Annotated in this window: 57 protein-coding genes (2 of these 57 cut by a window edge); 18 read left to right on the top strand and 39 right to left on the bottom strand. The window is 72.4% G+C overall.

Annotated elements, in window-relative coordinates; genetic code table 11:
• Nucleotides 1-440: the 3' portion of a phosphatase PAP2 family protein gene (locus QSK39_RS29390; RefSeq protein WP_285481078.1), read on the top strand. It extends 331 nt beyond the left edge of the window; only the last 440 of its 771 coding nucleotides appear in the window; its start codon lies beyond the left edge, outside the window; the stop codon is at nt 438-440.
• On the opposite strand, the gene QSK39_RS29385 is transcribed toward QSK39_RS29390, so the two are convergent.
• From QSK39_RS29385 to QSK39_RS29375, 3 genes are read right to left on the bottom strand one after another with little or no spacing between them, the layout of a single operon-like run.
• On the bottom strand, nt 429-1187 hold the full coding sequence (locus QSK39_RS29385) for an MBL fold metallo-hydrolase (protein WP_285481077.1): 759 nt from the start codon (nt 1185-1187) through the stop codon (nt 429-431). The genes QSK39_RS29390 and QSK39_RS29385 overlap by 12 nt on opposite strands.
• Before the next feature lie 36 nt (nt 1188-1223).
• A complete protein-coding gene (locus tag QSK39_RS29380; protein ID WP_285481076.1) occupies nt 1224-2033 on the bottom strand; it encodes a hypothetical protein in 810 nt (269 codons plus the stop codon).
• Nucleotides 2034-2084: 51 nt separating this feature from the next.
• Nucleotides 2085-2582: a GNAT family N-acetyltransferase gene (locus QSK39_RS29375; RefSeq protein WP_285481075.1), complete on the bottom strand. Its 498-nt coding sequence runs from the start codon at nt 2580-2582 to the stop codon at nt 2085-2087.
• Between the two features lie 78 nt (nt 2583-2660).
• Between QSK39_RS29375 and QSK39_RS29370 the strand changes: the two genes are divergently transcribed.
• Together QSK39_RS29370 and QSK39_RS29365 are read left to right on the top strand one after the other, a co-directional pair.
• Nucleotides 2661-3446 carry a DinB family protein gene (locus tag QSK39_RS29370; RefSeq protein ID WP_285481074.1) on the top strand — a complete coding sequence of 262 codons (786 nt, stop codon included), beginning with the start codon at nt 2661-2663 and terminating at the stop codon, nt 3444-3446.
• A gap of 385 nt (nt 3447-3831) precedes the next feature.
• The gene (locus tag QSK39_RS29365; RefSeq protein ID WP_285481073.1) at nt 3832-4602 is read left to right on the top strand and encodes a glycoside hydrolase family 75 protein; all 771 of its coding nucleotides are present in this window, start codon (nt 3832-3834) and stop codon (nt 4600-4602) included.
• A gap of 55 nt (nt 4603-4657) precedes the next feature.
• Here the strand turns inward: QSK39_RS29365 and QSK39_RS29360 are convergent, their stop codons facing one another.
• Nucleotides 4658-5860, bottom strand: a complete 1203-nt coding sequence (locus tag QSK39_RS29360; RefSeq protein ID WP_285481072.1) for a L,D-transpeptidase — start codon at nt 5858-5860, stop codon at nt 4658-4660.
• A gap of 230 nt (nt 5861-6090) precedes the next feature.
• On the opposite strand from QSK39_RS29360, the gene QSK39_RS29355 reads away from it, so the two are divergent.
• The 3 genes from QSK39_RS29355 to QSK39_RS29345 all read left to right on the top strand — a co-directional run bounded on the left by QSK39_RS29355 (nt 6091) and on the right by QSK39_RS29345 (nt 8732).
• Nucleotides 6091-7239, top strand: coding sequence for a hypothetical protein (locus tag QSK39_RS29355; protein WP_285481071.1), 1149 nt, complete (start codon nt 6091-6093; stop codon nt 7237-7239).
• Nucleotides 7240-7408: 169 nt separating this feature from the next.
• The gene (locus tag QSK39_RS29350; RefSeq protein WP_285481070.1) at nt 7409-8188 is read left to right on the top strand and encodes a class I SAM-dependent methyltransferase; all 780 of its coding nucleotides are present in this window, start codon (nt 7409-7411) and stop codon (nt 8186-8188) included.
• 34 nt (nt 8189-8222) lie between these two features.
• On the top strand, nt 8223-8732 hold the full coding sequence (locus QSK39_RS29345) for a hypothetical protein (RefSeq protein WP_285481069.1): 510 nt from the start codon (nt 8223-8225) through the stop codon (nt 8730-8732).
• A 213-nt stretch (nt 8733-8945) separates the two neighbouring features.
• Here QSK39_RS29345 and QSK39_RS29340 read toward each other — a convergent pair whose 3' ends face one another.
• The 10 genes from QSK39_RS29340 to QSK39_RS29295 all read right to left on the bottom strand — a co-directional run bounded on the left by QSK39_RS29340 (nt 8946) and on the right by QSK39_RS29295 (nt 20061).
• Nucleotides 8946-10439 carry an amidase gene (locus QSK39_RS29340; protein WP_285481068.1) on the bottom strand — a complete coding sequence of 498 codons (1494 nt, stop codon included), beginning with the start codon at nt 10437-10439 and terminating at the stop codon, nt 8946-8948.
• Nucleotides 10440-10505: 66 nt separating this feature from the next.
• Nucleotides 10506-11066 (bottom strand): hypothetical protein, encoded by a 561-nt coding sequence (locus QSK39_RS29335; protein WP_285481067.1) that lies wholly within the window; start codon nt 11064-11066, stop codon nt 10506-10508.
• A gap of 30 nt (nt 11067-11096) precedes the next feature.
• Nucleotides 11097-11933, bottom strand: a complete 837-nt coding sequence (locus QSK39_RS29330; protein ID WP_285481066.1) for a serine hydrolase — start codon at nt 11931-11933, stop codon at nt 11097-11099.
• A gap of 7 nt (nt 11934-11940) precedes the next feature.
• Nucleotides 11941-12807 (bottom strand): hypothetical protein, encoded by an 867-nt coding sequence (locus tag QSK39_RS29325; RefSeq protein WP_285481065.1) that lies wholly within the window; start codon nt 12805-12807, stop codon nt 11941-11943.
• Nucleotides 12807-13301 (bottom strand): SigE family RNA polymerase sigma factor, encoded by a 495-nt coding sequence (locus QSK39_RS29320; RefSeq protein WP_284741460.1) that lies wholly within the window; start codon nt 13299-13301, stop codon nt 12807-12809. Before QSK39_RS29320 ends, QSK39_RS29325 begins: the two co-directional genes overlap by 1 nt.
• Before the next feature lie 78 nt (nt 13302-13379).
• Nucleotides 13380-14591 carry an MFS transporter gene (locus QSK39_RS29315; RefSeq protein ID WP_285481064.1) on the bottom strand — a complete coding sequence of 404 codons (1212 nt, stop codon included), beginning with the start codon at nt 14589-14591 and terminating at the stop codon, nt 13380-13382.
• 98 nt (nt 14592-14689) lie between these two features.
• Nucleotides 14690-15085, bottom strand: coding sequence for a DUF6294 family protein (locus QSK39_RS29310; RefSeq protein WP_285481063.1), 396 nt, complete (start codon nt 15083-15085; stop codon nt 14690-14692).
• Between the two features lie 67 nt (nt 15086-15152).
• A complete protein-coding gene (locus QSK39_RS29305) occupies nt 15153-16970 on the bottom strand; it encodes a RiPP maturation radical SAM C-methyltransferase (RefSeq protein ID WP_285481062.1) in 1818 nt (605 codons plus the stop codon).
• Between the two features lies 1 nt (nt 16971).
• Nucleotides 16972-17259 (bottom strand): hypothetical protein, encoded by a 288-nt coding sequence (locus QSK39_RS29300; protein WP_285481061.1) that lies wholly within the window; start codon nt 17257-17259, stop codon nt 16972-16974.
• 21 nt (nt 17260-17280) lie between these two features.
• Nucleotides 17281-20061, bottom strand: a complete 2781-nt coding sequence (locus QSK39_RS29295) for an AfsR/SARP family transcriptional regulator (protein ID WP_285481060.1) — start codon at nt 20059-20061, stop codon at nt 17281-17283.
• 135 nt (nt 20062-20196) lie between these two features.
• Here QSK39_RS29295 and QSK39_RS29290 point away from each other — a divergent pair, with 135 nt between their 5' ends.
• Complete coding sequence (locus QSK39_RS29290; protein WP_285481059.1) at nt 20197-20799, top strand: RNA polymerase sigma factor; 603 nt, start codon at nt 20197-20199, stop codon at nt 20797-20799.
• Nucleotides 20800-20809: 10 nt separating this feature from the next.
• Here the strand turns inward: QSK39_RS29290 and QSK39_RS29285 are convergent, their stop codons facing one another.
• Genes QSK39_RS29285 through QSK39_RS29275 form a run of 3 tightly spaced genes read right to left on the bottom strand, consistent with a single transcriptional unit; the run spans nt 20810 to nt 23419 of the window.
• The gene (locus tag QSK39_RS29285) at nt 20810-21667 is read right to left on the bottom strand and encodes a hypothetical protein (RefSeq protein ID WP_285481058.1); all 858 of its coding nucleotides are present in this window, start codon (nt 21665-21667) and stop codon (nt 20810-20812) included.
• Complete coding sequence (locus QSK39_RS29280; protein ID WP_285481057.1) at nt 21664-22125, bottom strand: hypothetical protein; 462 nt, start codon at nt 22123-22125, stop codon at nt 21664-21666. The genes QSK39_RS29285 and QSK39_RS29280 overlap by 4 nt, the downstream gene beginning before the upstream one ends.
• Complete coding sequence (locus tag QSK39_RS29275; protein ID WP_285481056.1) at nt 22073-23419, bottom strand: MFS transporter; 1347 nt, start codon at nt 23417-23419, stop codon at nt 22073-22075. The genes QSK39_RS29280 and QSK39_RS29275 overlap by 53 nt, the downstream gene beginning before the upstream one ends.
• Before the next feature lie 86 nt (nt 23420-23505).
• Here QSK39_RS29275 and QSK39_RS29270 point away from each other — a divergent pair, with 86 nt between their 5' ends.
• On the top strand, nt 23506-23925 hold the full coding sequence (locus QSK39_RS29270) for a winged helix-turn-helix transcriptional regulator (protein ID WP_285481055.1): 420 nt from the start codon (nt 23506-23508) through the stop codon (nt 23923-23925).
• Nucleotide 23926: 1 nt separating this feature from the next.
• On the opposite strand, the gene QSK39_RS29265 is transcribed toward QSK39_RS29270, so the two are convergent.
• The 7 genes from QSK39_RS29265 to QSK39_RS29235 all read right to left on the bottom strand — a co-directional run bounded on the left by QSK39_RS29265 (nt 23927) and on the right by QSK39_RS29235 (nt 30680).
• Nucleotides 23927-25144 (bottom strand): alpha/beta hydrolase, encoded by a 1218-nt coding sequence (locus QSK39_RS29265; protein ID WP_285481054.1) that lies wholly within the window; start codon nt 25142-25144, stop codon nt 23927-23929.
• Nucleotides 25141-25389 carry a hypothetical protein gene (locus tag QSK39_RS29260; RefSeq protein WP_285481053.1) on the bottom strand — a complete coding sequence of 83 codons (249 nt, stop codon included), beginning with the start codon at nt 25387-25389 and terminating at the stop codon, nt 25141-25143. Before QSK39_RS29260 ends, QSK39_RS29265 begins: the two co-directional genes overlap by 4 nt.
• Nucleotides 25386-26015 (bottom strand): VOC family protein, encoded by a 630-nt coding sequence (locus tag QSK39_RS29255; RefSeq protein ID WP_285481052.1) that lies wholly within the window; start codon nt 26013-26015, stop codon nt 25386-25388. Before QSK39_RS29255 ends, QSK39_RS29260 begins: the two co-directional genes overlap by 4 nt.
• 87 nt (nt 26016-26102) lie before the next feature.
• Complete coding sequence (locus QSK39_RS29250; protein ID WP_285481051.1) at nt 26103-26816, bottom strand: TetR/AcrR family transcriptional regulator; 714 nt, start codon at nt 26814-26816, stop codon at nt 26103-26105.
• Nucleotides 26813-27565 (bottom strand): maleate cis-trans isomerase family protein, encoded by a 753-nt coding sequence (locus QSK39_RS29245; RefSeq protein ID WP_285481050.1) that lies wholly within the window; start codon nt 27563-27565, stop codon nt 26813-26815. The genes QSK39_RS29250 and QSK39_RS29245 overlap by 4 nt, the downstream gene beginning before the upstream one ends.
• A complete protein-coding gene (locus tag QSK39_RS29240) occupies nt 27562-29208 on the bottom strand; it encodes a (2,3-dihydroxybenzoyl)adenylate synthase (RefSeq protein ID WP_285481049.1) in 1647 nt (548 codons plus the stop codon). Before QSK39_RS29240 ends, QSK39_RS29245 begins: the two co-directional genes overlap by 4 nt.
• Entirely contained in the window at nt 29205-30680 is a 1476-nt protein-coding gene (locus tag QSK39_RS29235) for an FAD-dependent monooxygenase (protein ID WP_285481048.1), read from the bottom strand. The genes QSK39_RS29240 and QSK39_RS29235 overlap by 4 nt, the downstream gene beginning before the upstream one ends.
• A 139-nt stretch (nt 30681-30819) precedes the next feature.
• On the opposite strand from QSK39_RS29235, the gene QSK39_RS29230 reads away from it, so the two are divergent.
• Together QSK39_RS29230 and QSK39_RS29225 are read left to right on the top strand one after the other, a co-directional pair.
• Nucleotides 30820-32916: a hydantoinase/oxoprolinase family protein gene (locus QSK39_RS29230; protein WP_285481047.1), complete on the top strand. Its 2097-nt coding sequence runs from the start codon at nt 30820-30822 to the stop codon at nt 32914-32916.
• The gene (locus tag QSK39_RS29225) at nt 32913-35204 is read left to right on the top strand and encodes a hydantoinase B/oxoprolinase family protein (protein ID WP_285481046.1); all 2292 of its coding nucleotides are present in this window, start codon (nt 32913-32915) and stop codon (nt 35202-35204) included. The genes QSK39_RS29230 and QSK39_RS29225 overlap by 4 nt, the downstream gene beginning before the upstream one ends.
• Here QSK39_RS29225 and QSK39_RS29220 read toward each other — a convergent pair whose 3' ends face one another.
• The 5 genes from QSK39_RS29220 to QSK39_RS29200 form a co-directional block, all read right to left on the bottom strand.
• Nucleotides 35205-35804, bottom strand: a complete 600-nt coding sequence (locus QSK39_RS29220) for a TetR/AcrR family transcriptional regulator (RefSeq protein WP_285481045.1) — start codon at nt 35802-35804, stop codon at nt 35205-35207.
• 28 nt (nt 35805-35832) lie between these two features.
• Complete coding sequence (locus QSK39_RS29215) at nt 35833-36867, bottom strand: hypothetical protein (protein ID WP_285481044.1); 1035 nt, start codon at nt 36865-36867, stop codon at nt 35833-35835.
• Nucleotides 36864-38315: an FAD-dependent oxidoreductase gene (locus QSK39_RS29210; protein WP_285481043.1), complete on the bottom strand. Its 1452-nt coding sequence runs from the start codon at nt 38313-38315 to the stop codon at nt 36864-36866. The genes QSK39_RS29215 and QSK39_RS29210 overlap by 4 nt, the downstream gene beginning before the upstream one ends.
• A 198-nt stretch (nt 38316-38513) precedes the next feature.
• Complete coding sequence (locus tag QSK39_RS29205; protein WP_285481042.1) at nt 38514-39101, bottom strand: GNAT family N-acetyltransferase; 588 nt, start codon at nt 39099-39101, stop codon at nt 38514-38516.
• 19 nt (nt 39102-39120) lie between these two features.
• Nucleotides 39121-39639, bottom strand: coding sequence for a hypothetical protein (locus tag QSK39_RS29200; protein ID WP_285481041.1), 519 nt, complete (start codon nt 39637-39639; stop codon nt 39121-39123).
• 169 nt (nt 39640-39808) lie between these two features.
• Here QSK39_RS29200 and pdxR point away from each other — a divergent pair, with 169 nt between their 5' ends.
• Nucleotides 39809-41185, top strand: a complete 1377-nt coding sequence (gene pdxR, locus QSK39_RS29195) for a MocR-like pyridoxine biosynthesis transcription factor PdxR (RefSeq protein WP_285481040.1) — start codon at nt 39809-39811, stop codon at nt 41183-41185.
• Here the strand turns inward: pdxR and QSK39_RS29190 are convergent.
• From QSK39_RS29190 to QSK39_RS29180, 3 genes are all read right to left on the bottom strand, one after another.
• On the bottom strand, nt 41172-42023 hold the full coding sequence (locus QSK39_RS29190) for an NAD-dependent epimerase/dehydratase family protein (protein ID WP_285481039.1): 852 nt from the start codon (nt 42021-42023) through the stop codon (nt 41172-41174). The two genes, pdxR and QSK39_RS29190, sit on opposite strands and share 14 nt — an antisense overlap.
• 13 nt (nt 42024-42036) lie before the next feature.
• The gene (locus tag QSK39_RS29185; protein ID WP_285481038.1) at nt 42037-42438 is read right to left on the bottom strand and encodes a cupin domain-containing protein; all 402 of its coding nucleotides are present in this window, start codon (nt 42436-42438) and stop codon (nt 42037-42039) included.
• A gap of 82 nt (nt 42439-42520) precedes the next feature.
• Entirely contained in the window at nt 42521-43141 is a 621-nt protein-coding gene (locus QSK39_RS29180; protein ID WP_285481037.1) for a hypothetical protein, read from the bottom strand.
• Between the two features lie 113 nt (nt 43142-43254).
• Here QSK39_RS29180 and QSK39_RS29175 point away from each other — a divergent pair, with 113 nt between their 5' ends.
• Together QSK39_RS29175 and QSK39_RS29170 are read left to right on the top strand one after the other, a co-directional pair.
• A complete protein-coding gene (locus QSK39_RS29175; RefSeq protein WP_285481036.1) occupies nt 43255-43701 on the top strand; it encodes a hypothetical protein in 447 nt (148 codons plus the stop codon).
• Complete coding sequence (locus tag QSK39_RS29170) at nt 43694-44818, top strand: hypothetical protein (protein WP_285481035.1); 1125 nt, start codon at nt 43694-43696, stop codon at nt 44816-44818. Before QSK39_RS29175 ends, QSK39_RS29170 begins: the two co-directional genes overlap by 8 nt.
• 19 nt (nt 44819-44837) lie before the next feature.
• Here QSK39_RS29170 and QSK39_RS29165 read toward each other — a convergent pair whose 3' ends face one another.
• Nucleotides 44838-45707 (bottom strand): LysR family transcriptional regulator, encoded by an 870-nt coding sequence (locus QSK39_RS29165; protein WP_285481034.1) that lies wholly within the window; start codon nt 45705-45707, stop codon nt 44838-44840.
• Nucleotides 45708-45777: 70 nt separating this feature from the next.
• Between QSK39_RS29165 and QSK39_RS29160 the strand changes: the two genes are divergently transcribed.
• Both QSK39_RS29160 and QSK39_RS29155 read left to right on the top strand, forming a co-directional pair.
• Nucleotides 45778-46806 carry an NAD(P)H-dependent flavin oxidoreductase gene (locus QSK39_RS29160; RefSeq protein ID WP_285481033.1) on the top strand — a complete coding sequence of 343 codons (1029 nt, stop codon included), beginning with the start codon at nt 45778-45780 and terminating at the stop codon, nt 46804-46806.
• 17 nt (nt 46807-46823) lie between these two features.
• Nucleotides 46824-47312 (top strand): YybH family protein, encoded by a 489-nt coding sequence (locus tag QSK39_RS29155; RefSeq protein WP_285481032.1) that lies wholly within the window; start codon nt 46824-46826, stop codon nt 47310-47312.
• Here QSK39_RS29155 and QSK39_RS29150 read toward each other — a convergent pair.
• The gene (locus QSK39_RS29150; protein WP_285481031.1) at nt 47309-47683 is read right to left on the bottom strand and encodes an STAS domain-containing protein; all 375 of its coding nucleotides are present in this window, start codon (nt 47681-47683) and stop codon (nt 47309-47311) included. The two genes, QSK39_RS29155 and QSK39_RS29150, sit on opposite strands and share 4 nt — an antisense overlap.
• Nucleotides 47684-48049: 366 nt before the next feature.
• Here QSK39_RS29150 and QSK39_RS29145 point away from each other — a divergent pair, with 366 nt between their 5' ends.
• Nucleotides 48050-48181 carry a hypothetical protein gene (locus QSK39_RS29145; protein ID WP_502873317.1) on the top strand — a complete coding sequence of 44 codons (132 nt, stop codon included), beginning with the start codon at nt 48050-48052 and terminating at the stop codon, nt 48179-48181.
• 13 nt (nt 48182-48194) lie between these two features.
• On the opposite strand, the gene QSK39_RS29140 is transcribed toward QSK39_RS29145, so the two are convergent.
• The 3 genes from QSK39_RS29140 to QSK39_RS29130 all read right to left on the bottom strand — a co-directional run bounded on the left by QSK39_RS29140 (nt 48195) and on the right by QSK39_RS29130 (nt 51298).
• The gene (locus QSK39_RS29140; protein WP_285481030.1) at nt 48195-49223 is read right to left on the bottom strand and encodes a phenylacetaldoxime dehydratase family protein; all 1029 of its coding nucleotides are present in this window, start codon (nt 49221-49223) and stop codon (nt 48195-48197) included.
• 4 nt (nt 49224-49227) lie between these two features.
• Nucleotides 49228-50220, bottom strand: coding sequence for a carbon-nitrogen hydrolase family protein (locus QSK39_RS29135; RefSeq protein WP_285481029.1), 993 nt, complete (start codon nt 50218-50220; stop codon nt 49228-49230).
• Between the two features lie 82 nt (nt 50221-50302).
• Nucleotides 50303-51298, bottom strand: a complete 996-nt coding sequence (locus QSK39_RS29130) for an AraC-like ligand-binding domain-containing protein (RefSeq protein ID WP_285481028.1) — start codon at nt 51296-51298, stop codon at nt 50303-50305.
• Between the two features lie 59 nt (nt 51299-51357).
• Between QSK39_RS29130 and QSK39_RS29125 the strand changes: the two genes are divergently transcribed.
• Together QSK39_RS29125 and QSK39_RS29120 are read left to right on the top strand one after the other, a co-directional pair.
• Nucleotides 51358-52080, top strand: coding sequence for an SDR family NAD(P)-dependent oxidoreductase (locus tag QSK39_RS29125; RefSeq protein WP_285481027.1), 723 nt, complete (start codon nt 51358-51360; stop codon nt 52078-52080).
• 138 nt (nt 52081-52218) lie between these two features.
• On the top strand, nt 52219-53205 hold the full coding sequence (locus QSK39_RS29120) for a LuxR C-terminal-related transcriptional regulator (protein ID WP_285481026.1): 987 nt from the start codon (nt 52219-52221) through the stop codon (nt 53203-53205).
• A 4-nt stretch (nt 53206-53209) separates the two neighbouring features.
• On the opposite strand, the gene QSK39_RS29115 is transcribed toward QSK39_RS29120, so the two are convergent.
• Both QSK39_RS29115 and QSK39_RS29110 read right to left on the bottom strand, forming a co-directional pair.
• Nucleotides 53210-54004, bottom strand: coding sequence for an alpha/beta fold hydrolase (locus tag QSK39_RS29115; RefSeq protein WP_285481025.1), 795 nt, complete (start codon nt 54002-54004; stop codon nt 53210-53212).
• A gap of 71 nt (nt 54005-54075) precedes the next feature.
• Nucleotides 54076-54605: the 3' portion of an FG-GAP repeat domain-containing protein gene (locus QSK39_RS29110; protein ID WP_285481024.1), read on the bottom strand. The gene runs 121 nt beyond the window's last position; 530 of the gene's 651 nt are visible here — the last part of the coding sequence; its start codon lies off the right edge, out of view; the stop codon is at nt 54076-54078.

The following is a 54605-nucleotide window of genomic DNA, read 5'->3' as shown; positions in this document are numbered from 1 at the left end:
GCCGGGTCCGCCGGACGATGGTCGCGATGATGGCCCTCGTCCTGCCGGTCTACTGGGCGGTGCCGATGTCACCACCGCGGTTCGCCCTGCCGGGTGCCGTCGACATCGTGGCCAGGTACGACATCTTCGACCAGCCGAGCTGGACGAGTCCCACCCACTACACGGCCATGCCCAGCATGCACGTGGGCTGGTCGCTCTGGTGCGCGTACGCGGTGTGGACGGCGCTCCGGGGCAGCCATCCGCGGGCCGCGCTGGCGGCGTGGGCGTTCCCGCTGCTCATGACGGCGGACGTGCTGGCCACGGCGAACCACTATGTGCTCGACATCGCGGGCAGCGTCACGCTGCTGGCCGTGTCGATCCTCGCGGCGTCGTTGTGGGACCGCGTCGCCCGGCGAACCGTTGCCGCGCAGGGGTTCGACGGCCGGAGTTCAGCCGGCTGAGTTCCGGGCCTGCGCCAGGTTCGCCTGGTGGGGGCCGTCGAGCCAGTCCTGCTCGAGCCGAGCGTCGACGGGGTCTTCCCCGCGCCGCAGCGCGTCGAGGTAGGCGCGATCGGCGGCGAGCCGGGCCGCCACCTCGGGCCCCTCGGCGACGGAGCCGTGGCCCGGGACCACGACCTCGACGTGCCGGGCGGCCTCGCCCAGCCGGTCGAGCGCGGTCCCGTAGGCGTCGACCTGACCGGGACGGTGGGGGTCGAGCATCGGGATCAGGACGTCGGAGAGCATGTCCCCGGCGAGCAGAACCCCCCGATCGGCGAGCAGGACGGCGGCGTGCCCGACGGCGTGCGCCTCGTGCGCGACGAGCTCCCCCGGCACGGGTCCCCCGTCTTCGGGCAGTGGGGTGACGAGGCCGATCAGCTCCAGCGGAATACCGGTGGCGCTCTCGGCGGCCATGGCCTGCGCCCGTTCCCGGACGGCACCGGCGGCCTGCGCGCAGGCCGCGGTGGCGTACCGCGGGACGTCGCCGAACCGGGAGTGCCAGAGCAGGTGGTCCCAGTGCAGATGGGTGGCGAACCCGGCGACGACCGGCACCCCGAGCCGCTCGACGTCATCGGCGAGCTGGTTCAGATCGGAGCCGTCGATCCCGGGATCGACGAGGACGAGCCCCTCATCCCCCCGCACGACGACGGCGTTGCTCCGGACCCACTCGCTCTGCCGCACCCAGACCCCGTCGGCCACCTGCTTCAGCATCGGTCCACTGTGTCAGGTGCCGCCCCCGAACGCGAATCACTCCGCGGCGGCGAGGCTGATCCGGTCGCCGTAGGGGAACCGGTCACTTTCGTCTGCGGGTAGCGGCCCGCGGACGAAACAGCGGTGCAGCAGCAGTTCCCGGCGCTGCTCCAGCGGCTCCACCTCGTGTTCGGGCCAACCGGCCCGCGGCGCCGGCGAATCGTCGCCGATGTCGACCTCGCCATCCCAGTTGAAGTGCAGCCCGTCCTCGTCGGAGTAGAACCGGCTGAAGGACGTTCGCCACTGGGAGTTCGAACCCCAGCCATGCGACAGGTCGGCGGTCCGGCGCGGCCCGCGACGGAAGGTGAAGTACAAGGTCGAGGTCGTGGCGACAGCGGCATCGACGAGCTGCCGAGGCGCCCGCACCCGCACCCCGGCGCGGCTGAACAGCAGGTCACCGAACCACCAGCCGGGCCACAACACCTCTTCCACGGTCACGGTCGTCGCGGACGGGTCCTGCACGACGGCGAAGATCTCGTGGTGGAACGGGGAGAACGCCTCGGCGTGCTCGAACGGAGCCAGCCCGAGGCCCGAGAAGAACTCCCCGTACACCGCGAGCGGCTCTCCCTGCGCGCAGAACCGTTCGATCAGGTAGTCGCTGACCCGGCTGAGCCCGTAGAGTTTCATGATCCGCCACGATTGCTCGTCGTCCCCGCCGGCAGGTATCGGTTCCCGTTTGCGCAACGGCTCCAACTCGGCCAGGTGATCAGCAGCGGTCGACTGATGACGGCTCAGATAAGCCCGACGGTCATCGTGATCGAGCAAGCCTTCGTACAGCTGCCGAAAGTACCCCCACTCGAGTTCCACGACGCGATCATGACCCAGCCGGCCTCCGTCGGCAACGCCGTTCCGTGGCCGTCAGCTGCTGGGCGGCAGCGCGAGCCAGTCCTGCCAGGTGATGTCGCGCCCCAGCAAGCGGGGCTGGCTGAAGGGCCAGTCGGCGGCGATCCACTGCGGCACCAGCGCGTCGAGCGCGTGCTCCACTTCGCTGCCGACGAGGTCGTCCACCACCCACCACGCCACTTCGCCGTCGGAACCGGTGCGCTCGGGCGGGTCGATGTACACGCACCCGAGGATCGCGGTCTCCTCTTCGTCCAGCAGCGCGTAGTTGAACGACTGGTGCGCGGCTATCTCCTTCTCGTGCCGCAACAGGTCGAGGCGGTCCTCCTCGTACGTCATCGTCTCCTTGGGCCAAGACCAGGCCGGGCCGAAGATTCCCCACAGGCGCTCCCGCGAGCCCATCACAGCGGGGTAATCGAGAGCGGTGTCCGCCTCCCGGATCGGCCGCAGGTGAAGCCCGGTGTCGGGCACGGGCACGGAGACGGGGTGGACGAAATCGTCGGGCAGCCAGCTCATAACAGCCGACGCTACACACCTGGGCCGTGACATCCGCGCGACGGCCATGCCGGTGCGGGCGTGGCGCGGGCAGGACGGGTGAGCAAGACTGCTCCGATGGTCTCCGAATACGCCCAGAGCGACCAGTTCCGCGGCGCTCGCATCCACCTGTGCACCCTCGACGGCCTCGAAATCCGCGACTGCGAGGTGAACGGCCTGAAGATCGTCGACTGCTACGGCAGCGACGTCTACCTGGGTGGCGACTTCGAGCGCGTCGTCGTCAACGACGTCGACGTCACCGCTTACGTCGAAGCCGAACTCGACCGCCGCCATCCCGCACGGGCCCTGGCGCGGAATGCGGCGTCCCCCGAGGACTACCGGGCCGCTTGGGACGCCGTCGAAACCCTCTGGAGCGCGACGCTCGACCGGGCGAGGCTGTTGCCCGACGCGAAACTCCACGAGCGGGTCGACGGCGAGTGGTCGTTCGTCGAGACGCAACGGCACCTGCTTCTCGCCTCCGATGCCTGGCTCGGCAACGCCGTGCTCGAAGAGGAAGCGCCCTACCACCCACTGGGCATCCCCCACGGCGGGACGACGCCCGACGAGGCGGCGAAGCTCGGCGTCACCCTCGACGCCACCCCGACACTCGACGAGGTGCTCGCTCCGCGGCTCGCCCGCATGGCCGCGATGCGACGTGTCGTCGACGGCCTGACGGCAGCTGAGCTCGACCGGGTGTGCGGTCGCAAGCCGGCCGACCCGTATCCCGACCAGGAGTACGTCGTGCGCCGGTGTCTGAAGGTCGTGTTGAAGGAAGAAGCCGAACACCACCGTTACGCGGTGCGCGACCTCGCGGTGCTCGAGGCAGGCGTGTCCGAACCGCAGTAGCACCTTGCCGGCGTACGCGGCGCGGACGGGCACGATGCCGCGCTGGACGACACTGACCGTCCGGCCCGCGGGGTTCGGTTCCACGGGCCGGACGGCGAGCAGCGCACCCCCGCGTCACCTGGGACGCGCCTGCGAGATGCCGAGTGGATTCCCTGCCGGGCGACTGGTCCCGCGCCGCTCCGACGGGCACCGCTTGCCCACAGGAGGCCATGGCGCTGATGCGCGAGCTTGCCACAGTTCAGGCACCCCTACCCAGTCGCACCCGGCTTGCCCCGGCGACCGGGACATTTCTCCAAAATGTTGGTAAAACTTTCACGTGATCGGCCTCACAGGTGGTTCCCTCTGTTAGGTAACTTTCCTAACGAACAGTGGAGGGTCCTCGCCCATGTCATCCCGCAAGCGCTTCGCTGTGGTAGCCGCCGCGGCTCTGACGCTCATCGCTCCCCCGCTCGGTGTCAAAGTCGCCGAGGCGGCCACGACGACCACCCCCGCCTCGGCGGACAAAACGTACACCGCCGCCGAGGTGCTGGCCGGTGTCAAGAAGAACAGCACCACCGCGAACAAGGTCAACTCCAAGCCCCACATCAACACCATGACGCGGTCCCAGAACGTCAACGTGTTCCAGGTGTCCTCCGGCGTCTACGCCTACAGCTCCTCCCTGGCCGTCGACGACGACGGCAGCGACCCCGATCCCGACCCGGACCACCAGGGCGAGACGACGTTCCAGGACAGCAACGGCAAGCAGCTCGCCGCGCACCACGTGCCGTTCTACGTGCTGGGTGACGACTGCTACGACCGCAAGAGCCCGTGCCCGCACTTCTTCTACAAGGAGCACGGCATCAAGGGCCGGCAGTTCGCGCTGATGTTCTACAAGAGCAAGGTGATCGGTGCGATCTTCGGCGACACGCAGACCGGGAACGACCAGACCACTTCGGACAACGACTCCCGCGAACTGGGTGAGGCGTCGGTGAAAGCGGCCTCGTCGCTCGGCATCCCCAGCAGCGGCACCACCGGCGGCGTCGACAACGGCGTGACCGTGGTGATCTTCTCCGGCTCGTCCTGGGTCGTGAACGGCGCGAACTCCGCCCTGAACGCCAACGCCCAGGCCTTGGTGCAGAAGGCTCTGGACAGCCTCGGCAGCAGCATGGGCCTCTGAATTCCCGCGAGGCAACGAAGTCGACCGCGGCCACCGCCGCAGCGGTGGCCGCGGCTCAGCCGTGCAGGGCGCTGCCGGCCTGCCAGGCGCTCCAGCTGATGCCCCAGTCCCCGTGACCGTTGTTGATGGACAGCTGTGGGCCGCCCGAGTTGGTGACCTCGACGACGTCGCCGACGTTGAAGGTGTCGAAGAACCACTTGGCGTTCTCGGTGTTCATGTTGAGGCAGCCGTTGGAGACGTTGGCGCTGCCCTGCACCCCGACCGTCTTCAGGTTCTCGTGCAGGTATTCACCGTCGTTGGAGATCCGGACGTTCCAGTTCTCCGGTGCGCTGTAGTAGCCGGGGTCGCCCTCGCACACGCCGTAGCTGCAGGAGTCCATGATCTTGTGCTCTTCCTTCCCCAGCACGGTGTGCGTGCCGTTGAAGGTCGGCGTCGGACCCCGCGGCGGGGTGTCGGCGGTCTTGCCCATGCTGGTCGGCGCGGTCTTCACCAGCTGGCCGTTGTGGAACGCCTTGATCTGGTGCGTCTTGCCGTCCGCCTTGGCGACCCAGGAGTCGTGCACCTTGTAGGTGGCCGAGACGTCCTGGCCGCCGTACACGCCGCCCCCGATCGGCATGCCGAAGGTCGTGGTCTCGAGCTTCACGGTCGAGCCGGCCTTCCAGTACTCCTGGGGCCGGAAGTGGACTTCGCGCTTGCCGACCCAGTACCAGCCGCCGCCCTGGGCGGGCGAGGACGTCACCTTGAAGGACTTCTCCACCGCGGCCTTGTCGGTGATGTCGTGGTCGAACTTCAGCCCGATGATCAGGCCGACGCCGAAGTCACCCGAGGCCGGCTGGAACAGCGACGCCGTGGCGACCCCGGCCGGCTTGAGCGTGTGCACTTCCCCGTGCTGCTCGGTCGCCGCACCCGCCTGGTTCACCGCGGTGGCGGCCACCTGGTACGTGGCCGCGTACCGGAGGCGGTCGTTGCTGGTCCACGTCGTCTTGTCCGGCGAGAGCTCACCCTTGACCGCGTTGCCGGTCTGCGGGTTCGTGACCGTGACCGCCTGCAGCGTGCCACCCGACGCCCGGACGACGATCGGGTCCTTCGGGCTCAGCTTGTCCCCGCCCTCGAACGCCACCGTCGCGGCCGGTACCCCGGGCTCCGCCGCCGTCCCGGTCGCCCCGGCGGCTCCGACCGCCTGCGCGGTCCCGTCGGTCTGTCCACTACAGGCGGCCAGCAGCAGGGTCACCAGGCCGAACCCGGCGATACGGATCATTCTCACGCCCCTCAAGACGTTCCACCCCCGTCCCGAGTTGCGTCACGATTCGATCACTCGAGGACGAAGCGGCTCCTAGTACTTTCGGCCGATGCCGGCCCGGCGAAAACCCTCCGAAAGACGTGGACCATTCCGGGGTTCTTGCCCTGGCGCCGGTTCCGCCGCCGGTCACCGCCCTAACGTGGCGGTGCTTCGTGATCTTGAACCGGACCAGAACGAGGGGAACCACCTTGCCCAACCGGACCAGATTCCTCGGCAGGACACTCGCGGCGGCGGGCACCGTGGCGGCGCTCGCGCTCGCCACCGCCGTTCCCGCGGCCGCGGCCGCACCGTCCACCGTCGAGCAGGACGTCGCGCAGCTGTACCAGGACGTCATCGACCTCTACAACGGCCTGCCCGCGAGCGCGCTGCGCGGCGTCGACCGGCTCATCGACTCGCCCGTCCAGAAGATCGGCCCCCGGAGCCGGGCCGCGGCCGGCCCGATCCCGGGCTGCACCGAGGGTTCGCTGCTGACCTACGCGAACAAGCTCGCGTCCCAGCTCACCCCGCTCGAAGGTCAGGCGCTCGACGCGCTGTCGGGGCTCGGCCAGCTCTACGTCCAGGGCGTCGCGTCCGACAAGACCCCGCAGGTCTTCGGCACCGACGGCCAGTACACCCCGCGCGCCACCGACACGATCGACAAGCTGCGCGGCTTCTGGGACATCGAGAGCTGGAACATCCAGCTCGTCGCCTGGAAGGGCACCGACCTCGGCAGCCAGGCGAAGATGGCGCAGACCTTCGGCCTCGGCCTCGCGCCGGCCAAGGTGAAGGACGCCGCCGCGCTCGCCGCCAAGGTGCTCTACGAAGTGCCGGCCCTGCAGGGCGGCCGCAACCCGCTGCTCACCCTGAACGCGTTCTCCGCCCCGGCCGGCAGCCTCGGCGGCAAGCGCGTGGCGCTCGGCGACGGCCTGCTCGACACCGTCAACCTCCTCGGGTTCGACGACGTCTCGGTGGAGTCCGTGGTCGGCCACGAGTACGGCCACCAGGTCGACTTCGCCCACGACAACTACCCGCGCAACGAGTCCTCCGAGATGGGCCCGGATGCCTACGGCGGCTACTTCGTCGCGCACGCCAAGGGCTTCGGGTGGAACGCCCGCACCCAGCAGGAGGTCACCTACCTGGACGCCTCCATCGGTGACTGCTTCCACAGCCACGGCACCCCCGACCAGCGCAAGGCCGCCGGCGCGTGGGGCGAGAAGCAGGCGACGAGCCAGGGCAACCCGAACCGGATCGTCCCGTCCGCCACGATGATCGAGAAGTTCCAGAAGGAGTACCCGAAGCTGATGCCGCCGGCCGCCGACCAGCCGGCCGCGGCGGCGGTGGCCGCGGCCCGCGGCTGACCTCCGGCGGGCCGTCTCCCCCGGACCGAGGGAGACGGCCCGCTTTCCGGCCGTCGTAGGGCTCTCCTCACCTTCTTCCGGGTGGCCTGCCGGATCGACCCGGCCGGGCGGGGCGGGCAGCATCGATGCCGACCGACTGTGTCGTCGCGACTGGCGGGCGGGAAGACCTGTGGCTCATCGACCGCGTTACCGCACCTGGATCCGCAGCACCCGGCTCGCGGTGTTCGCCGCGGTGAGCGGCGTGTGCCTGGCCGGGAGCGCGCTGGCGCCGCTTTCGCCGTGGTTCCTGCTGTTCCTGGTCCCGTTCGCGGTGTCCGGCTACATCGCGACGATCCTGGCGCTCACCATCCACCGGTTCGCCCCGCGCGGCGGTGACTTCCAGCGTCGCATCCACGACCTGATCGTCACCCGGGCCGGGCCGGCGACCTCCGGCACGACCCTGGACGTGGGCTGCGGCAGCGGGAGCCTGGTCGTCAAGCTCGCGAAAGCGACGCCGGACGGCACCGTGACCGGCGTCGACTCGTGGGGACGGGACTGGGCGTACTCGAAGCAGCTGTGTGAAGACAACGCGCGGCTCGAAGGAGTCTCCGCCCGCACGACCTTCCTCGAGCGGAGCGGCGCCGCCCTCGGGTTCGCCGACGGCAGCTTCGACACGGTGGTCAGCTGCCTGACCTTCCACGAAATCGGCGATGTCGAGCGCAAGTCCGACGGGGTGGTCGAGGCCCTGCGGGTCCTGCGGCCGGGCGGCCGGTACGTCTTCCTCGACCTGTTCGGCGACCCGGCCTGCTACCCGTCGGCCGACCACCTCCGGGAGAGAATCCGCGGCGCGGGAGCCTCGATCGCCGAGTTCGAGAGCCTCGCCGGGTTCCTGCCGCTGCCGTTCCCGCTGCGGCACCCGAAGGTGCTCGGGCACGCCGTGCTGATCGTCGGCCGGAAGACCGGGCCGTGACTTCCCGGCCGCCCGGCGCGGCTATCGTTCCGCCATGCTCGATCGCCTCCGGACGAACGCCCGCGCCGCCGAACTGCTGGCGAGCGTGTTCGACTTCGACATCGCCCGCCTCGACCCCGTCGAACCGGTGCGGCTGGCCTCGGGCGGCGAGCTGCGCGTGGTCGCCGGCGATGCCGCGGGCGGCACGTTCTTCGTGTGCGGCGACGGGCCCGTGCTCTACGCCGGCTCCGAAGGCTCGGCCGGGATCATCGCCCCCGATCTGGACGCGGCGATCCGCCTGATCGTCGGGGTGCCGACCTGGCAAGACGTCGTGCCGCACGCACCCGACCGCGACGCGATGCGCGCCGCCTTCGAATCCTCCTACGCGGAGATGACCGAGTACGAGCCCCTGATCGGCCAGCACCGCTCCGAGGTGTCCGCGGAGCTGGGGTTCGGCCCGGTCGCCGTCGAAGAGCTGCTGGCGGAGCTGAGCAGGTGCCTCACGGACCTGTCGCCCGATTACCTGCTGCTCAACGAAAACGGTGACGAGTACGACCCCCTGTGACTCCTGCGGTTCAGCAACGCAGTTCGGCAAGCACCCCGCAGTGGTCCGAGGGCACGCCGGCGCCGGCGATCTCCGCCCGTAACGGCCGCCCGGCACCGCCCCGGCCCACGGGTTGCCGGAGAACCGGTGGTGGTGCAGCCCCGCCCCGGCGGCGGACCGTACGGCCGAAGAGGACCGGCCATCATCCCCCGAGACGACGAAGTCCGGTGCGAGTCATGCCACGGACGATGCCGCCGACGAGCGCGCCGGGACGCTCTGCTCCGGGGCCTGGAAGCCGCCGAGCTTCCGCTCGAGCAGTTCGGCGAGCCGCAGCGGGGTGCGGTCCTCGAACATCGGGCCGATGAGCTGCACCCCGACCGGCAGGCCCTCGGGAGACCGGCCCGCGGGGACGGCGGTCGCGGGCAGGCCGGGCATGGTGGCCAGGCCGGCCCAGACGAGCTGGTCGAAGTACGGGTAGTCGACGCCGTCGACGTCGATGCGCCGTTCCATCGGGTTCGGAGCGTGGTCGTGCGGGAACGCGGGCGTCGGCGTGATCGGGCACACGACGGCGTCGAACTCGGCGAACAGCTGCCGCCAGCCGTGGCGGTGGACCTCGCGGCGGTGGTTCGCCGCCAGCCAGTCGTGGTGGCTGAACAGCAGGGCTCGCAGCCGCACGGCGTCGAGACTGCGGTCGTCCGCATCCAGTCCGGAGACGCGGGCCCGCAATTGCTCGTCCGATTCGAGGGGAAACCGCGCGACGGAACCCGAAATCAGCAACTGCATGTAGAGCGTCGCCGCTTCGGTCAGATCGGGTAACAGCGGACTGTGCCGTTCGACGCGGGCGCCGCCGTCGGCGAGTGCGTCGGCCACCCGGTTCACCCCCGCTCGCACGGCGGACCCGGACGGAATGAGCGGATGGTCGTCGAGGACCAGGACGCGGAAATCGCCGAGCCGCTCGTGGCGGGCGGGCGGTAGTGCCAGCCGGTACGCCACGCCGTGCGTCAGCGGGTCCGGTCCGGCCATGACGTCGAGCAGGAGCGAGAGATCGCGGGCGGACCGCGCCATCGGACCCACGACGGCGAGGTCGAGGTCGACCGGCCAGGCCGGCTCGGACGGCGGGACCATGCCGCGGCCGGCCGCCAGCCCGAGCGTCGGCTTGTGGGCGTAGACGCCGCAGAAGTGCGCGGGGGTGCGCAGCGACCCGGCGAGGTCGGAACCGAGGGACAGCGCGCCGAACCCGGACGCCAGGGCCGCCGCCGACCCGCCGGACGAGCCACCCGACGTGCGACTGTGGTCCCACGGGTTGGTGGTGGTGCCGTAGATCTCGTTGAAGCTCTGGATGTCCTGCAGCCCCAGCGGCACGTTGGTCTTGCCGAGCACCACCGCGCCCGCGGCTTTGAGCCGCGCCACCTGGACCGCGTCCTCGGCCGGCCGGAAGTCCCGGTGCGGCGGCATGCCCCAGGTCGTGGGCAGCCCGGCGATGTCGTAGCACTCCTTGACCGTCACCGGAACGCCGAGCAGCGGCCGGTCCTCACCGCGGGCGCGTGCCTCGTCGGCCCGGTGTGCGGCGGCCCGCGCCCGGTCGAAGTCCGGCACGCAGATCGCGTTGGTCACCTCGTCGTCGCGCTCGATCCGGGCGATCGCCTCGTCGGTCAGTTCCCCCGATGTCACCGCACCGGCCCGCATCGCGGTCATGAGTTCTTCGGCGGTGTGCAAGCTCCATTCCATGAATCCGAAGCTAGCGACCTGCCGTGGGAGCCATAAAATTCCGCTTCGGGCAACCGGATGGACGCTTCAATTCTTGCCGGGATGGATGAGAACCATCGCCCAGCGAACGTCCTCGCTCTCGGCCTGTGTCCGCAGGCGCGAAACGATGTCCCCCTGCTCCTCGCCGAGCCGGCCACCGGCGGCGATGCAGCACCGCACGACGGACCGCACCTCGTCGTTCGCGAAGCCCGGCTGGAGGTCGCGCTCCCAGAGCTTCAGCGCGTGCACGGCCGCGCGGCGCGACACCTCCGGCGCCGCCGCGTACCAGTGGCCACCCATCCTGCCCCGCGGCGGTGGATCACTCGGTGACGGCACCCGCCGGCCGAGCCGCTTCTGCTTTACGCGCGCACTCGCGTAGGCGGTGGCCTCCGCGCGCCACACCGCACGACTGGCCTCCAGCTCCTCCAGCGCACGCAGCAGCGCCCGCTCGTGCCGCTGGTACGGCCCGGCCAGCTCCGCGAGGAAGCTCAGCGTGGCCCGGTGACCGATCGGGTGGTACAGGCTCACGCACGAGCACAGCGCCGCGACCCGCCGGCCGTACGCCAGGCGCCCGTCACGCACCCTGCGCGCCCGCTCCCCGAACCCCATCCGCCGACACTACCGCCGGCCGCCGAGTCCTCACCTCGGCGCGAACCCGGCGTCGACCCGGCCGAACAGCTGCTGGGCCACGGTCTTGCACACTCCGGCCCCGTACCGGTGCCCGTCGCCGCGGTCCGGGTAGTGCACCAGCACCGCGAGCACCCAGTGGTCCCAGATCGCCAGGCAGTTCACCGTCCACCGGCTCCCGTGGCGGGTCCAGCCGTTCTCGACCGCCGGGTGGCGGCCCGCCAGCGCCGGGGCCTCCGGGATGCCGAAGGCGCCGGCGGGCGCGACCGACCGCATGAGGTCGAGCAGCTTGCTCCGCCACTGCGGGCTCAAGCCCGGGCCGCGAGCCACGCACTGGCCGAGCAGGCTCGCGTCGGCCGCGGACATCGTCGTCCTGGACCACCAGTGCGGGTGGACCAGCGTGTCCCGCAGCCCGCAGGTCCGGATCATCCGCGTGATCGACGCGTCCTCGCCGAGCCGGAGGTACAGCGTCTGGGCGGCGCGGTCGTCGCCGGCCTGGATCATCCGGGTCACCCGGGCCTCGTCGTCGGCCGGAATCCGCGACCCGCGGGCGGCGAGGTAGTCCACCGCGAGCCAGATCTTGATCATGGATTCGGCCGAGTTGCGCAGACTTCCGCCGCCGACCACGGCACCGGTGTCGAGCTCGCGCAACGCCCAGGACCACTCGCCCCGGACGTCGACCGCCACTTCGGCCGGCCGCGCACCCAGCGACTGCGGAGCGGCGCTCGGTTGCACGTACGAAACCGGCTGCGCCGCTGCCGCGGTCACCTTCACGGGCCGGGTGCAGACCACCACGGCGAGTGCCCCGAGGATGGCGCCGGCCAGGACGACGACCACGCAGGTACGCATCGCCGGCTCATCGGTCGAGCTGGACGGAGTTCAGCACCGTCAACGCCGCCCGTTCGTTGGCGGGTGAGCTGTCGATTTCGATGGTGTAGGCGCCGAGCCTGCGGTGCTGGTGCACCGGCAGCGGGTCCTCCGGGAACGGGCTGTCCGCGAAGTGGCTCGTCAGCGAAACGGTCAGCGAGAAGCACCGGCTGTCGAGCGGGGTCTTCCCCAGCACAGCGCCGGGGCAGAGCACCAGGGTGTTGGTCTCCGGCTCGCTGGTGAACGCGCCGACCTCCTGCCCGCCGGGGACCTGCACCGACTTGAGCGGCGACGCGACCACCGGCGGCGTGGTCCCGATCTTCGCGAGCAGGGCGAGCATTTCCGCGGCCGGCACCGGCTTCGTGGTCCGCGCCCAGATCCATCGGCCCGGCCCGTCCTGCCACATGACCGACTTCGGGTTCGCGAGCTGACCGGCGGCCGTGGGCTTCGCGGGCAGTGCGCTGCGGGGCGCGGCGCCGTCGTGGACGTCGATCTCGAACGCGTACTGGTGGCCCTGCGCGTAGTGCAGGGCGGCGAAGCCCGGCCGGGTGGACCACATCATCAAGTCCCAGGAGCGGTCCTCGAGGCTGATCGCCGGCGCGGCCGGGGGCACGGTGGCCGACGGCGCGGCGGACGCGGGGCTCGCCAGGGTGGCCGGTGGCACCACCTCGGTACCGCGGTTCAGGACGGCGATGGCCCCCGCGGCGAGGGCCGCCACGGTGAGCGTCACCGCGGCGACGCTCGTCGTGCGGCGGCGCCGGATCCGGCGGGTCGCGGCGGCGAGCACCTCGTCGGGGTCGGGCGCCAGGGACTCCTGGGCGCGCAGGGCGCGGCGCAGTTCGTCGAGGTCGGTCATCACACACTCTCCTTGCCTTCGTTGAGCTCGACCCGCAGTGCGCTCAGGCCGCGCGAGATGTGGCTGCGCACCGTCCCGGGCGCGCAGCCGAGCACCGCGGCGATGTCGGCGTCGTCGCGGTCTTCGTAGAACCGCAGCACGATCGACGCTCGCTGGGCGCGGCTCAGCCGGGCGAGCGGGCCGGCGAGCTGGTCGGCGTCGGTGATCCGCCACGCCGGATCGGGCGCGACCGGCTCGCGGAACCGGGTGACGTCGGCGGTGGGGCGCACGGATCGCTGGTACCAGCGGCGGCGCCAGCCGAGGTAGCCGTTGACGACCATCTTCCGCATGTACAGGTCGGGCCGGTCCACCACCGCGATCCGCCGCCAGCCCTGGTGCGCACGCACCAGCGCGTCCTGCACGACGTCCTGGGCCAGCTCACGGTCACCGGTCAGCACGGCGGCGAACCGCACCAGGCCCGGCAGTTGCTCACGGGAGAACTCTTCGAACTGCACACCCCTAAAGATGCCGCCGCCCGGGCGGCTTGTTGCAGTTGCGCCGGACTTTGTCCGGAAGGCCGTGAGCGGGCGGCGTCAGCCCGCCGGGCAGTCCGCGCCGGCACGGCGTGGTCTCGGGATCCACCGCCACAGCGCCCCGGCCGCCGCGAACCCGATCAGGCCGCTCGCCACGATCCCCGCGCCGAGGCCGGCCAGTGCGGTCACCGCCGCCAGGACCAGCGGCCCCACCCCGGTGCCGATGTCCGCGAGCTCGTTCCAGATCCCGATGTGCGTCGGCCGCCCCACCTTCGGGGACACGTCGGCGCCGAGTGTCATCACGATGCCCGAGCCGATGCCGTTGCCGAAGCCCATCACCATGGCCGCCACCGTCAGCAGCGTCGCACCGCCGGCGAGCGGCATCACCAGGAACGACACGCCCAGCACGAGCGTCGCCGGCACGGCCACCCAGCGCCGGCCGTAGCGGTCCATCACCTTCCCGGCCGGGTAGAACGTCAGCGCGTCGACCGCTCCGGCGACGCCGTAGATGATCGAACTCGTCGTCGGCGACAGGCCGATGTGCGCCGCCCACAGCGGCACCACCGTCTGCCGGGTCTGGCGGATCGCCGACAACAGCAGGATTCCGACGCCCAAGGTCGCGTACACCCGCCACTGCTGCCTGAGCATGCCCCGCGTCGTGACCGCCGACGCGGCCGCCCGGTCGTCCGCGGTGACCTCCAGGTCGGGTACCCGCAGCACCAGGGCACCCACCGCGAAGATCGCCACCAGGCTCACGTAGTACGCGCCGGGCAGCCCGGCGAACCGCATCGCGGCGGCACCGGCGAACGGCCCGAGGAACACGCCGATCCGCATGCTGCCGCCCAGCGTCGACAGCGCCCGGGCCCGCATGTGCTCCGGGACGATCTCGGTCAGGTACGTCTGGCGGGCCAGGCCGTAGACCGCGCTCGCCACGCCGATCAGGGTGACCCCGCAGCCGTAGAGCACGAGCGACCACGGTCCGTGCCCCAGGTCCACCAGGCAGATCAGCAGGCCCGCGACCATGACGGCCGCCGCCACCAGCATCGACCGGCGCTCACCGAACCGCGTCGCGAGCACGCCGGCCGGGATGTTCGCGGCCAGCGACCCGATCCCGAGCAACGCGGCGATCAGCGCGGCCGTCGAGGTGCTCGCCCCGCGGTCGATCGCACTCAGCGCGATGACCGGCAGCACGGCACCCTCCGACACCCCGAACAGGGCGGCCGGCCCGTACGCCGCCGCGGCGACCGAACGCAAGCGGAACTCTTCGACCATGTCCGTGCATCATGCGGGACGGAAGTGGCCGGCCCGGCACGGGACCGGCGCGAAGTGATCTTCGTCGCTCGGGCTCGCCGCTCACCCGGGCATTCCGGTCAGCAGCTCCAGTGCATCCGCAGGGCGGCGAGGTCGTCCCACAGGCCGGCGTCGAAGTTCGCCCGGGCGCGGAACCGGTGGTGCCGCGCGCCGCCCGGCGTGGTCACGAACCTGCGCCAGTCGCCCTCGACCGGGTGCTCGGTGGCCAGCGAACCCAGGACGGTCCCGTGCGCGTCGAGCAGGTCGACGTGCCAGATCACCCAGGTGCGGCCCGGTTCGCCGGCCACGGTGCCGTCGAAGGTGGCGGTCCCGCCGGGGAAGAGCGTCCACCGGGCGCCCGCGAACATCGTGCAGGTCCCCCTCTCGAGCGGCCCCCAGGTGAACGCCCGCGGCGTCCGGCCGGCGAGCCGCTCCGCCGCGGCGTTCGCCGTCGCCACGATGACCGACGGGTCCATGTCACGCGCCTTTCGTCGAACTCGTCCTGGCGATGGACGGAGACTCCGGCGGCGGTCCTGATACGCGTCAGCGGCCGGGTGTCGCGGGCAGCGCCAGCGACAGGGCCAGAGTGTCGTCGAGGAACATCAGCCCGCGGTCCCCGAAACCCCGGAAAGCCTTTTCCACGGCCGAAACCGGCACGGTCAGGCCGAGTTCGCGGTGCACGGCAGCGGCGGTGCGCGGCCGGTCCACACAGGCCAGGTAGATGTCCGCGAGGGTGTCGTGGAAGGTGTAGGTGCCGTGGGTCTCGGAGTGCCGGCCGTCGTAGATCTGCAGGAAACCGGGGGCGCAGCGGTAGACCAGCACCGGCGGCTGCTTCGCCTCCCAGGCGGCGGACCACGCCGACACCGCGTCCTTCAGGGGTGCGTAGACCTCGGGCGGCAACTCGTCTTCCGGGTCGTAGTCGAAGAAGTAGGCGACCCGGTCGATGTCCACAGTGGACGGGTAGACGTGGCGGTAGCTCGCCTCGGGCTCGCGCGTCCGCAGGGGGAACCGCGCGGGCTGGGTGAACAGCGGGCTGAACCGCTCCAGCCACAGCCGGTTCGCGCCGGCCGGCGGCTGGAGGTGGACCAGGTGCGGGACGGCCGCCGCCTGGGCGGCGTACTCCTCGGCGGGCTCGCCCGGGAACCCCCACAGGATGTTCCAGGCGACGCCGATGCCGTAGTACCGGGCCCAGCGCAGGAGGTTGACGTTCTGGGCGGCGCGGACGCCCTTGTCCATCAGCCGGAGCACGGCGGAGCTCAGCGACTCCAGGCCCGGCTGCAGCTGCGTGACGCCGGCCGCGGCGAGGAGCTTCAGCTGGGCGCGGGTCAGGTTCGCCTTGACCTCGTAGAAGATCCGGTAGTCCCGGCGCGCGTCGGTGAGCGCCGGCAGCAGGTCCTTGAGGTAGCCCGGTTCGAGGATGTTGTCGACGGCGTCGAACCGGAAGGTGCGGTGGCGGCGCGCCTGCTCGTCCAGCTCGCCGAGCACCCGCGACGGCGACTTGGCGCGGAAGCGCATGGTGGTGCCGTTGAGCCCGCAGAACGTGCAGTGGTGCTTGGCACCCCACCAGCACCCCCGGGCCGACTCGAACGGGAGCGCGACGTGCTCGGTCGGCAGCCCGAGCCGCGTCGCGCGCTCGAAGTACTCGCCGTAGTCCGGCACGGGCAGTTCGTCGAGCCGCTCGTGCGGCGGCTCGGCCGGGGTGGCGACGACGTCGTCGCCACCCCGCCGGGCAACGCCGGCGATCGCGCCCGGATCCGCGCCGTTCGCGAGCGCTTCGAGCAGGCGGGGGAAGGCGACGTCACCCTCGCCGAGCACGGCGAAGTCGATGCACTCGACGGACCGGACCAGTTCCCGGCCCATCTCCCCCTCGAAGTTGGCCCCGCCGAACACGGTGACGACGTCCGGATCGCGCTCCTTGAGCCGCCGGGCGAGCGCGAAGGACGCCGTGTTCTGCTGGAACGTCGAGCTGAAGCAGACGACCGGGACACCCGCCAGCTCCTCGGCGACGGCGTCGAGGTAGGCGGGAACGTCCTGCCGCCGGATCGCGAGCAGCCGGTCCGGACCGTCCAGGTAGGACAGTTCGGCACCGATCTCGTCGAGCAGCTTCCCGTCGGGGTCCGGCGCGGCGTCGCCGAAGGCCTCGACGGAGAACAGCCAGTCCCCGATCTGCCGGCCCCGGTGGTCGGCGAGCCGCCGGTAGTGGTCGAGCCCGATCCGGACCGCGAAGTCGAGGTTGGCGTGCAGGGTGCGCACGGGAAAGCCGTGCTGCTGCGCGATGGCCTTCAGCAGCCCGAGCTGGATGGACGGCCGATCGGCTTCGAGGAACGGCATGGAAACGAGCACCACCGGCGGCGCGGTCATGTCAGTTCGACCGGATGGAATTCTCGATGACCGACTGGATGGAGCCACTGGTGAGGTGGGGTACCACGTGGACCGGTGCGCTCCCGGACGCATACTGCGTGAGTACCGCCGCTTGGTCCGGCGTGAACGAGCCCTGGAACCCCTTCTCGAGTTCGCTCACCTTCGTGGTGAGAATCCAGGCGACCAGGAGGCTGGCGCGCACCAGATCCCGCTCCGCACTCGACAGGCTCGCTGTCAGCGCCTTGACCTTTTGCCAAAGTTCGACGAATTCCATTGATTCTTCGGTCATCGCATTCCTCCCGTTGGGCGACTATCCTTTGTGTACTTTCGCCAGTCTCGTCCGCACTTCGTCGGCCTCCGGGTGCGCGAGGCGGGCGAGGATGTCGTGGGCTCGCTGCCACCCGGCCCGGGCGGCTTCGAGGTCGCCGAGGTCGCGGCGGAGGTTCGCGAGGTCGATGAGCATCCGGGCCTCGATCACCAGGTTCCCGTTGCGGTGCACGAGTTCCAGCGCCTTCTCGTAGCAGGCGATCGCCCGGTCGTGGTCGCCGAGCTGCTGGTGGGCGTGGCCGATGCTGTGCCAGCTCTGCGTCGCCCCCATGAAGTCCCCGAGCTGCGTTTGCAGGTCGAGGGCCTGCCGGCAGTACTCGATGGCCGACTCGTGCTTGCCGAGCAGGGTGTGGAACCAGCCGACCGCGTTGAGGGCCGTCGCCTGGCCGGCCAGGTGGCCCGCCGTGCGGAACAGCTCCAGGGCCTGCTCGGCGTGCGTGAGCGCGTCGGCCACCGCCCCTTGCCGGTCGAGCAGCCAGGCGAACTGGCGGTGCGCGTAGGCCTGGCCCACGACATCGTCGCTCGCGCTGTACAAGCTCAACGCGGCCCTGAGGTCGTCGCCGGCTTCGGTGTGCCTGCCGAAGCGGACCTGGGTGCCGCCCGGGTGCAGGTGGGCGAACGCCTGCTTGCGCTGGTCGCCGAGGCGGCGTGCGGCGGCCAGTGCCGCCGTGAGCGCGGCGCTCTCGTCGTGCCAGTGGCCACGCATGGCGAGGAACCGCTGGATCGCCCACGCCAGCTCCCACACCCGCGCGTCGAACTCGGCCCCGGTGGCGACCGCCTGGAGGAGCACCCGGTGCTCGGTCTCGAACCACGCCAGCGCCCGACCGCGGTCGACTATCCGTTCGGCCTCCGCCCCCGGTGGCAACGGGGTCAGCGCGGGCGGGACCTCGAGACGGGGATCGAGGAACCCGTCGGCGTGGTAGGCCGTGTGGCTGTAGTGGCCGAGCATGCGGTGCGCCGCGGTTTCCCGGTCGGCGGGAGAGTCCGTCTCGTGCACCAGCTCGTCGGCGTACGCGCGCAGGAGGTCGTGCATCGTGTAGCGGCCGGGGGCGTGCTCGGCGACCAGGTGCGCGTTCGCGAGCTCGGACAGCAGCGGCCGCACCTTCGCGGCGGGCAGGCCCGCGAGGCTCGCCGCCGCGCGGGTGCCGATGTCCGGCCCCAGGTGCAGCCCCAGGAGCCGGAACAGGCGGGCGGCCGCGGGGTCCAGCAGCAGGTACGACCAGGAGAACACCGCGCGGGGGTCGGTCGCGGGGTCGGCGCCGGCGAACTCGTCGAGGCCGCCGCGCGCGTCCCGCAGCTGCCCGGCCAGCGCCGCCAGGCTGAACGCCGGGTACGTCGCCGCGCGGGCCGCCACCACGGCCAGTGCCAGCGGGAGGCGCGCGCACAGCCCGATGATCTCCTCGGCCGCGGCGGGGTCGGCCGCGATCCGGGCGGTGCCGATCCGGCGGCGCAGCACCGCGTGCGCCTCGGCGTCGTCGAGGAGGTCGACGACGAGCGGGTGCGCGCCCTCGGTGACCAGGCCGGCGAGCTGGTCGCGGCTGGTCACGACGACCACGCACGCCCGCGCGCCGGGCAGCAGCGGCCGCACCTGCCCGGCGTCGCGGGCGTTGTCCAGCACGACCAGGACCCGCCGGTTCGCCAGCAGCGTCCGGTACAGGCCGACCTGCGCGTCCAAGGTGGTCGGGATCCGTTCGCCCGGCACTTCGAGCGCTTCGAGGAACCCGCGCACCGCCGCGGCCGGCGTCATCGGCGACCCGGTCGGGTCGAACCCGCGCAGGTTGACGTACAGCTGCCCGCCGGGGAAACCGCGGGCGGCCGAGTGTGCCCAGTGGACGGCCAGCGTCGTCTTGCCGACCCCGGCGGTCCCGGAGAGGACGACGACCCGCGCGGCCGGCGACGGCCCGCCGGTCACCTCGCCGAGCCGCCGCAACGCGTTCTCGCGGCCCGCGAACCCCGGGGTGTCCGGCGGCAGCTGGGCCGGCGACGACGGTGGTGGCGACGCCGCCGGAGCCGCCACCGGCAGCTCGCCCCGCAGGATCGCCTCGTGCAGCGCGCGCAGCTCGGGGCCCGGGTCGGTGCCGAGCGCGTCGGCGAGCCGGTGCCGCACGACGGCGTAGCGTTCGACGGCTTCGGCGTCGCGCCCGGCACTGTGCAGGGCCCGCATGAGCAAGACTTCGAGGGGCTCGACGAGCGGGTACTCCGCGGCGAGGTCGGACATCGCGGCGAGCACGGCGTCGGCCCGGCCGAGCCGCAGTTCGAGCTCGCCCCAGTGCACGGCCGCGTCGAGCCGGCGCCGGTGCCAGGCCGCGCGAACCCCGTCGGCCCAGTCCCCCGGCACGCCGGCCAGCGGCGCACCCCGCCAGCAGAGCAGCGCCTCGCGCAACGCCGCGGCCCGCTCCTGATCGGTTTCACCGGCGTCATTTCCGCGCTCGACCAAACGTGCGAACCTATTCAGGTCAACCACATCGGAATCGATTTCCAGCACGTATCCCGCCGGGCGCCGGGTTATGCCGGTCTTTGTGCCGGTCAGCTCGGTGACCTCGGCGAGCACCTGCCGAATTCGGCTCAGGTGGGAATACACCACATTGCGCGCTTCACCCGGTGGATCGTCACCCCAGACGCGGTCGATGAGCGTCTCCATCGGGACCGGGCGCCCGGCGTCGACCACGAGCGCGGCCAGGACGGCCTGCTGCCGCGGCGTCCCGACGTCCAGCGGCTTTCCCGCGACGCGTAGCTGTACCTCCCCGAACAGCAGGAACTCCATGCGGCGGACTCCCCGCGTTCGACGCGCCACGACCGGCCACGTCGATGCTGCTCGCCCCGCAAGGTCTCTGCAAGGTCGGCGAGCAGGGCGTGGCGAAATCGTGTTCCCGGGAACATCCCAGTCCGAGGAGGGGCCATGCACGAGTCGCCGGTGCCATTGCTGGAAAATGCCGCTCGAGGTGCCGAATGGGCCTGGCGCGATATCGTCGAACGATATTCTTCGCTGGTCCTGTCTGTGTGCGCGCAGTACCGGCTCGGCAATGCCGACGCCCAGGACGTCAGCGGCGCGGTGTGGCTGCGGCTGGTCGCGAACCTGACGCACATCCGCGAACCGGAGGCGCTGCCCGGCTGGCTGCGCACCACCACCCGGCACGAGTGCCTGCGGCTGCTGCGTCACCAGAACCGGCAGGTCCCGACCGACGACCCGCTGCTCGGCGAGCTGACCGAGCCCGCGTTCGACGCCGGGCTGATCGGGGCCGAACGCCGCGCCGCCGCCCGCCGCGCCTGCGCCCGGCTGCCGGTGCGCGACCGCGAGCTGCTCGCGCTGCTGTTCTGCGACCCGCCCAAGTCCTACCGGGAGATCAGCGCGACGCTCGGCATCCCGGTCGGCTCGATCGGGCCGTCGCGGGCGCGCTGCCTGGCCCGGGTGCGGCGCATGCCGGCGATCGCGGCGCTGCTCGCCGGCGATGCGGGCGACTCGGGTGGTCATGCTCTCCGGAGCGAGCGAGGGGCTGCTTGATACGCCGGGTTCACGGGCGCTGGTTCTGGAACTGGAACTGCACGCGCACCGAGCCGTCGAGCGGGACGACGACCGTCGCGCTGCCCGCCGACCACCGGTCGGCCACCAGGAACATCCGGTCCTTGCCGTGGATCAGCAGGCGCAGGTTCCGGTAGCGGTAGTGGAAGGTCTGTCCGTCCGAGGCCGGCAGCTTGGTCTCCTGGACGCCGGGGCTGCGGAGGAACAGGCTTTCCTTGGTGTCGAGGATGACGCTGGGCAGCTTGTCCAGGCGGCTCGCCTCGTACATCGCGAGCCCGCGGCCCGACCACTGCGCCACGGTCGCCGTCAGCCAGAACGCGCTGACGGCGATCACGACGTACCCGAGGGCCGTCGAAACCCGGCGAAGCGGCGTCGGGTCCGGCGGCTCCCGCGTGAGCCGCCGGACGAAGGAGCCGTACCGGACCAGCGTGCTGCCGGCGGCGATCAGCAGCGGGGTGACGAGCCCGTACAGCCGCCAGTCGCGCAGGAAGGAGTATCCGGCCAGCAGCAGGAGCCCGGCGGACAGCGCGGCCAGGCCCGTCACCTGGCCGGCGCGGCCCAGCCGGGTCGCCGCCCGGGTCCGCCGGCGGACGGCGGCGTGCACCGCGACCGCGCCGGCACCCGCCGCGGCGAACACCAGCAGCGGCGTGAGCAGGGGCTGCGGGCTGCGCATGATGTAGTCCTGCGTCCCCAGCCCGACCGTGTCGACGTCCACGCCGAAGTACTCGTACTGCGAGCGCGCGGAGACGTACCCGAAGTAGAACAGCAGCGTGCTGACCAGGGTCAGCGGCGGGATGACGGACTTGCCCGCCTCGACGAAGCGCTCGAAGCGGCCAGGCTCCGGTGTCACTCGGACGCGGTGGTTTCGGGCGTCGGCGGTTCAGCGCTCTCGTCCGGCTGGGTCAGGCGGATCGAGTTCGGCTGCACCCGGCTGCGGAGGTCCTCGCACGAGCACTCGGCTTTCCCCGCGACGGTCAGCCGCGTGTCGCCGCCGGTCCCGAGCGCTGTCACCGCGACCGAACAGGTGTCGCCGTTGGCGTGGAAGGTGAATCCCGTGCAGGCGTCCGTCCCACCGCAGCCACCGCCCAGGCGGAAGACCCCCGGCCGCTCGAGCCGGATCGCGGTGACTTTCACGCCCGGGCCGGGCGAGACGTCGGACTGCAGCCAGCTGACGGTGACGCACTGGTTCACGGCGGTCGTGTCGTCGGCGCCGCCGCCGATCGGCAGCTGCGGGATCGAGATGGCGACGCCGTCGTCACCGGATCTCGGCGTCTCCGGCCCGGTGGGCTCCATGCTCGGGGCCGACATCGACGGCTCCGCGGTGCCGGAGTCCGGGGCACGGGGACCGGCGGGGTCCGAGCAGCCGACGGCGAGCACGGCGACCAGGGCGAGACTGCTGGTGCGGAACAGGTTCATCGCGGTACCTCCTCGGCGTTCGGAGCCGCGAGGAAGCGCGGTGATACGCCGCCGTGGTGCACCAGACGGCCAGGGCGCCGAAAGCCAGCCCCGCGCCCAGGACGGTCGAGCCCGGCCAGCCCGCCGCGGCGAACGTCCTCGTCGTCGCCGCGGCGCCGGATGCCGAGCCCAGCGAGTAGAACACCATGTACGCGCCGATCGTCGTGCTGGTGCGTTCGGGGAACGCCGTCGTCAGGGCGTGCTGGTTGCCCACGTGCACGACCTGGACCGCGAAGTCGAGCACCACCACGCCGGCGGCGAGCGGCACCAGGGACCAGCCGAGCCCGCCGATCGCGAGCCACGAGCCGAAGAGCAGGACCAGCGCGATACCCGTGACGCGCCCCGCGTGGCCGGCGTCGCCCCAGCGCCCGGCCCGCGCCGCCCCCACGGCACCCGCCAGCCCGGCGATGCCGAACAGCCCGATCTGCGTCTCGCTCAGGTGCCACGGCTCGCCGGCCAGCGGGAGCGCCAGGCCGCTCCACAGCGTGCCGAAGGAGGCGAACAGGAAGAACGCGATCAGTCCGCGGCCGAGGAACAGCGGCCGGGTGAAGAGCCCGAAGAAGGAGCGGAGGATCTGCCCGTAGGGCTCGGCGCCGGTCCGGACGTCGGGCGGCAGCGCGACGAGGCACAGCACGCAGAGCATCGAAGCCAGCGCGGCCAGGGCGAAATAGCCGCCGCGCCAGCCCCACAGGTCCGCCAGCGCTCCCGTGACCACCCGGGCGCCGAGGATGCCGGCCACCACCCCGGACGTCACCACACCGATGTTCCGCCCTCGTTCGTCCGGCGGCGACAGCGACGCCGTGTACGCGACCGTCGTCTGCACCACCACCGCGAACAGGCCCGCGACCGCGAGGCCGCCGAACGCCACCCCGGCCGTGGGTGCGGCCGCCGTGACCGCCAGGCCCACCGCCACCAGGCCCAGGTGCGCGGCGATCAGGCGCCGCCGGTCGAGGCGGTCGCCCAGCGGGACCAGCAGCACCAGCCCGATCAGGTAGCCGAACTGGCCCACCGCCACGAACCAGCCGACGGAGTCGCGGGGCACGCCCAGGTCGTCGCCCATCGGGCCGAGGACCGGCTGCCCGGCGTAGACCCCGGCGACCGCGACCCCGCACACCACGGCCGGCAGCAGTCTCGTCCCGCGTTCCACCACGCCTCCCTGATTGGTTGCGATTTGCAACCCTTCGGAGGGTAGGTCAGAATGGTTTCATAACGCAACTCATCGGAGGTGACGCGATGTGGACGGACCCGAACTGCCCGGTCGCGCGGACCGTGGACCTGATCGGCGATCGGTGGAGCCTGCTGATCGTCCGGGACGCGATGGACGGCGCCCGCTCGTTCACCGACTTCCAGCAGCGCACGGGCATCGCCCGCAACGTCCTCGCCGACCGGCTCCGCAAGCTGGCCGCCCACGACGTGATCGAGCAGGTCGAGGCACCGTCGGGCAAGCGGCGGCAGTACGCGCTCACCGCGGCCGGCCAGGACCTCTTCGCCGTGATCGTGACGCTGCGGCAGTGGGGTGAGCGGCACGCCTTCGAGGCCGGCGAGCCGCACTCGGTCCTGGTCGACGAACACGGCGCTGTCGTCCCGCCCGTCGTCCCCACCGCCCCGGACGGATCACCGCTGACCAGCGGCACGACCGTCGTGCGGAAGTGAGTCAGGCCAGGGGAAAGCGCTTGCCCAGCCACTCGGCGATCTCGGCGGCGGCGAGCTCGTTGCCGGTCGGTTCACCGTCGGCGATGGGGCCGCCGAAGTGGAGGCCGCGGACGGTCGCCGTCGTCAGGTCCGCGGCGCCGAGGGCGCCGATCATGCGCCGGGAGTCCGCCGGGAACGCCGCCTGGTCGCCGGTCAGCTCGACGAACAACGTCGGGACCGTGACGCCCGGCGCGCACCGGACGAAGTCGGCGTTCGAACTGAGCCCGGACCACGTCGACAGCCACGCTTCCGGCGTCGCGAGCCGGCCGAAGCCGACCAGGCCGTAGTCGATGAGGTCGGGGCGCTTGCCGAACAACGAGCCGTACGGGCGTTCGCTGGGATCCAGGGTCAGGTCGACCGTGCGCGGGTCGGCGTCGGTGCGGAACACCGTGATGACCCGGGGCGCCAGCGAACGACGGCGGTCTTCGGCCCGGCCGCCGGCCTTGAACTCCTTGCGCGCGGCCGCGGTCTCGGCCAGGTGCGCGCGGGCCACCGCGTCGACGCGGGCGACGCGGTCGCGTTGCGCCGCGCGGTAGCGGTCCAGGAATTCCGTGGTGTAGCAAGAACTCCCGGGTGGCTCGGCGAAGCCGTTGGCCAAGGAGAACGGGTCGAGCTCGGGGACCACCGACAGCGGGTCCGTCTCGTCGGCGACCGACGGGTCGATGCAGGCGAGCAGCAGCTTGCCCTGACCGGGGTGCGGCGCCAGGAAGACGACGCCGTCGGGCACCGGCATCTCCGCCTCGGCCAGCCGGGTCGGCCGTCCGCCGGGAGTGGTCTCGACGCGGTCGGTGCGGGCCGCCTGCTCGCAGTAGTACGCGAAGAGCGTGCCGCCACCGGAGTGGCCCAGCAGGACCCGGGACTCGAAACCCTGCTGCCGCAGGAAGACCTGGCCGGCGGCGACGTCGTGCAGCGCCTGTTCGTGGACCAGGTTCAGGTCGTTGTTGACCGAGCGGGTGTGCTGCGTCCACACCGCGACGCGGGCGCGCAGCAGCAGCGGGACGAGCGGGTGGTGCGTCAGGTCCTGCCGCGGGTGCATCAGCGACACGACCGTCCGCGCACCGGGCACAGTGGACAGGATGCCCCGCACGGTCGCGCCGTCCGCGGTGGTCAGCTCGTGCAGCGTGGAGGCCGGCCGCTCCCCCGCCGCGACGTACCGGCCGGCGCCCAGGCGCTCGCTCACACCGGCTCCACGCGCAGTGCGTCCTTGTCGTGCTGGGTGATCCGGCTGCCGCGGGCCACCCCGGCGATGCACGAGTACCAGACGGCGTGGCGGCAGCCGGTCGCCCGCCGGTCGACCACGATCGCCCCGGCCGCGCTGATCTCGAAGTACGGCCCGATCCGGCCGACCGCGACGGCGGGGTTCTCGGCGGCGATCTTGGCCACGGCGGTGTTCTCCGGGACGTCGAGGACGTACAACGTCGTCATCGCGCGGGCTCCCAGTCCGCCGCGCGCTCGACGATCAGCTCCGCCTTGCGTGCCAGCAGCTTCCCGAACGACGGCTCGGGCTCGCCGACGACGTCGAGCAGGGCGTCGATGGTGAGGTTCGCGTCCAGGTCTTCCTGGGGCGTCACCGGACGCATCGCGCGGGTGATCTCGAACATGTAGCCGTTCGGGTCGTGGGTGTAGATCGACTCGATGGTCTCGTGCTGGATCTGCATTTCGACCGGCCAGTCGCTCGCGTCGAGCCGGCGGCGGTACTCCAGCAGGTCGGCTTCGTCGTTCACGTGGATGGCCAAGTGCCGCGACCGCACGAAGTACTCGGGCACGTCGGCGCCGAACCGCGCGTAGACATCCCCCTTGACGCCCGGCTCGCCGCCGACTTCCGGCTCGGTGCCGAAGTAGTAGAAGAACGCGATCCGGTCGTCGTTGCCGATGTCGAAGAAGAAGTGGATGAAGTCGGGGTGGTTCTCCGGGCCCCAGCCCGCCGCGCAGATGGAGTGCACGACCGGGAACCCCAGCACGTCCCGGTAGAAGCGCACCGTGGCGGCGGGGTCGAAGGTGGGGAACGCGACGTGGTCGACGCCCCGCACCCGGTGGTCCAGCTCGGTCATGACTGCCTCCCGCGTGGTCTCGTGACGTTCACGGTACGCGGGAGTCAACGGATGCGTCAATATTCTGACGCATGTGCCAAACGCCACTCAGACGTCGAGGATGCGCTCCAGGTGGTCGAGGTCCTGACGCAGCATCTTCAACGCCGCCGCCGGACCCTCACCGTCGAGAACGTGCTGGTCAGCACGCTGCAGCGCACCCACAGCCATGTCGGCGAGCTGCTCGACCACGGCCTCGGCGCCGTCCCGCCCGCCGGGGTGGAACCACCACGCCACCCAGTTGCACATGCCCAGCACGCCCAGCGCCGCGACGCGCGCGTCGACCGGCCGGAACCGGCCCGCGCGCACGCCCTCCTCGATGACGCCGGCGATCGTCTTGAGCACCGCGCGGCGACCCTCGTCGTAGGCCTCGGTGAGCGCCGCGGGCAGCTCGGCCTCCGACCGGATGAGCAGCCGGAACCGCTCGGGCTGCCGGGCGCGGCGGCCGACGATGATCTCCACGATGCCGCGCAGCTTGCGCTCCGGGTCGAGGTCGCGGGCCACCAGCTCGGTCAGCTCCTCGAGGGGCCCGTTGGTGACCTCGGTGACGAGCTTCGCGAGCAGCTCTTCCTTGCTCTTGACGTAGTAGTAGAGCGCGGGCCGCGTGATGCCGAGCGCGTCGGCGATGTCCTGCAGGCTCGTGCCGGCGAAGCCGCGCTCGGCGAAGAGCCGGGTGGCGTGCTCGTAGAGCTCGTTCTCCACCAGTTCCCGCCGCGCGGTGGTCCCCTTTTCGCGGGACCCGCCCCGCGGTGTGCTGCCGCTCATCCCAGTGATGGTAGAGGTCCCGCGAGCAGCCGCCCGGCTCCCGGCAGCCGCGGCGCGAGGTTCAAGCTCCGCAACAGCACGTACGCGCCCGCGGTGGCGGCCGACAGCACCGGCAGCCCGAACTCCGTTTCGGCGGGCTCGACCAGGTCCAGCGACGGCATCTGGACGCAGGCCGAGATGACCAGCGCGTCGGCGTCGGCCAGGTCCAGCCCGCGCGCGGCGGCCAGCACCCGGTCGCCGGGGATGCACCCGACCTCGGCGTTGTCCGCGACTTCGAGCGCGACCCAGTCCACCACGTCGAAGCCCTCGGCCCGCAGGTAGGAGACGACTTCTTCGGCGAGCGGACGCAGGTACGGCGTCACGAGGGCGATGCGCCGCGCACCGAGCGCACGCAGTCCTTCGACGAGCGCCCCGGCGCTGGACAGCACGGCCGGGTGCGCGTCACGGCCCGCCAGCTGAGCGGTGACGGCCTTCTCGGTCCGCTCGTGCTCCCCCGGCCCCTGCGCCATCACCGCGACCAGGCAGGCGTAGAGCAGCGCGTCGACGCCCGCGTCGGCCAGCTCGTCGACGCAGCGTTCGCGTTGCGCGTTCATCGCCCGCAGCTCCTCCGGCGACACCTGGTGCATGCGCATCCGGCTGCTGTGGAAGGAAAACGCGGCGGACGGGTGGCGCGCGAGCAGCGCCGGGATCTCGGTCTCGACGGTGACGTTCGAGCTCGGGACGACGAGCCCGATCCGGTGCGGGGTCACGGGGTTCCTCCTTGTTCGGCGGCGAGCTTCGCGGCGATCTCCGCCTGCAGGCGCTTCTTGTCCAGTTTTCCGACGAGGGTGCGGGGGATTTCGGCGACGACTTCGACGCGCTCGGGCCACTTGAACTTCGCCACGCCCTGCTCGGCGAAGTGCCGCTGGACCTCGGGCAGGTCGAGCGGCCCGCCGGCCACGAACGCGCAGGTGCGCTCGCCGAGGCGCGGGTCGGGCATCGCCACGACCGCGGCCGCGGTGACCAGCGGGTGGCGCAGCAGGAGCAGCTCGACCTCTTCGGCGTTGATCTTCTCGCCGCCGCGGTTGATGACGTCCTTGATCCGGCCTTCGATCGACACGTACCGCTCGCCGTCGATGACGCGCACCGCGGCGAGGTCGCCGGTGCGGTAGAAGCCGTCGGCGGTGAACGCGCGGGCGTTGTGCTCCTCGGCGTCGAAGTAGCCGCGCAGCGTGTACGGACTGCGGCAGCACAGCTCGCCGACCTCACCGTCCGGGACTTCGTCGTCCAGGCCCGGTTCGAGGATGCGCACTTCGTCCAGTTCGGACAGTGGGGTGCCGACCGTCGTGGCGCGCGCGAGCCGGGGTGCGCCCGGCCGCGTCGTCAGGAACAGGCCCTCCCCCATGCCGAACAGCTGTCCCGACCACAGGCCACGGCGTTCGAGGTCGTCGAACAACGCCGGCGGGACTTTGCTGCCGGACAGCACCACCTGCGTCAGGGCGGCCGCGGCGGCGGCGAACTCCGGGTGGCCGACGGCCCGGAAGTGCCCGTGCCCCAGCAAGACGTGCGTGGCCGCTTCGCGCGCCAGCAACGGGAGCGACACGTCCAGGTCGGCGGTGCCGAGGATCAGCGAAGCACCGACGCTGTGCGAAGCGTGCAACGCGCAGACGATCCCGGCGTTGTGCACGATCGGGATCAGGTGGGCGACGCGGGTTTCCGGGGACCAGCCCCAGGACTTCGCGTAGGCGAGGGCGTTGTACCAGTACTCGGCGTGCAGCCGCGGGATCACCTTGGGCACGCCGGTGGTGCCGCCGGAGAGCTGGAACACCGCGACGTCGTCCGGGTCGATGCCCGCCTGGATCTCCTCGACGGTCTTGCGCGCGGCCTCGGCGTCGACGTCCCGGCCGAGACCGTCGACGGCGATGCCGCGCGGGTCGTCACCCAGCACCAGCACATGCCGCAGGGTCGGGTGGTCGCGGCCTTGCTCGAGCGCGAACCCGACGAGGTCGAACCCGCCGGTCTCGACGAGGTGCGCCACGGCACCCACCCGACGGCTGATCTCCCCGATCTCGTGCCCGCGGTGGGCCGCCAGGGTGCACACCGGCACCAGGCCGGCCTTGAGCACGCCGTACCAGGCGAGCACCGTGGCGAGCCGGTTGCCGGCCTGGAAGAGCACGGGGTCGCCGGGTTCGAGGCCGAGCCCCGCCAGCCCTGCGGCCAGCCGATCGGTGCGCTCGTCCAGCTCGCGGAAGGTGACCCGGCCGTCGAACGCGACGACGGCGTCGCGGTCCGGGTGGGCGAGGGCGACGCGGTGCAGCTGGCCGGCGATCGTGCGGGTGTCCCACAGGCCGCCGTCCCGGTAGGCGCGCACGGCGTCGGCCGGGTAGGCGACGACCTTGTCACCCCAGCTCATGCGGTCTCCTCGATCAGGTCGGTGCGGGCGCCGACCAGGCCGGCGGCCAGGTCGTCCCGCAACGCCGCGGGCCCGGCCACCAGGATGACGCCGCCGGCTTCGAGGCGGACGCGCTCGGCGAGGTCCAGCCGGGTGAGCAGGGCGCCGCGATCACCCGGTCCGGTGAACCGGAACCCCGGCGCGCCGCGTTCCCGGGCCGCGCGGGCGCGAGCCACGACCGCGTCTCCGGCGGCGTCCCACGGGTCGGTGACGACATCGTCGATCGTGACGAGGTCGGCGGGCGGGGTGGCCTGCTGCTCGAGCACCCAGTCGACGAGCCCGTCCGCCGGTGGCGGCGTCCCGGCGTACTGGGTCAATGCCGTGGCGACGAGGTCCGGGCTGGTGGCCGCGAAGCGGTCCAGGGGCACGTTGCCGGCGCGGGTCATGTAGGCGACCATCAGCCGCTCGACCGGCAGGTGCAGCCGCGCCGGGAACGACTCCCACCACAGCTGGCTCCGGCGGGCCAGCTCCTGCAACCGCTCGACGGCGGGTCGCCGGTCCGCTTCGTACCGGGCGAACGCCTCTGTGGCGTCCGGCGCGTCCCGCAGCGCTTCGACCAGGCCGATCGCGTCCTCCATGGCGAGTTTCGTGCCGGAGCCGATGGAGAAGTGCGCGGTGTGCGCGGCGTCGCCCAGCAGCACGGTGTTCCCGGCCGACCACCGGGCACAGTGGACGGTCCGGAAGCGCAGCCAGCGCGTGCGGTTGCCGATCAGCCGGTGCCCGCGCAGCGGCTCGGCGAAGGCGTCTTGCAGGTACCGCAGGGAAATCTCGTCCGACTCCCCGTCCTCGACGTCGTGGTCGAAGCCCGCCCGGCGCCAGGTCGCTTCGTCGGTCTCGATGAGGAACGTGCTGTTCCCCGTGCCGTACGGGTAGGCGTGCGTGACGAAGACGCCGTGCTCGGTCCGCACCGGTTCGAACAGGGCGTCGTCCAGCGCGAAGTCGGCCCCGCACCACAGGTACAGGCCCCGCCCGGTGCCGATTCGCGCCCCGAACGCCCCCTGCTCGCGGGTCACGCTGCCGACGCCGTCGGCGGCGACCACCAGGTCGGCGTCGAGGTCTTCGGCCGAGCGGCGGGCGCCGAAGTTCAGCTCCACTCCGGCTTTCTCCGCGTGGCGCTGCAGGATGGCCAGCAGCTCGGTGCGGGCCACCCCGACCAGGCGGTCGTTGCGGACCCGGGCGACGTGGCCGTCGACCCGCAGGGTCATGTCGTGCCGGCAGCCCGCGGCGACGACGTCGCGCAGGGTGTCGGGATCGGCCGCGGCCAGCTTGCGCTGGGTGCCGGCGGCCAGGCCGACACCGAACCCGAAGGTGGTGTCCGGCTCGCCCTGCTCGTGCACGGCGACTTCACTGGACGGAAACGCGAGCTTGAGCAGTCGCGCGGCGTAGAGCCCGCCAGGCCCTCCGCCCAGCACCGCGACCCGGCGTGGCTGCATCCCGACCTCCTTGTTTGACCAGTACGTCGACTATTTGACGATACGGACGAGTCGTCGTCAAGAGGGTTGACTCTTGTCACATACGTTGAATAGTCTACGCCACAGTTAGCAGCTTTCTCCGCGCAAAGGAGCGTGAGTCATGGCCTATGTCATCGGCGTGGACGTGGGCGGCACGTTCACCGACGCCGTTCTCGACGACGACGCCGGGACCGTGCTCGCCGCGAAGTCCCCCTCGACCCCGCCCGACTACTCCCAGGGCGTGCTCGACGTGCTCGGCCTGCTGGCCGAGCAGCTCGGGAAGTCCCTGCCGGAGATGCTGGCCGAGACCCACCACATCGCCCACGGGACGACGTCGTCGCTCAACGCGCTGGTGACCGGCAACGTGCCGCCGGTCGGCTTCCTCACCACCAAGGGCCACCGCGACTCGATCTTCATCATGAACGTCGAGGGCCGCTACCTCGGGCGCTCGCCGCACGAGCTGCAGAACGTGCTGGGCCAGAAGAAGGACCACGGGCTGCTCCCGAAGCGGCTCGCCCTCGAGGTGACCGAGCGGGTCGACCGCGACGGCACCGTCGTCGTCCGGCTCGACGAGGACGAGGCCCGCGCCGCGATCCGCACGCTGCTGGCCGACGGCGTCCGCGCGATCGCCGTCTCGCTGCTGTGGTCGTTCCGCAACCCGGCGCACGAACAGCGGATCCGCGAGCTGATCGCCGAGGAGGACCCGGACGTCTTCGTCGCGCTGTCGTCGGAGGTGAGCCCGCGCATCCGCGAGTTCGCCCGCAACGCCACCACGATCATGAGCACCCAGATCGGGCCCGGCCTGCGCGACTACCTCACCACCCTGGAAGACACGCTGCGCGAGAACCGGCTTTCCGGGCCGCTGCTGGTGATGCAGAGCAACGGCGGCGCGGTCGCCGCGCGCGAGGCGCCGGCCGCGGCGATCAGCACCGTCGGGTCCGTCCTCACCGGCGGGGTGATCGGCTCGGTCGCGCTGGGCCGCCAGCTCGGCCACCAGGACATCATCTCCACCGACGTCGGCGGCACGACGTTCCTCGCCGGCCTGGTGGTCGACGGTGAACCGGTGCGCGACACCACGACTGTGATCAACCACCACCCGATCAACGTCCCCACCCTGCGGGTGGACGCGATCGGGTCCGGCGGCGGCGCGATCGCCTGGCTCGACGCCGGCGGGAACCTGCGGATCGGGCCGCACAGCGCCCAGGCCGTGCCGGGCCCGGCCTGCTACGGCAACGGCGGGACCGAGCCGACCAACACCGACGCCAACCTGGTCCTCGGGATCCTGCCCGAACGCGGGCTGCTCGGCGGCCGCAAGCCGCTGTCGCTGGAGCTGGCGCGCGAGGCCATCGACACGCACATCGCCAAGCCGCTCGGCCTCACCGTCGAAGAAGCCGCGGCCGCGATCTACACCGTGCAGAACGCGCAGACCGGCGACCTGCTGCGCAAGACCGTCGTCGAAGCCGGGCACGACCCGCGCGGGTTCGTGCTCTACGCGTTCGGCGGCGCCGGCCCGGCGCACTGCGCGGGCTACGCGGCCGAAGTCGGGTGCACCGAGGTCGTCGTCCCGCTCGGGCCGGTCGCGTCGGCGTTCTCCGCGTTCGGGCTCGCGTCGTCGGACATCGTGCTGGCGGCCGAGCTGTCCGACCCGCTGAACGTCCCCTTCGACCCGCAGCGCGCCGAACGCAACTTCGACCGGCTCGAACAGCGCGTCCGCGAGGGCCTGGACCGGCAGGGCCTGAAGTTCGAGAAGGTCGAGCTGTATCGCGAAATCGACATGCGCTATTCGATGCAGCTCGCCGAGGTCACCACACCGGTCGTCCAGGGACCCCTGGACACGGCGGCGATCGAGGAAGCCGCCACCGGGTTCGAAGAGCGTTATGCCGCGCTGTACGGCAAGGACGCCGGGTTCCGCGAGGCCGGGATCCAGGCCATCACGTTCCGGGTCCGCGGCGTCGGCATCCTGCCGTTCAGCCCGAAGCTGCCGGAGGTTCCCGCCGCGGATTCCCCCGCCACTCCGGCCGGCACCCGGCCCGTCTGCCTCGACGCCGCCGCCGGGTACGTCGACACCGCCGTCTACGACTACCGGGAACTCCGCAGCGGTCACGTGCTGACCGGCCCGGCCATCGTCGAGGTCCCGACCACCACCGTCGTGGTGCCCGCCGGCAGCACCGGCACCGTCGACCACCTCGGCAACCTCACGATCAGGAGCGCCGCATGAGCATGCCGATCCCCGGCTCGGAGCAGTTCTCCAGCCGTCCCGTCGACCTCGGCGAGCTCCGGCGCTCGCTGCCGTCCTCTTTGGACGTCCACAGTGTCACCCAGGACCAGATCGACGCCCTCGACCCGCTGACCTACGAGGTCATCCGGCACCGGCTGTGGTCGGTCACCGACGAGATGGGTGAGGCGCTCAAGCGCATGTCCGGCTCGCCGATCGTCACCGACGCCAACGACTTCGACTTCGCCATCTCCGACGAGCTCGGCCAGGAGGTCCAGGTCGGGCTCTACAACACGATGCTCGTCGGCGCGGTCGACCTCGCCATCTACTGGACGCTGCGCAACCGCGCGGCGAACCCGGGTATCGAAGCCGGCGACATGTTCCTCACCAACGACCCGTGGGTCGGCGGCGGGCTGCACCAGAACGACGTCATGGTCTACCAGCCCGTCTTCCACGACGGGAAGCTGTTCGCCTGGACCAGCGCCATCGCCCACCAGCCGGACCTCGGCGGCGTCGGGCTCGGCTCCTTCTCCCCCGCGGCCGAGGACGTCTTCTCCGAGTCGCTGCCGACGCCGCCGGTGAAGGTCGTGCGCGGCGGGCAGCTGCAACGCGACGTCGCGGACCTCTGGGTGCGCCGCTCGCGCGTGCCGATGCTCGTCGGGCTCGACCTGCGCGCGAAGGTCGGCGCCAACAACGTCGGCGCCGAACGCCTGCACGCGCTGATCGACCAGTACGGCCCCGACACGGTCAAGGCCGTCATGAAGCGGATGATGTCCGACGCCGAAAGCCGGTTGCGGGACAAGCTTTCCGCGCTGCCGGACGGCAGCTGGTCGGCCACCGGGTACCAGGACCAGTCCCACGAGGGCGACCGGAACCTGCACAAGATCACGGTCACCACCACCAAGACCGGCGACCACCTGACGTTCGACTTCACCGGTACCGACCCGCAGGCCGGCGTCATCAACTGCACGTACGCGGGCATGCGCGGCGGTGTCATGCTGGCGCTGCTGCCGATCCTCGCGGGCGACATCCCGTGGTCGGCGGGCGGGCTGATGCGCTGCTTCGACCTGGTGACCGAGGAGGGGACGCTCAACAACGCGACGTTCCCCGCCGCGGTCGGCCGCGGCCCGATCGGCCCGGCCTGGCTCACCGGCAACCTCATCGCCGAGTGCCTCGCGCAGATGCTCGACCGGGACCTGGAGCTGGGCAAGAGCGTCCAGGCGACGTGCTGCGGCACCTGGGACACCGCGGTGATCGCCGGGCTGGACGAGCGCGGCGAGGCACCGGCGCCGTTCCTCAGCATCATCATGGAACCGATGGCCGGCGGCTACGGCGCCCGCCCGGACGCCGACGGCATCGACACCGGCGGCCTGTTCTGCATCCCGATGGGCCGGGTTCCCGACGTCGAGATGACCGAGTTCCTCTACCCCGTCCTGACGTTGTGGCGGCGCGAGGTCCCCGACTCCGGCGGGCCCGGGCGGCACCGCGGCGGGCTCGGCGCGTCGATCGCGATGACCCCGCACGGCACGAGCGTCCCGATGGGCCTGGTGCTGGCGTCGGCGGGCAAGGCGATCGCGCAGAACGGCGGCCTCGCCGGCGGGCACCCGGGCAACAGCGGCCTGGACGTCGTGGCGCGGCAGAGCCCGGTCGCGTCCCTGCTCGCGTCCGGCCGGATGCCGTCCACGATGGACGAGCTGGGGTCCTCTTTGGAGCCGGGGCAGAACTACGCGTCGAGCTACCTGGCGCCCGGCGAGGTGTTCGCGATGACGTGGCAGGGTGGCGGCGGCTACGGCGACCCCCTCACGCGCGATCCTGCCGCCGTGGCTCGCGACCTGCGTGAAGCCAAGATCACTCCGGAGGCGGCGCTCGACGTCTACGGGGTCGTCGTCCGCGACGGTGTGGTGGACGACACCGCGACGACGGCCGAACGTTCCCGGCAGCGTGAGCACCGCCGGTCGCGGTCGACCGTGCCCGGGCCGTCACTGGGCAAGGCGGGCCCCGGCGCCCGCCGCCTCGACGACAACCTGGTCGAGCCCGCGGACGGCGGCCTGGCGTGCGGCCACTGCGGCGAGCTCCTCGGCACGGCGGACGGCGAACCGGCGGTGGCGGTGTACGAGGGACCCCCGACGGACGCGGGCCCCCAGATCATCGCGACGGCGGCCGACTACGTGGACGCGCCGGTGGTGTTCCGCCAGTACTGCTGCCCGTCCTGCTGGACGGCGGTGTACTCGGGCGTCGTCCCGGCGGACCACCCGAACTCCCTGCAGGCACTCGGTCACCTGGTCGGGTGATCAGCCGCCCAGGGCGGGGCCGATCCAGCGGCGGACGAGGGCCCGGATCCCGTCGTCGGTGAGCGGCGGGGTCGAGGGGTACTGCAGGAACGACAGGAAGAGGCGCATCAGGATCTCGGCCAGCCCCTGGAGGTCGTCGTCGGTGGTGACGCCGACGGCGGCCCAGTCCACCGGGACGTTGCGGAGGATCCTTGCGCCGTAGGAAAACGCCAGCGGCGAGATCACGCCGACCGTGAAGAAGTCGGCTTCGCCCGCCTGCAGCAGCAGGCCCAGGTGACGCTCGCCGGGCAGCGTCCGGACCGCGAACACCACGGACTCCACGGCGACTTCGGTGGGACTGCCGAACGACGTGAGGTGGCGTTCCATCCGCCCGGCGAACTCCTCGACGCCGGCCAGGGCGACGGCACGCAGGATGTCGTTCAGGCTCGGGAAGTAGCGGTAGACGGTCTGCCGCGTCACCCCGGCCTCGGCGGCGACGTCGGACAGGCTGGTCTTCGCGAGCCCGGCCCGGTCCAGGCACGCCGTCGCCGCTTCGACGATCCGGCGGCGTGCCTCGTCCTCCGTGCCGGGCGGGTTGCCCTGCCATCCGTGGTGCCCCATGCGCCCCATCCTCCCCGACCGGGCGGGCTCAGACCGGGGCAGGGGCCCGCGCCTTCCGGTACAGCGCGACCAGCACCAGCCCGGCCGCGGCGAAGCACGCGAGCGCATACGGCACGCTCCCGGCCGGGCCGCTGCCGTCGGCGGCGATCCAGAACACCGCCAGCGCTCCCAGGTATACGGCGGGATAGATCCGCACGAAAGCGGACTGCGGTGGGCGTTCCGCCCGGTTCGTGACGAGGATCGCGATGCCGGCCACCCAGACGAGCGCCAGCTCGGCGCCGAGGATCCAGGCCTGGGCGGTGGTGTTGCCGTCGAAGAGGCTCGACGGGATCCCGGCGATCGCCATCGCCGGCGGGGTGAGGACACCGGCCACCAGGGTCCGCACCACCAGCGGCCACCCGCGCCGGGGACCACCGGCCAGCCGCACGACCAGGTAGGTGAGAGCACCGAACGAGACGGACGCGAACAGCAGCACGCTGGTCATCGGCACCGACGCCAGCGCCGGGTGGTTGACGATCCGGTTGCCCGGGTTCCAGGCCCACCACCGCAGCCGCGGGCCGAGCTGGTCGAAGACCTCGTAGAACACCTGGCAGGCGAACGCGACGGCCACCGCACCCGCGAACGGGCCCCGACCGCGGAAGATCCCGAGCGCCCGCACGAGCTCGTAGGCGAGCTGGCTGAAGGCCGGGTAGAACGCCACGATGTAGAGCGGCAGCCGGTCCGCCATGAACTGCACGGTGAACTCGTTGTGGGCGAAGATGAAGCCGTAGATCCGGTCGAGGCCGAACCACTCCGGGAAGTACAGCGGCGGTTCGGTGACGAAGAGGTAGACCAGCGAAGCCCACCACAGCGCCAGGTTGACGGGATCGCCCGCGCGGTAGCGCTTCACGGCGTGCACCAGCGCGAAGACGGCGCCGCCGACGACGAGAAGTTCGAGCAGCGGCATCGTCCAGTGCGCGAGCGTCCAGGGGAGGCGGACCGAGACGACCGGGGCGACGTCGTGGCAGTCGAAGCCGAGCCCGCGGGTGAGGGCGTCGGCGTCCGGCCCGCACGCCACGCTCATCGCGCGGTCGCCGTCGAATAGTCCGTGGCGGGCGGCTCGGCCTGGGCGTCGAAATCGAACGGGACCCGGTGCCGGCCGAGCGCCGCGCGGACGCGGTAGCGCACGAGCCCCGCGATGACCCGGGGGTTGCGCAGCATGTCGCCCAGCGACTCGTCGAGGTTGAACACCTTGGCGAAGTGCTCGTCTACGACTTCGTCCTCCCGCGCGGCCCCGACGATGAGGCTGAACGCGGGCGCGGAGACCGCCGCGAGGATCCGGCGTTTCCACTCGCGCGGCTTCTCGGTGCCTTCGGCGCACGCGTAGCCCTGGTCTCGGGCCATCGCCAGGCTCCACGGCACGGCGAGCAGCTTGCGTTGCGCAGCAAGGAACTTCGCGGAGAACTTGGCGTCGAGCCGGCCGGCGCGGGCGAGGTGGTCGCGCAGCAGCAGGGCCGAGCCGGCCGCGGAGCTGATGCCCTGCGCGTAGAACGGGTTGAACGCGCAGATCGAGTCGCCGACGAAGACCAGCCCCTTCGGCGGGGTGCGCAGGCGGTCGTAGCGGCGCCACTTGTTGCCGGTCGAGCGGGTGAGGTGGACTTCCGAAGTGGGCGCGCACCGGTCCATCGCGGCGGCGAACATCGGCGTCCGGACCCGGCGGGCCGTCTCGACGAACGCGTCGGTCGTGCGCGGCATGTCCAGGCCCCACGACCCCATGCAGGCGATGACGCGGTTGCCCTCGACCGGGAAGAAGTTCACCAGGTACTCGTGTTCGGCGGGGTGCTCGCCCTTGTCCGGCGTCGGCATGATCACCAGGTGCCGCCACCACCAGGTCGCGGGCCGCGGCGCCGGCAGCTCGTACCAGCGCGAGGTGTAGGTGACCTTGGCGTCGAGCGTCCGGGTCTCCGGTTCGGGCCAGCCCGCGGCGGCCAGCCAGGCGCTGACGGAGGAGCCGCGGCCCAGCGCGTCCACGACGAGGTCGGCGTCGATGTGCTCGTCGCCTTCGGAAGTGGTGAAGGCGACGCCGGTGATCCCGCCGTCGCGCGTGGTCAGGCCGGTGACCGCGGTGCCTTCGCGGATCTCGACATCAGCCAGCTCGCGCACCTTGTCGCGCAGGACGCGCTCGATGAGGATCCGCGAGCTGTAGACCATGGTCATCGCGCTGCGTTTGCGGGCCGACCAGCCTGCGCCGTCGAGGTAGGCGGCGTCCATGGACGGCATCAGGTGCAGCCCGCCGGCGGCGATGAGGTCGGCTTCGAAGCCGTCGAACAGCGCCCCGATCGCGCGGCGGCCCGAGTTGAGGAGGAAGTGCGGGTGCTTGCTCTGCGGCACCCCGCGGCGGTGCTCGGCGCCGGCGGGGAGCTCGTCGCGTTCGAGGACGAGGACCCGGTCGAAGTACGGGGCGAGGGCGCCGGCGGAGCACAGGCCGGCGGCACTGCCCCCGAGGACGACGGCGGTCTTGCCGAGCCGCATGCGGACCAACTCCCCACGTCGAATCATACAAAGTGACGACGAATGTATGAATGAGCGCGCGTGAGTGTCAAGGCTCCGATCGGCGGTGTGGAGCCAAGGCGCGGGCGAACTCACGCGGAGCACGGTGCCGTCCGGGTCCGCGAGGCGCAGCTCGTACATCCCCCACGGCCGCACGAACGGCGGCTCGGCGATGGCGGCTCAGGTCGGCGACCAGCTGGTGGGTCCGGCGGGTGAAGATCGCGGGCCCGGAGTGGCACCGCGCCAGTCTTCGGCGAGCAGGCCGAACAGGAGGTCGTCCGTCCACTCCCCCTTGAGCCACGTGTGCCGGCGGCGATGGCCCTCCATGCCGAAGCCGAGCCGCTCCAGCAGCCGCGCCGACGCCGTGTTCCGCGCGTCGCACTCCGCGGACACCCGGCGCACGCCCGTGGCGAACACCCGGTCCAGCACGCACCGCACCGCTTCGGACGCGTAGCCGTTGCCCTGGTGGGCCCGGGCGATCGTGAACCCCGCCTCGGCCTGCATCCGGTTGCCGGCCCAGCAGATCCCGACGTCGCCGATCAGGACGCCGTCACGCTCCACGGCGTACTGGAACCACCCCGGCTTGCCCTCTTCGGCGGCCGCGAACCCGGCCACGAGCCGCCGGGCGGCCGCCTCCGGGACCGGTGCGTCCCACCCCTGGTAGCGCGCCACCTCGGGATCGGAGCGGTACGCCGCGAACGCCGTCACGTCCCCGCCGGCGAACCGCCGCACGACCAGCCGCTCGGTCCGCACCGGCAGTTCGCTCATCCGCCCAGGTTACGAGCTTTCAGCGCGCCGATCCGTGGGAGCCGCGGATGCGCAGGCCGTCCGACTCGATGATCAGTTCCGTCGGGCAGTCGTTCACCCCGACACCGGCGAACCGGATCGGCTCGCGGCCGGCGCCCACCAGCGTCGTGGTGCCGTTCTTCTCCTCCACCCGCACCGTCCGGGGCCCCGAACGGGTGTCGAACACGTGCAGGCTGCCGAAAGCGGCCTCGAGGTCCGGCCAGGCTTCGGGCGAGCGGGCCCCGCCCAGGACGACGGACGGCAGCGGCTGCGGCTCCCCGTCGAGGAGGACCTCCATCCGCCCGGACTCGCCCGTGTCGATCCGCAGGCCCGGTTCGTCCTCGTTGTCGAGGGTGAGCTCGACGTACCCGCCGCGAGGAGCCGTTTCGCGGATTTCGAGCTCACCGCCCGGCCGGACCAGGAACTCGGCCGGGTAGCGGGCCACGACGGCCAGGAGCGGGTGGCGAAGGCCGTTGACGATGCGGATCGACTTCACCCGCTGCGCTGTGGTTTCGGTCAACGGACTAACCCTTCGGAGTAGCTGCGAATCGGCAGATCGTACCTCCGGCATTCCCGTCTTCGGCGCACCCCTAGGCATCCCTAGGGGTGATGCGGAGGACGCAACAGATCGGGCCACGAGTCCAATTCGGACACCCGGTGCAGCAGAATGGGCCACGGAGGTGACGGCGGTGGACAAGCTGGGCATCGACCTGCACCTCGACGTCGGCGAACCGCGGGCGCGGTCGATCGAGTCGGCGCTGCGCGAGGCCGTCACCACCGGCCGGCTGCCCGCCGGAACCCGGCTGCCCGGCACCCGCTCGCTGGCCGAGGACCTGGGGATCGCCCGCGGGACGGTCGTCGCCGCGTACGCCCAGCTGGTCGCCGAGGGGTGGCTGGTCGGCGAAACCGGGTCCGGCACCCGGGTCGCCGACGTCACGCTCCCCCGTGCCCCGCGCGACGCCCCGGTGCGGCCGGTCATCGACCTGCGCCCCGGCAGGCCGGACCTCAGCCTGTTCCCGCACGGCCGGTGGTCGGCCGCGATGCGGCGGTCGCTGGCCACGGCGGACACCGCCGGCCTGGACTACGGCGATCCGGCGGGCTCGCGCGCGCTGCGCGAGGCGGTCGCGACGTACGTCTCCCGGGCTCGCGGCGTGCGGGCCGAAGCCTCGGCCGTGGTGATCACCAGCGGCTTCACGCACGCTCTCGCGGTGCTGGCCCGGGCGTTGCGCGGTGCGGGGACGATCGCGACGGAGGACCCCGGACTCGCGCACCACCGCCGGCTGATCCACGACGCCGGGCTGGAGACCGCACCGCTGCGCGTCGGCCCGGACGGCGCCGAACCGGCGGACATCCCCGCGCGGGCCGGCGCGGTGCTGCTGACGCCCGCCCACCAGCACCCGCGCGGGGTGGTGCTGAGCGCGGCGGCGCGCGCCGGGTTCGTCGCGTGGGCTCGTGACCACGACGGGTTCGTCATCGAGGACGACTACGACGGCGAGTTCCGGTACGGCAAGCGGCTGGTCGGGGCACTGCAGGCCCTCGACCCCGATCGGGTGATCTTCGCGGGGAGCACGAGCAAGACGCTGGCCCCCGGGCTGCGGCTCGGCTGGCTGGTCGTCCCGCGGCGGCTCCGGATCCCGGTCCTCGACGCGCTGGCGGCGACCGGGGCCACGGTCGGCGTCCCCGGCCAGCTCGCCCTGGCCGACCTGCTCGACCGCGGCGACTACGACCGGCACGTCCGCCGCGCGCGAGAGCACTACCGGAAGCGGCGGGCCGAGCTGGCCACCCGGCTCGCCTCGGTGACGGGGGTGCCGCTCGACGGCGTCCCGGCCGGGTTGCACGCACTCCTGCCGCTCGCCTCGGCGAAGGAGGAGCGGCGGCTGGTCGACGCGGGTCTCGGTGCCGGTCTGCAGCTCGCGGGCGTGCACGCCGCGGGGTACTGGCAGGCCGCCCGTGGCGGCAAGGCCGGGCTGATCATCGGCTACGCGACACCGCCCCAGCACGCGTGGCGGCCGGCACTGGACGCGCTGACCGACGTGCTCCGCGGCGCGGCGATCACGCCCTGGTGAAGCCGTCCCGCCACGACACGAAGCCCGGCACCCAGCCCAGTTCCTTGCGCGCCCTGGCGTTGTCCGCCCCGCGGGCCCAGCCCGTGCGCTCCCCCGCCACTCGGGCCGGTTCCGGAGCGCCGACCGCCGCGCAGAACACCGGGACCCACTCGTACCCCGCCGCGGGCTCGTCGTCGCACACGTTGACCGCTCCCGTCGGCCACTCCAGTGCCGCGACCGCCGCCGACGCCGCGTCGTCGACGTGCACGAAGCTCGCCACGTCCGCGTTCGCGGGCAGGGTGCCTGCCGACGCCTGCCGCGCCATCAGAGCCCCGGGCTCGTACCACGTTCCGGGGCCGTACAACGTGCCGTAGCGCAGCACCACCCACTCGGGCAGCTCCGCGACCGCCGTCTCCAGCGACGAGACACCCTCGACCGTCGCCACCCGGTCGGGTGCGCCGTGCAGGTCCAACGGCGTGTCCTCGGCGGCAGGCGCGTCACCCGGCTCGTAGGCCCACGCGATGCTCTGCGCGACGATCCGGCGCACACCGGCCGCTTTCGCGGCGTCGACCAGGGTGCGCGTCCCGGCCACCCGGACCTTCGCGTTGGCCGCGCGGTCGCCGGCGCCGAGGTCGGTGAGCTGGTGCATGACGACGTCCGGCCGCGCGGCCGCCACGGCGTGCGCGAGCCCGCCCGCGTCGTACACGTCACCGACGACGGCCGCCGCCCCCAGCGCCTCGAGCTTGCCGGCCGACGCCGGGTTCCGGGTCAGGCCCACCACTTCGTGGCCCGAGGCGAGCAGCGCGGGCACCACCCGGCGGCCCACGGCGCCGGACGCGCCGGCGAGGAAGATCCGCATGTCGTTCTCCCGCTCAGTCCCGCGGCGCGCGGCGGCCGGCCCGCTCGGCCAGCTCGTCCGCGCCGACGAAGGTCAGCATCTCCTGCCCCGGTGCGCAGAGCATCACCACGACGAACCGGCTCCAGCTGCCGGCCAGGTTGTTGGCCGCCTGGTAGTGGATCACGTCGCCGCCGGGCTCCCAGAACGCCTCACCGGCCTTGATCACCCGTTCGGGTTCGCCTTCGAGCTCGAAGATCATCTCGCCTTCGAGCAGGTACCCGAAGACGGGCCCGGAGTGCCGGTGCGGCGGGGTCCCCGAGTCGCCGGGCGGCAGCTCGACGGTGGCCGTCATCACGTGCGCACCGTCCGGAATGGACGGAGTCTGCGAGGCCAGCATGGTGAGGACGGAGTTCGTCTTCGGCGGTGCGTCGGTCATGGTTTCCACGCTAGGCAGAACCCGGCGGCGCCGGCTGGTCCACTTCCGGCCCGGTGCGCTGGACCGGTTCGCGCCGGGGCGGTCAGCGGAGGTACGCGTGCAGCATGGCCGCCGGGTTCCGCCGGTGGCGCGGCTTCCAGGGCCCCAGCCCGATTTCCGCGCAGAAGTGGGTTCCCGCGACCAGGTGCGCCGGGCCGTCTTCGGCGAGGGCGCGCACCTCCTCGGCGGCGAGTTCGTAGGCGCGCCTGCTGCCGACGAGGAACAGGGTGTCCGCGGCGAAGGCGTACTTCAGGTGGTCGCGGAAGTCCTGGTGGAAGAACCGCTCGTGGTCGGCCCGCGCCAGGACGGGGAACGGCCGGGGCGGCAGCGTCACCGTGGTCATCGCGGGCGGGGACAGCCGTGACCGCAGCCGCTTCCAGCTCGACACCCGGAACCCGAGACTGTGGTGCAGCAGCACCAGGTCGAGCTGCCCGCCCGGGCGCAGGGGGAGGTGGATGAGGCTGTGCGGCGAACGCGCGGCCAGCCACCAGGCGACGGCGAGGTCGACGGCGGCGGCCTTGCCGACCGCCAGCTGCGCGCCGTACCGGTACTCCTCGAGCGCGGCGGCCCGGATCGGACGGCGCGGGCGAACCACGCGATAGCCGACGCCGTCGAGCCGCGCGGTGCTGACCGACGCGGGCCACCGCACTCCCGCGAGCCGCATCGCCGTCCTCCTCGTTTCGCCTGACGACGAAACGATAGGGGCGGAGGAACGACCGCGGCCACCGGATTGTCGGAACACCTACCCTGGCCGAAGATCTTCTGGAGGGAGCCGTGGTGGCAGCGAACTGGCGAGTGGTGTCCGAACCTGCACCCGGCGTGACCCCGCCGCCACCCGCCCCGGGCGACCACGACTCGAAACCCGAACCCGGGCCCACTCCCTCGCCCTCCCCCGGGCCGCAGCCGAAACCGGTGCCGCCGTGGGGCAGCGGGCCGGACATCGGCGTCACGCCGCCCTGGCTGCGGCACCGCGCCGACGCCTGCGACGAGACCGCCGTCGCCGTGAACGCCCTGAGTGGTGCGGCCGACGACACCTTCGACCCGCTGGGACGCGCCGCGCCGGGCTGGGACTTCGTCGGCAGCATCGACGACATGCAGGCCCGCTGGGACGGGCTCACCGACCTCCTGCACCGCCGGCTCACCCAGGGCGCGGAGAACTTCCGGCTGAGCGCCGACGCGTACACGAAGACCGACTCGGCGGGCGGGGAGCGGCTCCGTGGTTGATTTCCGGCAGCTCACCGAACTCGACGTCGCCGGGCTGGAGACGTTCGCCGAGCAGTGGGCCCAGGTCCACCAGAAGCTCCACCGGATCCGCGACGCCTACGAATCCGCCGTCGTGACACCGCTGGAGGACGGCGAGTGGGCCGGCAAGGGCGGTGACGCCGCGACCGAGTACTGCGCCCGCATCCGCTGGGACTTCGACGCCGTCGACGCCGAAGTGAAGGCGCTGCGCAAGTACATCGACGTCGAAGCCGACGGCAGCGAGGGCACCGCGGGCCTCAAGGGCCTCGAAGGCCACCGGCGGGCCGTGCTCGACCTGCAGCGGCAGGCGCGCGAGCAGGGCATGACGGTCACCGCCGCGGGCAAGGTCACCTGGGACGACACCCCGGGCGTGTCGCCGGGGTACTTCGACGCGCTCGGCGAGCAGGCCGACATCGCGGACGGCCTGGAGAAGCAGATCCAGGCACATCTCAAGCGGGCCACCGAAATCGACGAGGAGCTCGCCCGCAACCTCAAGGTCGTCTTCGGCACGCAGGACAACTTCGAGACCGAGGATCGCCGCTACGGCGTCCTCCCGCCCACCGAGCACGACCGCCGGGTCTGGAACCAGCTGCACAACGTCGTCCTGCTGGGACTGGTGAAGCAGGGCAACGACCACGCGGCCTGGCTGCTGCAGCACTACCTCGACGGCGACGGCAAGACGGTCGAGGCACCGGTGCAGGACATGCTCGACGACCTGCCGTCCTTTCAGGAGCAGGTCGACAAGTCCGTGGCCGACGTCGGAAAGGGCCCGGACGGCCCGTTCACGACCGAGTGGAAGACGACGGCGCCGGACCTGCAGCGCGACGGCAAGGGCGGCCAGGACTGGTACTACTCGTTCAACCACTTCCAGTACCGGCTGGTCGGCGAGAAGCACGGCGACCAGGTCGAGTACCACGTCGAGATCCAGAAGCGCTACGACTGGGGCATCCCGAGCGAGCACCGGCGCGACCTGGAGAAGGACTCGCCGGTGCTGGACGTCGACTTCGAGCAGGCCGACATCGCCCACCTCAACACGACGGGCAAGGCCCGCGACTTCGACGTCATCGGCAGCTCGGGCCGGAAGACGGCGACCGTCTAGCCCTCGATGACGAGCGCCTTCACCCGGTCTCGTCGTCGTGCACCGCGATCTCGACGAACCGCCGCAGCAGCGCCTCGTGGACGTGCGGGAGGAACACCAGCGTCACCGGGCTCGGCGGGGCACCGCGCAGCGGGACGAACCGCACCGCCGGGTGGATGTTCCGCCGCATGGCCACCTCGGTGGCGATGCCGATCCCGCGGTCGGCGGCGACGCTCTCGATCCACTCGTCGAAGTTGGCCGTCTCCACGACCGTCTCCGGGCGCTCGTCCGGCGGCCACGACCACGGCCCGGTCGTGCCGCTCACGATGTTCACCACCAGCGGCCACCGCGGCACCTCCCGCCACGCCAGCTCCGCCCGGCCGGCCAGCGGAGACCGCACCGAACACACCGCGACCCGCGTCTCGTCGAACAGGTGCACCACGCGCAGCGCGGACGACCGCACCGGCCCGCGCACCACGGCGAGATCGACCTTGCCCTGCTGGAGGGCGGCGAGCGGGTCGTCGGTGCGCACCAGGTCGACGGTCCGGCCGGTGTCCCGCTCGAACCGCGTGACCGTCCGCTGCGCCCACGGGTCCGGCAGCAGCCAGCTGAACCCGAGCCGGACGTTCGACGCCCGGCGGACGGCGCCGAACCCGCGTTCCAGCTCCGCGAAGGCCCGTTCGACGTGGGCCAGCAGGGTCTCCCCCGCGGCGGTCAGCTCGACATGCCGGGTGTCGCGGTCGAACAGGGTGACGCCCAAGGCGTCCTCCAGCTGCCGGACCGTGCGGCTCAGCGCGGGCTGGGTGATCGCGAGGTCGGCCGCCGCCCCGGTGAACGACCTCAGCCGCGCGACCGCCTCGAAGCTCCGCAGGTGCCGAAGCTCCACCCGGCCCGACGACAGCTCGCTCATGCCCGGGAAGCATAGATGCACCCCAGCAGGCATTTCCCGCACCGGACACGCGCTGCTTAGCCTCGAACCCATGACCACCAGGCCGGCCGCACTCGGGCTCTCCTCGCCGATCCTCGCGGCCCCCATGGCCGGCGGCGCGACGACACCCCGGCTCGTGATCGCGGCCGCGGCGGCCGGCGGGGCCGGGCTGCTGGCCGGCGGTTATCAGTCCCCGGAAGCGCTGGCACGGCAGATCGCGGAGGTGCGGGCGGCGTCCGTCCCGTTCGGGGTGAACCTGTTCGCGCCCAACCCGGTGCCGATCGACCCCGCCGGCTACGCCGCGTACGCCCGCCTGCTCCAGCCGGAAGCCGACCGCTACGACCTCGACCTGGCCGGCATCCCCCGCACCGAGGACGACGACGGCTGGCGCGACAAGATCGACCTGCTGCTCGACGCGCCGGTCCCGGTGGTCACGTTCACCTTCGGCCTCCCGGATCCGGCGGTGATCGGGGCACTCCGCGCGGCGGGCACGCTCGTCGGCCAGACGGTCACCTCCCCCGACGAGGCCCGCCGGGCCGCGAACGCCGACTTCCTCGTCGTGCAGGCCGCCGCGGCCGGCGGGCATTCGGGCACGCTCACCCCGGGGTGGACCCCCGCGGACATCCCGCTCGGCGAGCTCGTCCACGCCGTCGCCCGGGTGAGCGGGCTGCCCCTCGTCGCGGCCGGCGGCATCGCGACCGCCGACGCCGTGGCCGACGCGCTGCGGGTCGGGGCCGTGGCCGCGATGGTCGGCACCGTGCTGTTGCGCTCCGACGAAAGCGGCGCGTCCAAGACGCATCAGGCCGCGCTCGCGGATCCGCCCGGGGACCGCCGGACGGTCGTCACCCGCGCGTTCACCGGCCGGCCGGCCCGTGCGCTGGTCAACGCGTTCACCCGCCGCTACGACCGGCTCGCGCCGGCGGGCTACCCGGCGCTCCACCACCTGACCGGTCCCCTGCGCAAGGCGGCGGCCGCCGCGGGCGACGCGGGCCGGCTCCACCTGTGGGCGGGCACCGGGTTCCGGCACGCGTCCGCCGAACCGGCGGCGGACATCCTCGGCCGGCTCGTCGCGAACCTCTGACCCAGGAAGGCATTCCGATGATCGAGCTCGTCGACTACCAGTTCGGCCCGCAGGCACGCCGGCGGCTGGCGGAAGCCCGCGACCCGGGCCGGGAAGGCGCGGTCGCGGCGCTGGAAACCTTCTACCACGCCCTCAACCGCCGCGACCTCGACGCGCTGTCCGCCGTGTGGTCGCAGGACGAGCTGGCCCAGCTCAACAACCCGGTGGGCGGCATCCTCCGCTCCGGGGCGGCGGTCACCGGCCTGTACCGCCGCATCTTCGCCGGCGACCTGCGCCTGACCGTCACGTTCGCCGACGCGGCCACCTACCGGTGGGCGGACGCGGTCGTGTTCGCCGGCCGCGAGCTCGGCCAGTACCACGACCGCGACGGCGCCACGGTCCCGCTGACGATCCGGACCTCGCGGGTGTTCGGGTACGACTCGGGGCAGTGGCGGCAGGTCCACCACCACGGCAGCATCGACCACCCCGAAGAGCTTGCGGCGTACCAGAAAGCCGTCCGCGGCTAGCGGTCCGGAAGCGCCTCGGCCAGGGTGCCGACGACGGCCAGCGCCCCGTTCAGGCCGGTCAGCTTCAAGGCCCGCCCGACGGTGCTGCGCTCGGGGGTCACGACCCGGAGCCGGGTGGTGTCCCCGACGTCGCGGTGGGCCTTGAGCAGGACGGTCATCCCGACGGAAGCGAGGAAGGAAACCCCGGTCAGGTCGATCACCAGCACCGCCGGCCCGCGGCCCAAGGCCGCCGCGATCGCGGTTTCCAGGATCCCGGCGCTGAGCAGGTCGACCTCACCGGACACCGCCAGCACCTCGGCACCGGGATCGACCCGGCGCGCCTCGACGTGCAGCAGATCCTGGGGCCGCACCCGGCCCCCGTCAGCGGTCACCTTCACCTCCGGATGGGATATCTCGAACCGCCTCTTACCCCGATCTCCGGTGGTTCAAACCTCCGCGGCGATGATCATCGCGGCGCCCGGTGCCCGGGTGGCAGCCCCGGAACGCTCAGCCGGCCTGGCCGACGATGCGCAGAGCCAGGTCGCCGTACTGGTACGCGAGCCGGTCGACGGAGAACTCACCGCTGTCGTAGAACCAGTTCGCAACCCCCATGCCCACGTCGAGGATCGAGTACGAAAGCTTCGAGCCGGTGCCGGGCGTGGTAGCGGACGTGCGCCTCGACCGCCCGGCGGAGCCGCTCGGCTCCGGGCGCGTCGGTCGCGGTCCCGTTCTGGGAAAGCAGCCCGGAACTGCGCGAGGTGATCGCCCTGGCGACGGCGGGCAGCATCCGGATGGAGACCGGGCAGTTCCCGCTGTCGGCGGCCGAGGAGGCGTTCGCACGACTGCGAAACGGGCACCTCCGCGGCCGGGCGGTGCTCCTGCCGGACTGACGCCCCGCCGGGGTCAGCGCTCGTCGGCCGCTGCCGCGGCCAGCAGGCCGGTGCCCGGGTGGCAGCCCCGGTACTCGAAGTACTGCTCGTCGGCCGCGGCCACCGTGACCTCGTGGTAGAGGCGCAGGCGGGCCGCCGGGCCGAGCGTGGACAGGTACTTCATCGCCTGGCCGAAGATCGCCTTGTGGGTCGGGTGGTCCTTCGCCCAGCGGTCGAGGTCGGCGAGGCTGCGCCACCAGCTCATGCCGAAGCTCTTGTCGGTGGGGTTCCCGGCGGCGTCGAGCACGCGCAGGTACCGGTTGGCGTAGCAGCCGATCGCGCCTCCGTGGTCGCGTAGGAAGTCCATGCCCGCGCGCAGGACCGGCTCGACCTCCTCGAGGTACATGCGGCGTTCGTCGCCGTCGGTGTCGGTCCAGTCCTGGCCCGAGCGGATCAGGCACAGGTTGTGCTGTCCCCGGACCACCCGGCTCGCGCCGTCGTCCACGGCCACCGGCGGGCCGCCGGGATCGAGCCGGTCCCGCTGGCCGAGCGGGACGCGGTCGCGGGCACCGCCCCAGTACGCGTGCTCGCGCACCTCGCCGCTGAGGGTGTCCGCGAGGTGCGCGACGCCTTCGACGCGGTCGTTGGAAAAGAGCGTCTCGAACCGCGCGGTCGAGGGACGCACGACTTCGACGAAGAACCCGTTGGCGCGCAACCACATCGGCCGGGCCGTGGCGAACCAGCGGTCGTGCCGCGCGGGGTCGTCCCAGTAGGCGGTGGTGACGACCGTCCGGTAGCCGGCCTCGTCGACGTACGCGGCCCGGTCGACCCGGCCGGGGCCGTCCGCGTCCGCGCGGGCCGCGTCGAGGTCGGCCAAGGCGGAGCGGACGACCGCGGGTTCGGTCTCCTCGCGGTACTGCACGCCGAAGTAGGCCATGGCCACGCGCGTCACCGAAGGCGCGAAGCGAGCCACGAAGGACGGGTAGGGCGGCTGCCAGTCCGGCCGCGGCCCGGGCGCCGCGGTCCGGTCCGTCACCAGGTGCGGGGGAATCGCCGATTCCACGGGGTCAGCCGATCGGGGCGAAGTCGAGGGCGGCCGGCTGCTCCTCGGCAGGCACCTCGACGACCGGCGGCGCGGGGTTGCGGTTGACGAGCAGCCGCAGCACGTCCGGGCGGGCGTAGTGGCCGACGGGGTCCGCCGCCGACTTGGCGATCGCGATCAGGGCCGGGTCGAGGTCGGCGTAGAGGATGCCCTCTTCCGTCTCCGGCAGCGACTCGGCCAGCGGCGACCCCTCGGGGCCGTAGATGCGGGCGAACCCGCCGCCCGGCAGGAGCAGCTGCCGCTTCAGATCGGTGTCGCAGAACAGTTCCAGCGCGGCCGGGCCGACGACGCCGCAGGGGGCGACGACGAACGTGCCGCCCTCGACCGCGTACATCAGGCTGGCCGCCGTGTTGACCTCCGGGCCGAGCGCCCGCGCGGCACCGCGGTAGACGGAGAAGCTGGGCCACGCCGCGACGTGGATTTCCTCGCCCTGGCCGTACATCGCGAACTTGGTCAGCGGCTGCAGGTGCTCCCAGCAGTTCAGCGCGCCGAGCCGGCCGAGCGGGGTGTCGTGGACCTGCAGGTCGCTCCCGTCGCCCTCGCCGAACACCGCGCGCTCGACGTGGGTGGGCTTGAGCTTGCGGCGCACCGAGATCAGCTCCCCGGTGTCGGCGACGAACCCCTGCGCCATGTACAGGCTGCCGCCGGCCCGCTCGCTGAACCCGAACACGACGTGGATCCGGTGCTCGGCGGCGGCGCGGCGGATGCGGTCCAGTTCGGCACCGTCGCGGGTCATGGAGTTCGCGGCGTACCGCGGGACGAACGCCATGCCGGCCGCGGGCGAGTCGAGCCAGATCCACCACGGGTAGCCGGGGAGGAAGGTCTCGGGGAACGTGACCAGGCGGGCGCCGCCCGCGGCGGCTTCCCCGATCAGGCCGACGACCTTCTCCACGCCGGCGTCGAGGTCCAGCCAGGCCGACTCGGCCTGGACGGCCGCCACGCGCACGGTTTCCTGCATTGCCGGGCTCCTTCGCGGGAAGTTCTGGGGCTTCCCACGATGCGCCGGGCACGGAGGGCCCGGCTGACCGATCGTGCCGCGGTCACTGACCCGCCGTGCCACCCGCGACGGCGCGATCGGATCCGGCTGCGGCGGTGGCCCCACGGCGGTACTCGCCCGGCGATTTCCCGTTGACCGCTCGGAAAGCGCGGTGGAACCCGGATTCGCTGTCGAACCCGCAGGCCGCGGCGACCGAGCCGATCGTCCGCCCGGGATCGGCGACCAGGAGCGCCCGGGCCTGCTCGATCCGCATCCGGCGCAGGCGCGCGGCGATCCCTTCCTCGCCCGCGATCCGGTACAGCGTGCGGCGCGAAACGCGGCACGCGCGGGCCACTGTTTCCGCGTCCAGCCGGGGATCGGCGAGGTTGCGGCGCAGGAACGCCAGCACGCGCTCCCGTGCCACCGCTTCCGCGGCCTGCGGACCGGGCCGGGCGTCGCCGGCGAACGACGCCGTGGCCGACAGCAGCCCCAGCGCGTGGGGCAGCAGCACCGCGGACTGGTCCGGCGCCGCCCTCGCCGTGTCGGCCAGTGCCGTGAAGAAGGTCGACACCACCGCACCCGGCGTGCCGCGGCCGCATGCCCGCGCGGTCAGCCGGCGGGTGTCGCGCACCAGCAGCTCCCGCTTCGGGACCTGGACGACGAGCTGGTGGAACGGGTCGTCGAAGTGCAGGGTGTAGGGCCGCGTGCTGTCGTAGAACGCCAGGTCACCGGGCGCGAGCAGGGCCGTCCGCCCGTCCTGTTCGACGCGGCCCCGCCCCCGCACCTGGATGCTCGCGAGCAGGTACTCCTCGTCCCCGCGCGCGACCAGCGAGCGGGTGCGCCGCACGTGCTGGCCGCCCGCCACGACGGTGGACAGTTCGAGGTCGCCGACGGGGACGTGCTCGATCCGGCCGCTGAACCCGGCGCCGGCGACCGGCTCGGCCACCAGCCGGACGAACGTCGCGCAGATCATCTCCCGCCAGTAGGCGAACGCCTCCTGCGCCGACACCATCGAGGTCGTCAGCTCCGCGTAGGCACCTCTGTCCAAAGTGGCGGACACGCACTGAGTATCACCAGGTCACCGCCGCGCTGTCCAGCGGCGGGCGTAGTCTCGGCGCGGTGGCACGGATTCTCGTCACCGGCTCCACCCAGGGCCTCGGCCGCCTCACCGCCGAAGCCCTCCTCGCCGACAGCCACCACGTCGTCGCCCACGGCCGCGACGCCGGCAGGCTCGACGACCTGGCCGCGCGCGGCGCCGACGTCGTGACCGGAGACCTCGCGGACCTCGAGCAGACCCGGGGTGTCGCCGCGCAGGTGAACCGGCTCGGGCGGCCGGACGCCGTGATCCACAACGCCGGCGTCATGACCGGTCCCGCGGTGCTCCCGGTCAACGTGGTCGCGCCCTACCTGCTGACCGCGCTCGTCACGCGGCCCGCGCGCCTGGTCTACCTCAGCAGCGGCATGCACCGCGGCGGCCGGGCCGGGCTCGCCGGCCTCGACTGGTCCGGCACGCGCCCGACCGCCTCCTACTCCGACAGCAAGCTGTTGCTCACGACGCTCGCGGCCGCCGTCGCCCGGCGGTGGCCGGAGGTGCACGTCCACGCCGTCGATCCCGGCTGGGTCCCCACCCGCATGGGCGGCGCGGGCGCCCCCGGCGACCTGCGCCTGGCGACGCCGACCCAGACCTGGCTCGCGACCGGCGAAGAGCCGGAAGCGTTGACGACGGACGGCTACTGGTACCACCGGCGACGCCTCGACCGGCATCCCATGGCCGGCGACCGGGACTTCCAGGACCGGCTCCTCGAGGCCCTCGCCGGCCACACCGGGACTCCGCTCGCCTGAAGCGTCAGAAATGGGTCTCCATCGGAAATCCTCCGTTTCTCGCAGCGGATCGCCGCTCCGTCAACGGTCTCAGCACGCCTCACTGGCCACCATCGCTCGCGGAGTGACGGAATCGCGCCGGGGCCTCATCATGGGACCGTGCCCGACGCCCCGGAACCACCGGCCCGGCTCCGGGTCGACGCCGAGACGACGCTGATCCTGCGCGAGGCCTTCCACAAGATCGACGCCTACTACCGCGGCGACCACTACGGCCTCTACGACTACGCCCGCGCCGTCATGGCCAAGATCGTTCCCCTGGACCACTTCTACATCGGGTTCTTCCACGGCGCGAACCGCGTCCGCTACCCGTACGGCTACGACGGCGGCATGTACACCGATCCCGCGTCGCACATCTACGGCCCGCGCGGCCAGGCCGCCTGGTTGCTGAAGCACCGCCAGACCTACCGGATGCAGTACGACAACGGCGCCGCGCTCAACTCCGGCGTCGCGTCCGGGGACACCAGCCGCGCTTCCGCCGACGCCGTCACCACTCCCCTGTTCCGCCGCGGCCGCGAGGGTGAGCCTGCGGTGTTCGGCATGATGTCCATGCAGAGCTACCGGCCGGACACCTTCGACGACAATTCCGTCCGCGCCTTCGAATGGCTCGCCGATCTCGTCGCGCGCGTGCTGACGAAGGAAGCCGAAGACCTCGACGCGCTGCGCCGGCTGCCGGCCGACGTCGGCGACGCACCGCAGCTGGTCACCGCGGACCACATCGTCGAGCTGCTCTCGTCTCGCGTCGCCGACGTCCGGCAGCGCGCCCAGGACGCCCTCGCGGCACCCGGCGCTTCGCTGCGCGAGGCCCTGCAGCGCATCGTGACCGACTGCCAGCAGCTCCAGTCGGACCTCGTCGAGCTCACGCTCGACATCGACAACGGCCCCGAAGAACGCTTCCGGTCGCTCACCGCCGCGGAACAGGGGGTCGCGGTCCTGCTCGGCAGCGACCTGCCGAACGACCGGATCGCGCGCGAACTGGGGATCAGCCCGCACACCGTCAAGTCCCACGTCCGCAACATCCTGGCGAAGTACCGGATGACCGGCCGCGGTGCCGTCGCCGAGGACGTCCGGAAGCACCTGGCGCGCTGACCGGTCAGGCCGGCGAGCTCACCCGGCTGACGAGGTCGCGCACGGTGGCGAGGGTTTCGCCGGGGTGGTCGAGGTGCACGCCGTGCGTCGCGCCCGGCCAGCACACGACCTCACCGCCGAACGCGGCCGCGAGCCTCGTGTGGCCACGCCGCATCGACGTGCCGGGCTTGCGGTCGGCGGTGACCACCACCGACGGCACGCGGGGCAGGTCGGCCTCCCGGAAACCGCGGGACAGCTCGGTGATGCCCCGGACCGCCCGGGCCAGCATCGGGATGTCGAGGCTCGCCAGCCGCAGCTGAGCGGCCTCGCAGTCCGGCCGCAGCCGTTGGCGTCGGGTGGACCGGACGACGGAGACGCGCAAGAGCCCGGCGAGCACCGAGCGCAGTCCGGGCACCGCCGCGGCGGCGCCGAGCACGCGCGTCATGCGTTCCAGGACCGCGCAGGTGCGGGGTTCGTTGATCACCGTCGGGTCGAGCAGGACGAGGCCCGCGACCCGGTCGGGGTGGTCCCGCGCCAGCAGCACGCCCACGGCCCCGCCGAGGCTCTGCCCGACCACCACCACCGGACCGCACCCCAGCCGGTCGATCAGGGCGCTCAGGTGGTCCGCGGCGCCGGCCAGGGTCCCGTCGGCGGCGGTGCCCGTGCCGGGCCGGTCGTGCACGATCACCCGGCACCCCGGATCGGCGACGAGACCTTCGACGAGGCCCGGGAAGAAGCCGTCGCACGCTTCGGCCCCGCCGGGCAGCAGCAGCACCGGCTGCCCCGATCCGCCGTGCACCCGGACCCCGTCGATCTCCATGCGCGCTCCTCGCCACCTACGTTATCCCCCGGATTGTTGCACAATCCGGGGGAGTTCCGTAGGCCAATACCTCAGGCGCAGCCGGCGGAGTCGGCGTCGAGCACGGGATCCGTCACCGGACGGCCGCTGAACGGAACCGTGTCGTGGACGCTCAAGGCGCCGTCGCGGAGGGTGTAGACGGTGCGGGTACCCGAGTAGGTGAGCTGGTCGGCCGGGCGGCCGACGTCGTCACTCTCCGCGGCGACGGTCGCGAAGGCGCGGCCGCCCTCGAACGGCGTGCACTGGTAGCCCAGGTGAGCGGCGACGCCCCCGCCCTCGGCGACCGTGAACGGCCGGTCGTCGGCCCCGACGACCTGAGCGAGGGTGCGCCCGTCGAAGTGCAGCACGGCGAAGAACGTGGTGTTCGCGCCGATCGACTGGGCGACGAGCAGTTCGGCCCGGCCGTCTCCGTTGAGGTCGGCCACGCGCGGCGCCTCGATGCCGAACTGACTGTCGGCCGGCAGGTGGATCGAGGTGTACGTCCCGTCGACCGTGGCCGAGATCAGCTGGTCGCCGTCCCCGACGACCTGGGCGTCGACGGTCTCGATCTCCCCGTCGCCGT

This window comes from Amycolatopsis sp. NBRC 101858 (assembly GCF_030269325.1).
GTDB lineage: Bacteria > Actinomycetota > Actinomycetes > Mycobacteriales > Pseudonocardiaceae > Amycolatopsis > Amycolatopsis ponsaeliensis.
The sequence above is the reverse complement of the archived record's forward strand: the minus strand, read 5'-3'. Positions and strand labels throughout refer to the sequence as shown.

What these genes read in the sequence shown, in the direction of transcription:
- QSK39_RS29160 (WP_285481033.1), top strand. Translation starts at nt 45,778, where the DNA reads ATGACCACCAGGCCGGCCGCACTCGGGCTCTCCTCGCCGATCCTCGCG.
- QSK39_RS29215 (WP_285481044.1), bottom strand. Translation starts at nt 36,867, where the DNA reads ATGAGCGTGGCGTGCGGGCCGGACGCCGACGCCCTCACCCGCGGGCTC.
- QSK39_RS29325 (WP_285481065.1), bottom strand. Translation starts at nt 12,807, where the DNA reads ATGACCGACCTCGACGAACTGCGCCGCGCCCTGCGCGCCCAGGAGTCC.
- QSK39_RS29310 (WP_285481063.1), bottom strand. Translation starts at nt 15,085, where the DNA reads ATGGACCCGTCGGTCATCGTGGCGACGGCGAACGCCGCGGCGGAGCGG.
- QSK39_RS29295 (WP_285481060.1), bottom strand. Translation starts at nt 20,061, where the DNA reads ATGGAGTTCCTGCTGTTCGGGGAGGTACAGCTACGCGTCGCGGGAAAG.
- QSK39_RS29315 (WP_285481064.1), bottom strand. Translation starts at nt 14,591, where the DNA reads ATGGTCGAAGAGTTCCGCTTGCGTTCGGTCGCCGCGGCGGCGTACGGG.
- QSK39_RS29210 (WP_285481043.1), bottom strand. Translation starts at nt 38,315, where the DNA reads ATGCGGCTCGGCAAGACCGCCGTCGTCCTCGGGGGCAGTGCCGCCGGC.
- QSK39_RS29260 (WP_285481053.1), bottom strand. Translation starts at nt 25,389, where the DNA reads ATGACGACGTTGTACGTCCTCGACGTCCCGGAGAACACCGCCGTGGCC.
- QSK39_RS29250 (WP_285481051.1), bottom strand. Translation starts at nt 26,816, where the DNA reads ATGAGCGGCAGCACACCGCGGGGCGGGTCCCGCGAAAAGGGGACCACC.
- QSK39_RS29185 (WP_285481038.1), bottom strand. Translation starts at nt 42,438, where the DNA reads ATGACCGACGCACCGCCGAAGACGAACTCCGTCCTCACCATGCTGGCC.
- QSK39_RS29205 (WP_285481042.1), bottom strand. Translation starts at nt 39,101, where the DNA reads ATGAGCGAACTGCCGGTGCGGACCGAGCGGCTGGTCGTGCGGCGGTTC.
- QSK39_RS29365 (WP_285481073.1), top strand. Translation starts at nt 3,832, where the DNA reads ATGTCATCCCGCAAGCGCTTCGCTGTGGTAGCCGCCGCGGCTCTGACG.
- QSK39_RS29225 (WP_285481046.1), top strand. Translation starts at nt 32,913, where the DNA reads ATGAGCATGCCGATCCCCGGCTCGGAGCAGTTCTCCAGCCGTCCCGTC.
- QSK39_RS29180 (WP_285481037.1), bottom strand. Translation starts at nt 43,141, where the DNA reads ATGCGGCTCGCGGGAGTGCGGTGGCCCGCGTCGGTCAGCACCGCGCGG.
- QSK39_RS29240 (WP_285481049.1), bottom strand. Translation starts at nt 29,208, where the DNA reads ATGAGCTGGGGTGACAAGGTCGTCGCCTACCCGGCCGACGCCGTGCGC.
- QSK39_RS29155 (WP_285481032.1), top strand. Translation starts at nt 46,824, where the DNA reads ATGATCGAGCTCGTCGACTACCAGTTCGGCCCGCAGGCACGCCGGCGG.
- QSK39_RS29345 (WP_285481069.1), top strand. Translation starts at nt 8,223, where the DNA reads ATGCTCGATCGCCTCCGGACGAACGCCCGCGCCGCCGAACTGCTGGCG.
- QSK39_RS29270 (WP_285481055.1), top strand. Translation starts at nt 23,506, where the DNA reads ATGTGGACGGACCCGAACTGCCCGGTCGCGCGGACCGTGGACCTGATC.
- QSK39_RS29115 (WP_285481025.1), bottom strand. Translation starts at nt 54,004, where the DNA reads ATGGAGATCGACGGGGTCCGGGTGCACGGCGGATCGGGGCAGCCGGTG.
- QSK39_RS29330 (WP_285481066.1), bottom strand. Translation starts at nt 11,933, where the DNA reads ATGCGTACCTGCGTGGTCGTCGTCCTGGCCGGCGCCATCCTCGGGGCA.
- QSK39_RS29290 (WP_285481059.1), top strand. Translation starts at nt 20,197, where the DNA reads ATGCACGAGTCGCCGGTGCCATTGCTGGAAAATGCCGCTCGAGGTGCC.
- QSK39_RS29385 (WP_285481077.1), bottom strand. Translation starts at nt 1,187, where the DNA reads ATGCTGAAGCAGGTGGCCGACGGGGTCTGGGTGCGGCAGAGCGAGTGG.
- QSK39_RS29135 (WP_285481029.1), bottom strand. Translation starts at nt 50,220, where the DNA reads ATGCAGGAAACCGTGCGCGTGGCGGCCGTCCAGGCCGAGTCGGCCTGG.
- QSK39_RS29235 (WP_285481048.1), bottom strand. Translation starts at nt 30,680, where the DNA reads ATGCAGCCACGCCGGGTCGCGGTGCTGGGCGGAGGGCCTGGCGGGCTC.
- QSK39_RS29335 (WP_285481067.1), bottom strand. Translation starts at nt 11,066, where the DNA reads ATGGGGTTCGGGGAGCGGGCGCGCAGGGTGCGTGACGGGCGCCTGGCG.
- QSK39_RS29230 (WP_285481047.1), top strand. Translation starts at nt 30,820, where the DNA reads ATGGCCTATGTCATCGGCGTGGACGTGGGCGGCACGTTCACCGACGCC.
- QSK39_RS29360 (WP_285481072.1), bottom strand. Translation starts at nt 5,860, where the DNA reads ATGATCCGTATCGCCGGGTTCGGCCTGGTGACCCTGCTGCTGGCCGCC.
- QSK39_RS29190 (WP_285481039.1), bottom strand. Translation starts at nt 42,023, where the DNA reads ATGCGGATCTTCCTCGCCGGCGCGTCCGGCGCCGTGGGCCGCCGGGTG.
- QSK39_RS29375 (WP_285481075.1), bottom strand. Translation starts at nt 2,582, where the DNA reads ATGAGCTGGCTGCCCGACGATTTCGTCCACCCCGTCTCCGTGCCCGTG.
- QSK39_RS29220 (WP_285481045.1), bottom strand. Translation starts at nt 35,804, where the DNA reads ATGGGGCACCACGGATGGCAGGGCAACCCGCCCGGCACGGAGGACGAG.
- QSK39_RS29305 (WP_285481062.1), bottom strand. Translation starts at nt 16,970, where the DNA reads ATGACCGCGCCGCCGGTGGTGCTCGTTTCCATGCCGTTCCTCGAAGCC.
- QSK39_RS29340 (WP_285481068.1), bottom strand. Translation starts at nt 10,439, where the DNA reads ATGGAATGGAGCTTGCACACCGCCGAAGAACTCATGACCGCGATGCGG.
- QSK39_RS29165 (WP_285481034.1), bottom strand. Translation starts at nt 45,707, where the DNA reads ATGAGCGAGCTGTCGTCGGGCCGGGTGGAGCTTCGGCACCTGCGGAGC.
- QSK39_RS29280 (WP_285481057.1), bottom strand. Translation starts at nt 22,125, where the DNA reads ATGTCGGCCCCGAGCATGGAGCCCACCGGGCCGGAGACGCCGAGATCC.
- QSK39_RS29255 (WP_285481052.1), bottom strand. Translation starts at nt 26,015, where the DNA reads ATGACCGAGCTGGACCACCGGGTGCGGGGCGTCGACCACGTCGCGTTC.
- QSK39_RS29300 (WP_285481061.1), bottom strand. Translation starts at nt 17,259, where the DNA reads ATGACCGAAGAATCAATGGAATTCGTCGAACTTTGGCAAAAGGTCAAG.